Raw genomic sequence first — 55705 nt, 5'->3', positions numbered from 1 at the left:
GCTCTTCCGCTATGACGCCGAGGGACGGCTGTCCGCGCCGCTGGTCGACCGTCTGGTCACCCAGAATGGCCTCGGCTTCTCGCCCGACAGCCGAACGATGTACCTGAGCGACTCGCATCCGGCGCGTCGGCGCGTATGGGCGTTCGACTTCGATGCCGAGCGCGGCGCCATCGGCGCGCAGCGTCTGTTCGTCGACATGAACGACTACCCGGGGCGGCCGGATGGTGCCGCGGTCGATGCCGACGGCGCCTACTGGACCTGTGCCAACGACGGCAGTCGCCTGCTGCGCTTCACGCCGGCGGGTGTACTCGATCGGGAAATCGTGCTGCCCGTGTCGAAGCCGTCGATGTGCGCATTCGGCGGACGCGATTTCGACACGCTGTTCGTCACGTCGATTCGGCCGGGCGTGGGAGCCAACGAGCACGACGGGCATGTGTTCGCCGTGCGTTGCGGGGTGCAGGGGTTACCGGAAGCGCCCTATGCCGGCGCGCTTCCGGTGGCGGGCTGAAGCCGGGCGCTTCAGCCGCGGCGTGCCGCGATCAGTGCGTGAAGTCAGGCGTGGCGAGCGACTTGCCGCGTGTCTCGGGCAGCAGCAGGGCGCACAGCACCACGAGCAGATAGCCGCCGCCGGCCACCATGCCGATCGCCTTCACGAGCGAACCCGTCTGTGCGAGCGTGCCCACGGCGATGGGGAAAAACGACCCGATGCCGCGCCCCAGGTTGTAACAGAAGCCCTGCCCCGAACCGCGAATGTGGTTCGGGTAGAGCTCGGTCAGATACGCGCCGATACCCGCGAAGATGCCTTGCACGACGATGCCCAGCGGAAAGCCGAGCAGCAGCATGGCGCTGTCGGTGATCGGCAGCATGGTGTAGGCCATGCCCAGCAGGAACGACGCGATGGCGAAGAAGATGAAGGCGCCGCGCCGGCCGAGCTTGTCGGAGAGAATCGCGCCGACAATGTAGCCCACGAACGAGCCGACGATCAGCACGATCAGATAGGCGCTGGTGTTGAATACCGACAGACCGCGCACCGTTTTCAGGTACGTCGGCAGCCATGTGGTGATGGCGTAGTAACCGCCAAGCATGCCCGAGCACAGCAGGCTGCCGAGGATCGTCGTCTTCAGATGCTCCGGCGAGAAAATCTGCATGAAGTTGCCCTGCAATTGTCCCTCGGCGACCTTGCGGCGCGTTTGCGTGAAGATCTCGGGGTCCGACACATTACGACGCACGTACGTGATCCACAGCGCCGGCACGATGCCGATCCAGAAACACGCGCGCCATGCCGTGCCTTCGTCGAGCACCGCGAAGAAGAACCAGTACAGCAGCGCGGCGGCGGCCCAGCCCACGGACCAGCTGCTCTGCACCGTGCCGACCGCTTTGGCGCGATGCTGCGGCGATCGAATCATCTCGCCCATCATCATCGTGACCACCGTCCATTCGCCGCCGAAGCCGATGCCCTGCAACGTGCGCGTGACGAGCAACTGCCAGAACGAGTTCGTGAAGCCAGAGAGGAAGGTGAACAGGCAGAACGTGGCAATCGTCCACTGCAGCACGCGCACCCGCCCGAAGCGATCCGCGAGAATGCCCGCCAGCCACCCGCCGACCGCCGACGAGATCAGCGAGCTGGTGGCGATCATGCCTGCCTCGCTCTTCGACATGCCCCATGCGGCAATGAGCGTGGGAATGAGAAACGAATAGATCATGAAGTCGAACGCGTCGACGGCGTAGCCGCCGAAGCCCGCATACAGGGCCTTGCGTTCCTTCGTGTTGAGTTCGTTGAACCAGGAAAAAAATGCCATGGAAACTCCTCGGTGGATCCTGTGCCTGTCGTTATGTGTGCTGCGTGTGTGCGGATAAACGTGTGCGGATAAACGGTGGCGCTCTCCGGCGCCGTGCCCCGCGGCTGCGTCCCTGTGCGTGCGATGTTCGCCATCCGCCATGACGCGGCGCATCGATGTGTCGGCGCGTCAGCGTCAGAGCGTGAGGCCGCCGTCGACGTGGATGACCTGGCCGGTGATCTGCCGCGCGTGCGGGCCGAGCAGGAAGACGGCGAGGGCGGCGACATCGTCGGGCTCGCACAGGCGTGCGGTCGGGGTGGCGTCGGCCGCGCGCTGCCATGCGGTGGGGTCGATGGCCGAATGGCCGCCGTCCTTGCGCGTATAGCCGGGGGCCACGCAGTTGATCGTTACGCCGGCGCGCGCATACTCGGCGGCGGCGCTTTTGGCGAGTGCCTCGATGGCGGCCTTGGCTGCCGCCGTGGCCGGAAAGCCCGCCTGATTGGGTGCGAAACGATGCGCGACGAACGAGCTGATGGCGACCACGCTGGCCTGCGACGAGCGTTGCAGATCGGGCAGGGCGCTGCGCAGCAGGGCGGCGAAGGCGCCTGGCATGGCGGCGAGCGTGCGGGCAAAAGCGTCGTCGTCGATGTCGGCGAGGCTTTGCCGCATGGCAAAGCCGGCATTGCTCACGACCTGATCGACCGGACCGAAGGCGTCATGCGCGGCGTCGATCAGGCGCGCGCCCGCCGACGGGTCCGTCAGGTCGCCGAACCAAACGGCGCACTGGGCGCCGAATCCCTCGCAGGCGTGACGCACGTCCGCCAGCCGCGCCTGACTCGCGTCGGACGCGCCTCGGGTATGCAGGAGCAGGCGGGTATCCGGGGAGGCAAGCCGGCGCGCGATGGCGGCGCCGATGCCCGATGCCGCGCCGGTCACGACGATGGTGCGCGCGGCACGCGGGCCGGACGGGAAAGCGGGGGTAGTCACGATGTGCCCGAAGCAAGCCAGAGGTGCTCGTGATTATGCCAAACCCCCTGCCCGCCGGAACAGGCGCGTCAATAATATTTATGAAGTGAACGAATCAGGCCGCGCCGACCACCCGTGACCTTTCGACGTCCGCCGTCGCGGGCAGCGTGAGGGTGTGCTGATGGAAGCGTCCAAGCGTATCGCGATGCGCCACGCTCACAAGGGTCGTGGCCGGCAGGCGGGCATGGAGCGCTTCGTACACCGCTTCTTCGGTCTGGACGTCGAGCGCGCTGGTGGCCTCGTCGAGGAACAGATAGTCGGGCTTTTGCAGCAGGGCGCGCGCCGCGGCGAGCCGTTGCTGCTCGCCGCCGGACAGCCGCCGCGCCCAGTGCGCGACGCTCAGGAGTTCGTCGCCGTACTGACCGAGCTTCACGGCGTCGAGCGCGGCGCGACATTCGGCGTCGGTAAAGGCGTCGGGTGCGGAAGGAAAGGCGAGGGCGGCCTTGAGGGTGTCGATCGGCAGGTAGCTTTGCTGCGAGAGGAAGAGGACGCGGGCGCTCGCGGGCACCTCGATGCGCCCGCTGCCGAACGGCCACAGGCCGGCGAGCGCGCGCAGCATGGTGCTCTTGCCGCAACCCGAGCGTCCGCGAACGAGCCAGCGCGAGCCGGGGGCGAAGATGAACGAGCCGGCGTCCACGAGCGGGGCGCCGTTAGGCAGCGTGAGCGTGAGGTCGGTCGCCGCGAAGGCGAGTGCCTGGTCGGCCGTGCGCACGTCGATGCCCCCCGCGCGTGGCGCGGCATCGATCACGCGCGTGAATTCGCGCAGACGGTTGATCGTCGCCTTCCAGTCCGCCAGCGTCGAGAAGCTGTTCACAAACCAGGAGAAGCCGTCGCTGACCTGCCCGAACGCGTCGATGATGCGCATGAGCACGCCGAGCGTGAAGGCGCCCGCGAAGTAGCGCGGCGCGGCCGCCATGATCGGGAACACGATGGCGATCTGCGCATAGATCGAGTTCGCGAAAATCAGTCGTTTGGTCACGACCATGATTTGCCACCAGTTGTCGCGCACGGCGCCGAATGCCGCTTTCAGGCGCGACAGCTCGGCGCCCTCGCCGCGGTAGAGCGCCACCTGCTCGGCCGATTCGCGCAAACGCACCAGCAGGAAACGAAAGTCGGCTTCGACCTGCTGTTGGCGATAGCTCAGGCCCACGAGCGGGCGCCCGACCTTGAAGATGAAGAACGAGCCCACGAGCGCATACAGCGCCGCGACCCACACCATGTAGCCGGGAATCGTCACGTTCATGCCGGCGAGCGCGAACGACACCGCGCCCGAGATCGTCCAGAGGATCGTCACGAACGAGAACAGCGAGACGAGCGTGGTGAGCAGGTCGAGCGACAGCGCGAGCGAGGAACTCACCAGCGTGCGAATGTCTTCCGATACGCGCTGGTCGGGGTTGTCGGTCAGGTGATCGCGCTCGATGCGGTAGTACGCCTGATGCGCGAACCACTTCGTGAGCGTGGCATCGGTGACCCATTGCCGCCAGCGGATCTCGAGCATCTGCCGGAAGTACGTGCGGAACGTCGCGATGATGATGAAGCTGAAGGCGAGGATCGCGAATTCGACGAGCGACGACTTGAAGACGGGCCAGTTGCGCTTGTCCAGCGCGTCGTAAAAGCTGGCGTTCCACGCGTTGAGCCGCACGTTGATGAACACCACGGCCAGATTGAGCACGACGACGAGTGCCAGCAGCCGGCGGCCTTCCCAACGCTTTTCCGACACCCAGTAGGGGCGGATCAGTTGCCAGGCGCTCGGGTGCTTCGGCGGGGTGGGGGCGGGGGTGGCCGGATCGTCCGGCGGCGGGACGTCGGGCGACGCGGAGGACATCGGCGTGTGGACCATGATCGTCGGGCGGCATTGCCGCAAGGAGCCAATTTGTTATGGGAGAAACGGTTCGTTTGACCGTTGTTCAGGATGCTGCGTTGCACGATTTGCGGCCCGAAACGCGCGTCACATCGAAATTCAGTTTACGCGTTGTTACAAGGCCCGGGGGATTCGTCAAAAAACGAGACGCGATGAGCGTGCAACCGCCCGGGAGGCCAGCTTGCACGGGCGTCGGCATCTATGTTGTAATGGCTGCGGGCGAAACAGGGGTGCTCCGTGTCGGACGCGGGGGTTAACTGACAAGGTTAACCATGCGTCACAAAGGAACGCGGGGCTGAGAGAGACCCTTTGCACCCGACCCGGGTAATACCGGCGTGGGAAGTTTCCGACTCCTCCAGTGGGGTAAGGTGTCCAGACACCGTTTCGTCCTTTTGCTTTCATGAGGAAAGGACCCCATGCGTTACCTTCCACACACACCTTCGCGGCTTCCCGAGTGCCTGCGCGCCGTCACGGCCTGCGCGGCAATGCGCGTATGAGCGCCCCGATTTCGCATCCCGACATCGCCATTCTGGGCGGCGGCCTGTCCGGTCGTCTGCTCGCCTGGCAGTTGATTCGTGGGGGCGCGCGCGTCGCGCTGTACGAACGCGGCGATGCCGACGGTTCGAGCGCGGCGGGTTGGGTGGCCGCCGCCATGCTCGCGCCGCTGGCCGAAGCGGCCGTGGCCGAGCCGAGCATCGTCGAGATGGGAGCCGTCGGCCTGGAGCGCTGGCCGGGGCTCATCGACGGCCTGCCCGAGCCCGTGTTCTTCCAGCGCAACGGCACACTGGTCGTGTGGCATCAGCCCGATCGCGCCGAATCCGTGATGTTCGACCGCCGCATGCGCGCGAACGCGCCGCCGGCCCTGCTGCGCGGCGGCGTGGAGCGGCTGGCCGGGCCGCAGTTGGGCGAGGTCGAGCCGGCGCTGGCCGGTCGTTTTCAGGAAGGTTGGCTGTTGCCCAACGAAGGGCAGCTCGACAACCGTCAACTGCTGCGCGCGCTGGCGGCTGGCCTGGCAAAGGCCGGGGCGGAACTGCACTGGCATACCGAGATCGCCGAGGGCGCGTATCCGCAGGCGGGGCTCGTCATCGATTGCCGCGGGCTCGGTGCGCGTACAGCATTGACGCAACTGCGCGGCGTTCGCGGTGAAGTGGCGCGCATTCACGCGCCGGGCATCGGGCTGCGGCGACCGGTACGCCTGCTGCACCCGCGCTATCCGATCTATATCGCGCCAAAGGAAAACGATCTGTACGTGATTGGCGCGACCGAGCTGGAATCGGAGGACATGTCACCGATGACCGTACGCTCGGCGCTCGAGCTGCTGTCGGCGGCGCATTCGCTGAACCCGGCATTCGGCGAGGCGCGCATCGTGGAACTCAATGTGAACTGTCGCCCGGCGCTGCCGGACCATCTGCCCCGCGTGCAGTGGGACGGCGCCCGGCTGATGCGCGTGAACGGACTTTACCGTCACGGCTATCTGCTCGCGCCTGCGGTGACGGGAGAGGCTTGCGCGCTGGCACAGGCATTGATGCAAACAACGAGCGCGCCGTCGGGGCAGGCGTTCGACTGGGAGACGTGGCGAGCGAGCCGGCCGTGGCCGGACCTGTTCCGCCAGGCATGAGAGGGAGCCGTACGAGATGGATATCCATATCAATCAACAGACACTGAGCGTGGCCGAGACCGCGACGTTGGCCGAGGCGTTGAACGCCTATGGCGCGAAGCCGCCGTTTGCGGCGGCTATCAACGGACAATTCGTGCCCAAGACGCAATACACCGCGCGCGTGCTCGCGCAGGGCGACAAGATCGACGTTGTGCAACCGGTCGCCGGAGGCTGACATGAACGCATTCACCGAATCCGCCAACGTGGCGGCCGGCAGCGCGCGAGACGCGCTCACGCTCTACGACACCCGTTTCGGCAGCCGTTTCCTGCTGGGCACCGCCCGTTATCCGTCGCTGCAGGCGCTCAACGACTCGATCGACGCCGCCCGGCCGGGCATGGTCACGGTGGCATTGCGCCGCCAGTTGTCGGGCACGGGCGCACAGGCGTCGGAAGGGCATTTCTGGGAGACGCTGCGCCGCCTCGCGGTGCCGGTGCTGCCCAACACCGCCGGCTGCCATTCGGTGCAGGAAGCGGTGACAACGGCGCAAATGGCGCGCGAAGTCTTCGAGACCGACTGGATCAAGCTCGAACTCATTGGCGACGACTACACGCTCCAGCCCGATCCGTTCGGCCTGGTGACGGCCGCCGAACAACTGATTCGCGACGGCTTCAAGGTGCTGCCCTACTGCACGGAGGATCTGGTGCTCTGCCGCCGTTTGCTCGACGTGGGCTGCCAGGCGCTCATGCCGTGGGGCGCGCCCATCGGCACGGGCAAGGGCGTGATCAATCCTTACGGCCTGCGCCTGCTGCGCGACCGCCTGCCGGACACGCCGCTCATCGTCGACGCCGGCCTCGGCCTGCCGTCGCACGCGTGCCAGGTGATGGAGTGGGGCTACGATGGCGTATTGCTCAACACGGCCGTGGCGCTCGCCGCGCAACCTGTGGAGATGGCCGGCGCGTTCGCCGCCGCGATCCGGGCAGGCCGCGCCGCGTGGCTCGCCGGACCGATGGCCGAGCGCGAGAGTGCGCAGGCCAGCACGCCGGTCGTGGGCGTGCCGTTCTGGCATCAGACGGGCGCCTGAGCGCCCGCGAGCCTCGCCGCCATCGGCGCGCATCGATCGACATTCAAGGAATTTTCATGACGACGCACTCCGGCGCCGCCGCACCCTCGCACGACTTGCACCTCTCGAACGTGCGATGCCTGCCCGACGATGCACCGCTGGCCATGGCCTGGCAGCAGGCCGCGGCGCAAATTCGCGCGCGGCTCGCGCCATGGCCCGACGACGCCTCGGCGCCCCGCTGGCGCCTGCATGCGCAAACGCCGGCAAGTGCGGGCAAGGGCGACGTGATCTGGTGGCCGATGTCGTCGGCGCAAACGCCGGGCACGGCGGCGCTGATGCAACGCGATGCCTGGCGCGCGGCGGGCGCCGTGGTGCTCGACTCACGGGCGTTGGCCGCAGGTCGTGTCGAGGATACTTTGTATACGTCCGATACGATCTATCGGGTGGCCGGCGTGGACGATCCGGCCTTCTTCCCGGCGTTTGCGGCGTTTCTCGACTGTGGTTTCATGCCGCAGGACGCGCTCGTACTCGCGCGCGCCTGGCGTACCGACGGCAGCCACGCCCATGCGGAGGATGCCGGCACGCTGGGCGCGTGGCCGACCCGTCTCGAAACGTTCCCGGAAGTCCTCGGGCAAGTGCCGTCGCCGGGCCGCTTTCCGGGCTGCCCCAAGCGACTGGGACTCTATCCCGTGCTGCCGAACGCCGAATGGTGCGAGCGCATGGCCGACCTTCAGGTGGGTACCGTGCAATTGCGCATCAAGGATCCGGCGCACCCCGCGCTGGGCTCGGACATCGAGCGTACGGTCGCCGCTGCCCGACGGGTGACGCACGACAGTGCGTGGTTCATCAACGACCATTGGCGCGAAGCCGCCCGCGCGCAGGCGTACGGGGTGCATCTCGGCCAGGAGGACATGGCGGCGCTGTCGGCCGGCGAAGTGGCCGAACTGCACGCCAGCGGCATGCGGCTGGGCATCAGCACGCATGGCTATTACGAGATTCTCGCTGCGCATCATTTCCAGCCGAGCTATCTCGCCGTGGGCGCCGTATTTCCCACCACGACGAAGGTGATCGCGACGGCGCCCCAGGGGCTCGCGAAGCTGGCCCGCTACGTGAAACTGATTGCGCCGCATTACCCGCTTGTCGCCATCGGTGGCATCGACGCCGCGAATCTCGCTCAGGTGCTCGACACGGGGGTGAGGTCCACTGCGGTGGTGCGCGCCGTGACGCAAGCCGCGGACGTGGCGGCGGCCGTCAAGGAAATGCAGGCCGAGTTCGCCCGGCGGGACTGACTCACACGCGCCCGGGACGTCAGGGCGCCCGGACGGTCAGACGGTCAGGCGATCGAGATGCCAAGGGTGCAAGGGTGCAAGGGTGCAAGGTTGGCAGGGGGTTCGAATCCCTCAGTGCGGAAGGGGGCGTGTCATGAACACGGCGCCGTCGCCGTACCCGGCCAGTTTGGCGGCGATCGACGGCGAGACGTCCGAAGTCGCGACATAGCCGAAGCGTGCCCAGAAGGTTTGCGACTGTTGCACCGCCACCAGCGCCGACGACCGCAGGCCCAGCGTCTGCGCGACCGCGAGGGCTGCGGCATACAACTGGCGGGCCACGCCTGCGCCGCGTGTGCGGGGCGCCAGGGCCATGTCGTGGACGTACCAGCAGTCGGGCGCGTCGGGCAGTGCGTCGAGAACGGTGTCGAGCGGCGCAGGCGCCGCGATGCACCAGGGGTGCGTGAACAGGTAGCCGGCCACTCGCTCGCGCGTACCGTCCGACGTCTCGTCATCCGGCGCATGGTCCACGGCAACCCAGCAGGTGGTGGGCGAGAGCGCCAGCCGCGACGCCAAAGTCGCCTCCGACTCGTGCATCACGTCCGCATACGCCTCGGCCTGCACGGCCAGCACCTGAGCCAAGTCGGCCGGTCGCATCGGACGAATCTGGAACGCGCTGGGCGCAAGGGCATGGAGCGATGTGGGCAGGTGGCGAGGCATCGAGACAAAAGTGCATTGCGCAAAACGGGGTTATTGTAGCAACGGCGCAACACCTGCACCCGGCGGTGCAAGGTAAGTCGTTGGCGCGGTTACGTTTTCCCCCCGTTGCGATTGGCGCAACCCGATCGGGCGCGGACACGAAGGCCCTGTAAAATGCCGCGGGACAGCGCCGGGCATCGTTTCGGTGGCCCGCCCTTGAACGGCATCGAATGGCATTCGCCCCTATAATTGGCGTTTTGCACCGCACTATAAGACTCGAAACGTGCCTACTCCGAATCCGGAAAATCTGCTCGAATTGCGCGACGTCAGCTTCGGCTATGGCGAGCGTCTGGTGCTTTCCGGGCTGAATATGCGGTTTGCCCGCGGCAAGGTCGTCGGCGTGATGGGGGGCTCCGGCTGCGGGAAAACGACGGTGCTGCGCCTGATCGGTGGCCTCGTGCATGCGAGTCGCGGCGCCATCGACTTCGACGGCACCGACGTGTCCACGCTCGATCGCGACGGCTGGTACCGGCTGCGCCGGCGCATGGGCATGCTGTTTCAGTTCGGCGCGCTCTTTACCGACATGACGGTGTTCGAGAACGTGGCCTTCCCGCTGCGCGAACATACGAAGCTCGACGAAACGCTGATTCGCGACCTTGTGCTCATGAAGCTCAATGCGGTGGGCCTGCGCGGCGCGCGCGACATGAAGCCGGCCGAGATTTCGGGCGGCATGGCGCGGCGCGTTGCGCTGGCGCGAACGATTGCGCTGGACCCGGATCTCGTCATGTACGACGAGCCGTTCACCGGGCTCGATCCGATTTCGATGGGCATCACCGCGAACCTGATTCGCAAGCTCAATGACGCGTTGGGAGCCACGTCGATCATCGTGTCGCACGATGTCTCGGAGACGTTCGCCATCGCCGACTACATCTATTTCATCAGCGAGGGCCGCATTGGCGCTGAGGGCACGCCCGACGCACTGCGCGCCTCGAATGACCCGACGGTGCGACAGTTCATCGACGCGCAACCGGACGGCCCCGTGAAGTTCCAGTATCCCGCGCCGCCGCTCGCGGAAGACTTCGGTATCGGAGCGCGTGCATGATCACTACCATCGGCAGTTTTGTCCGAGGCCACGTCGAACGGCTGGGCTACGGCGCCCGAATGTTCCTGCGCATGCTGGCGTCGAGCGGTCCGCTACTGCGCCGACCGCGCCTGGTGACCGACCAGATTCATTTCGTCGGCAACTACTCGTTCGTCATCATCGCCGTGTCGGGCCTGTTCGTCGGCTTCGTGCTCGGGCTGCAGGGCTACTACACGCTCAACAAATACGGCTCGGAGCAGGCGCTGGGCCTGCTCGTCGCGCTCTCGCTGGTGCGCGAGCTCGGACCGGTGGTCACGGCGTTGCTGTTCGCGGGGCGCGCGGGCACGTCGCTCACGGCCGAAATCGGCCTGATGAAAGCAGGCGAGCAACTCACCGCCATGGAGATGATGGCAATCGATCCGATCGCCCGCGTGGTGGCGCCGCGCTTCTGGGCGGGCGTGATCGCCATGCCGATTCTGGCGGCGATTTTCTCGGCCGTCGGCGTGTTCGGCGGCTACCTCGTCGGCGTGAAGTTGATCGGCGTGGACACCGGTGCGTTCTGGTCGCAGATGCAGGGCGGCGTGGACGTGTGGTCCGATGTTGCCAACGGCGTCATCAAGAGCATCGTTTTCGGTATCGCGGTGACGTTCATCGCGCTGTATCAGGGTTTCGAAGCAAAGCCGACGCCGGAAGGCGTGTCGCGTGCGACGACGCGCACGGTGGTGCAAGCGTCGCTTGCCGTGCTCGGTCTCGACTTCCTGCTCACCGCCCTTATGTTCAGCTAACACAATGAAAAAACACCCCCTCGACTTCTGGGTCGGCCTGTTCGTCGTTCTCGGCTTCGCCGCGCTGCTCTTCCTCGCGCTCAAGGCAGGCAACATGAGTTCGCTGTCGTTCTCGAGCTCGTACCCGATCACGGTGCGCTTCGACAATATCGGCGGGCTCAAGCCGCGCGCCCCCGTCAAGAGCGCGGGTGTGGTGGTGGGCCGCGTGGCGTCGATCCGGTTCGACGACAAGCGTTATCTGGCCGACGTGACGCTCAACATCGAGTCGCAGTACCAGTTCCCGAAGGACTCGTCGGCGAAGATCCTGACATCGGGCCTGCTCGGCGAGCAGTACATCGGGCTGGAGCCCGGCGGCGACGATCAGATGCTCAAGAGCGGTGATACGATCACGCTCACGCAATCCGCGATCGTGCTGGAAAACCTGATCGGTCAGTTCCTGTACAACAAGGCGGCGGATGCCGGTGGCGCCCAGGCGGGCGGCGCATCGACGGCTCCGGCACCGGCCGCCCCCGCGGCTGCAGCACCGGTAACCCAAGGAAAATAAGAGAAATGACCAGCTTCCGAACTTCGGCCGTGCTGGCCGCCGGCGCCATGGCGCTGGCAGGTTGCGCCACTGTCACGAATCCGAACCCCGCCGATCCCATCGAAGGTTTCAACCGTTCGATGTACTCGTTCAACGACACGCTCGACAAGACGGTCATGACCCCGGTGGCCAAGGGCTACCGTTTCGTGGTGCCGGAACCGGCGCGCGACATGGTCACGAACTTCTTCTCGAACATCGGCGACGTGTACAACTTCGCCAACAACCTCCTGCAGCTGCAAGTCACGGCGGCCGTGCAGGATCTGATGCGCCTGACGATCAACACGGTGTTCGGCGTGGGCGGTCTGATCGACTTCGCGTCGCCGGCCGGATTGCCGAAGCACAGCCAGGATTTTGGCGTCACGCTCGGCAAGTGGGGCTTGCCCGACGGTCCGTACCTCGTGCTGCCGCTGCTCGGGCCGAGTACCGTGCGCGATACGGTCGGCATGGCGGGCAATATGTTCATCGACCCGACCTCGTACATCAAGCCTGACTGGGTCAGCTACACCATCTACGGCGTGCGTCTCGTGAATACGCGCGCGAACCTGCTCGACGCCTCGAACCTGCTCGAAGCGGCCGCGCTCGATCCGTATTCGTTCACGCGCGATGCCTATCTGGCGCGTCGCAAATATCTGATCAACGGCGGCGCCTCGGGCAATGCCGCGCTGCCGAACTACGACGAAGAGGAAGGCGGCGCCGGTGCTGCCGTCCCGGGCGCGGCAAGTGCAGCAGGGGCGGCAGGGGCGGTGGGCGCCGGCGCTCAGCCGATGCCGGCTGCGGCACCCCATCCGGCGTCGGGCGTGACGGCCGAGCCGGAGAGCCCGCAAGGGTCGCCCGTGCCGGGCAGGATGGTGCCGGGCGGTCTGCCGTTCCGTCGCTGATCGACGTCGGTCACGTCGCGTTCGTCGCCGTTTTGCGCCGAACCGAGCCAATTGTGTCCGCAACATAGTGCCCCGCCGGGCGGGGCGCCGCGGGCAGGCTCGCCGGGCAACAGTTTGTTACACGACGCTGCGCGCGATTCGAGAACTCAACACGCGAAGCGGGTATCCAAACCCGCAACACTCGTCACTCGAAAGAGGAAGTCCACAATGAAGAAGTTCTGGCTCATTCCCGTCATGGCATTCATGACGTATACCGCCGCGGGTTCGGCGATGGCGCAGGCGCAAGCTCCGGATGTGCTGGTCAAGCAGACGGTCACGGAAGTGATGACGGCCGCCAAGAGCGATCCGAATATCCAGAAGGGCGATCTGAACAGCATCACGCGTCTGGTCGAGCAGAAGATCATGCCGCACGCCGACTTCACGCGCACCACGCAACTGGCCACCGGCAGGGCATGGCGCGACGCCACGCCGCAACAGCGCCAGCAGCTCACCGAGCAGTTCAAGCAACTGCTGCTGCGCACGTACGCCGGCGCCATCGCCCAGATTCGCGACCAGCAGGTCAACTACAAGCCGTTCCGCGCCCAGCCGGGCGATACCGACGTGGTTGTGTACACCGACGTGGTGAACAACGGTCAGCCCGTCGAACTCGACTACCGTCTCTACAAGACGGCCAGCGGCGAGTGGAAGCTGTATGACCTGAACGTGCTGGGCGCCTGGCTGGTGCAGACGTACCGCAATCAGTTCGCGGAAAAGGTCAACGCGTCGGGGATCGACGGTCTGATCAAGTTCCTGACCGAGCGCAACCAGCAACTCGCAGGCGGCAAGTAAGCGCATGCTCGCGTTGCAGACCGATCTCACTCACGACACCGCCGGCGACGTTCTCGCGCAGGCCATCGACCGCATCGACGCTGGCGAAACCCAGATCGATTGCGCGGGGCTCACGCACTTCGACTCGTCGGCGCTCGCCGTGCTGCTGGCCTTGCGCCGCCACGCGAGCCGGCGGGGGGCGACGTTGGCGTTCACTAACTTGCCGACGGGACTCGCCAGCCTGGCGCTGGTGTACGGCGTCGACCATCTGCTCTCGAGCTGATGCGTCGGACCGGGTAGCGGTCCTGACAAGAAGCGCCGTCTCGCGACGGCGCTTTTTTTATGGCGCGTGTCTGGACTGCCATCCCTGGCCGCCGACGATGTGGCCTGCGGCGCTCGCATTGCCGATGTTGCCGTTACCGCACGTTACCGCGTTACCGAGGTTACGGGCGGTGTCGGGCGGCTTGGGGTGCCATCCCCACGGTCGCCATCGGCTTCCTTTATAATCGGGGGTTTTCTGCCGATTTTTAGGCAAATATCCCTTTCCGGGCACCCACCTTGCCGACCTTGCCCTGGCCGCCACGCCAGCGGGCGATGCGCGCGGGGGCAGCGGTGACCGGAATACAAACATGGCGCATCCGCCAGGGCGGGTGCGTGCAGTCATGGCCGCCATCGAAATCCGTAACGTCAAAAAACGCTATCAGGCGTTGCAGGCGCTCAAGGGCGTCAGCTTTTCGATCGAAGAAGGCGAATTCTTCGGTCTGCTCGGTCCCAACGGCGCCGGCAAGACCACGCTGATCAGCATTCTCGCGGGCCTCGCCCGCGCGGATTCCGGCAATATCAGCGTGCTTGGCCACGACGTGGTGCGCGACTACCGCAACGCCCGTCGCAAACTCGGCGTGGTACCGCAGGAGCTCGTCTTCGATCCGTTTTTCTCCGTGCGCGAGACGCTGCGTATCCAGTCCGGCTACTTCGGGCTCAAGCGCAACGACGACTGGATCGACGAAGTGATGGCCAATCTCGATCTGACCGACAAGGCCGACGCCAACATGCGCCAACTGTCCGGCGGCATGAAGCGCCGCGTGCTGGTGGCGCAGGCGCTCGTGCATCGTCCACCGGTGATCGTGCTCGACGAGCCGACCGCCGGGGTCGACGTCGAGTTGCGTCAGACGCTCTGGAAGTTCATTTCGCGCCTGAACCGCGAAGGGCACACCATCGTGCTTACCACGCACTATCTCGAAGAAGCGGAAACGCTGTGCGATCGCATCGCCATGCTCAAGCGCGGCGAAGTGGTGGCGCTCGAGCGTACGGCGTCGCTGCTGCAGCGCTTCGCGGGCACGCGTCTCGTGCTGCGCTTCAGGCAGGGCACGCTGCCGGACGAATTGCGCCCGCTGCTGGTGGACGGGCAGGACACCGGCGGGCACCAGTTCGCGCTGCGCCTGTCCGGCTGCGACGAAGTGGAATCGATTCTCGCCACCTGCCGGGCGGCGGGCGGCATCGTCGAGGACATCGACATCCAGAAGGCCGACCTCGAGGACGTATTCGTGCAGATCATGTCGGGCTCGCGTGCGCAGGAGGTGGCGGCATGATCGGCTTTCGCACGCTGTTGTACAAGGAAGTGCTGCGCTTCTGGAAGGTGAGCTTCCAGACCGTGGCCGCACCGGTGCTCACCGCGCTGCTCTACCTGATGATCTTCGGCCATGTGCTCGAAGACCGGGTGAAGGTCTACGACCAGATCACTTATACGTCCTTCCTCGTGCCCGGGCTGGTGATGATGAGCGTGTTGCAGAACGCTTTCGCGAACAGCTCCTCGTCGCTGATCCAGTCGAAGATCACGGGCAACCTCGTGTTCGTGCTGCTGCCGCCGCTTTCGCACTGGGAGATGTATGGGGCCTACGTGCTCGCCGCGGTGGTGCGCGGCCTGTGCGTGGGGCTCGGCGTGTTCCTCGTGACGGTGGCTTTCACGCATCTGTCGTTTGCCGCACCGCTGTGGATCATCGGTTTCGCATTCCTCGGCGCGGCCATTCTGGGCACGCTGGGCCTGATTGCGGGCATCTGGGCGGAGAAATTCGACCAGCTCGCGGCGTTCCAGAACTTCCTCATCATGCCGGCGACGTTCCTCGCGGGCGTGTTTTACTCGATTCACTCGCTGCCGCCGGTGTGGCAGGCTGTGTCGCATTTCAATCCGTTCTTCTACATGATCGACGGATTCCGCTACGGTTTCTTCGGCGTGTCGGACGTGGCGCCGCAGACCAGCCTCGCCGTCGTTGGCGCGACGTTCCTGATACTCGCAACCGTGGCGCTGGGTCTGCTGCGCCGCGGCTACAAACTGCGTCACTGAACTTCTCCAGGATCAGCAATGCTGCCTACCCCAGAACAAATCAAACAGTACATCGAAGCCGGCCTGGCTTGCGATCACGTGGCCGTCGAAGGTGACGGCCAGCACTTCTTCGCGACCATCGTGAGCGCGCAGTTCGAAGGCAAGCGCCTCATTGCGCGCCATCAGCTCGTGTACGCCGCGCTGGGCGACCGCATGAAGGCGGAAATCCACGCATTGTCGATGAAGACCCTCACGCCGGCGGAGTATCAGGCGCAATGAGGATGACGCAAGAGAGCACCGGCGCCGCCGGCAATGGCGAGGCGGCCGCCGGCGAGCGTGTGGCCGCGGACCACCTGGAGATCGAAGGTGGCGAGCGGCTGGCGGGAGAGATTACCGTCTCGGGCGCGAAGAACGCGGCCCTGCCCATTCTCTGTGCGAGCCTGCTGACGGCCGAGCCGCTCGTGCTCGGCAACGTGCCGGATCTGCACGACGTGCGCACCATGCTCACGTTGCTCGCGCGCATGGGCGTGAAGGTCGAGCGCAAGGGCGAATCGGTGACGCTCGACGCGTCGTGCATCGCGGCGCCCGCCGCGCCGTACGAGCTGGTCAAGACCATGCGGGCATCGATTCTCGTGCTCGGCCCGCTGCTGGCGCGCTGCGGCGAGGCGCGCGTGTCGCTGCCCGGCGGATGCGCCATCGGGGCGCGGCCTGTCGATCAGCACATCAAGGGCCTGCAGAAGATGGGCGCCGAGATCACCCTCGCGCACGGCGATATCGTGGCTCGCGCCACGCGACTGCGCGGCGAGACGCTGGTGACGGACATGATCACCGTGACGGGCACCGAGAACCTGCTCATGGCGGCCGTGCTCGCCGACGGCGTGACCGTGCTGGCCAACGCCGCACGTGAGCCGGAGGTGACCGATCTGGCAAACCTGCTGGTGAAGATGGGGGCGAAGATCGAGGGCATCGGCTCGGAACGACTGGTCGTGACCGGGGTGGCGCGCCTGCATGGGGCCACGCACGACGTGGTGCCCGACCGAATCGAAGCCGGCACGTTCCTGTGCGCGGCCGTGGCTACGCGCGGCGACCTCACGCTGCGCCGCGTGGTGCCGGGCACGCTCGACGCCGTGATCGAAAAGCTGCGTGAAACCGGCGCCGACGTGAGCGCCGGTGCGGATTGGCTGCGTGTGACGATGGATCGGCGCGCGCGGGCGGTGAGTTTCCGCACGTCCGAATACCCCGCCTTCCCGACCGACATGCAGGCCCAGTTCATGGCGCTGAACTGCATCGCCGAAGGTGCGTCGCAGGTCGTCGAAACGATCTTCGAGAACCGCTTCATGCATGTGCAGGAGTTGATGCGCCTGGGCGCGAATATCGGCATCGACGGCAACACCGCGCGCATTTCGGGCGTGGAGCGCCTGTCGGGTGCGCACGTGATGGCGACCGATCTGCGCGCGTCCGCCAGTCTGATCGTCGCGGGGCTGGCGGCCGAGGGCCGCACGCTCGTCGACCGTATTCATCACCTCGATCGCGGCTATCATCGTATCGAGGCCAAGTTGTGCGCCGTGGGCGCGCGAATCCGGCGTGTCGAAGCACGCCAGGGAGAAATTGCATGAGTTCCGCCAAGCCGGCCCAGCCGCTCGCTCAACCGCTGACGCTGGCCCTCTCGAAAGGGCGTATCTTTACGGAAACGCTGCCGTTGCTCGCCGCTGCCGGTATCGAAGTCACGGAAGACCCGGAGACCTCGCGCAAGCTGATTCTGCCGACCACGGACCCGAACCTGCGCGTGATCATCGTGCGCGCGACCGACGTGCCGACCTATGTGCAATACGGGGCCGCCGACTTCGGCGTGGCCGGCAAGGATGTACTCATCGAGCACGGCGGCGGTGGACTGTATCAGCCGATCGATTTGAACATTGCCCGCTGCCGCATGTCTGTGGCTGTACCGAAGGGCTTCGATTACGCGAATGCGGTCCGTCAGGGTGCGCGCCTGCGGGTGGCGACCAAGTACGTGCAGACCGCGCGCGAGCACTTCGCGGCCAAGGGCGTGCACGTCGACCTGATCAAGCTGTACGGCTCGATGGAGCTGGGCCCGCTCGTGGGTCTGGCCGACGCGATTGTCGATCTGGTGAGTACCGGCGGCACGCTTCGGGCCAACAATCTGGTGGAAGTGGAGGAGATCATGGATATCTCGTCCCGCCTCGTGATCAACCAGGCTGCGCTCAAGCTCAAGCGCGAGTCGTTGCAGCCCATTCTGGACGCCTTCGAGCAGGCGTCCCGGCAAACAGCATGAAACTCGAAATCCGCAAACTCGACTCCGGTGCCGAAGGCTTCGCGACCCAGCTTCGCGACGTGCTGGCATTCGAAGCGAGTGAAGACGCCGCCATCGACCGTGCGGCCGCCGAGATCCTCGCCGACGTGAAGACGCGCGGCGATGCGGCCGTCATCGAGTACACGAACCGCTTCGATCGTCTGAACGCGCCGAACATGGCCGCGCTGGAGCTGTCGGCCGACGTGCTGGCTGAAGCGCTCGAAAGTCTCGAGCCGAAGCGCCGCGCCGCGCTGGAGGCTGCCGCCGCACGCGTGCGCGCCTATCACGAGAAGCAGCGCATCGAGTGCGGCACCCATAGCTGGCAGTACACCGAGTCGGACGGCACGGTGCTGGGCCAGAAGGTCACACCGCTCGATCGCGTGGGCATTTACGTGCCGGGCGGCAAGGCCGCGTACCCGTCGTCGGTGTTGATGAACGCCATTCCGGCACGCGTGGCCGGTGTGAAGGACATCATCATGGTGGTGCCCACGCCGGACGGCGTGCAGAACCCCCTGGTGCTCGCCGCCGCGCACATCGCCGGCGTGGATCGCGTGTTCACCATCGGCGGCGCGCAGGCCGTCGGCGCGTTGGCGTACGGTACCGAGACCGTGCCGGCCGTCGACAAGATCGTGGGTCCGGGCAACGCCTTCGTGGCGGCGGCCAAGCGCCGCGTGTTCGGCACCGTCGGCATCGACATGATCGCCGGCCCGTCGGAGATTCTCGTGATTTGCGACGGATCGACCGACCCCGACTGGGTGGCGATGGACCTGTTCTCGCAAGCCGAGCATGACGAGCTTGCCCAGTCGATCCTGCTGTGCCCGGACGCCGAGTACATCGCGCGCGTGCACGCATCGCTGGAGCGCCAGATCGACGACATGCCGCGCCGCGACGTGATCGCCGCCTCGCTGCAGGGGCGCGGCGCGCTGGTCAAGGTGCGCGATATGGCCGAAGCGTGCGAGATCGCCAACGTGATCGCCCCTGAGCACCTCGAAATCTCGGCCGAGACGCCGCAACAGTGGAGCGACAGGATCCGCCACGCCGGTGCGATCTTCCTCGGCAAGTTCACGAGCGAAAGCCTGGGCGACTATTGCGCCGGGCCGAACCACGTGCTGCCGACGTCGCGCACCGCACGTTTCTCCTCGCCGCTTGGCGTGTACGACTTCATCAAGCGTTCGAGCCTGATCGAAGTGAGCGAGGGCGGCGCCCGCATGCTGGGCGAGATCGCCGCCGAGCTGGCGTACGGCGAAGGCCTGCAAGCGCACGCGCGCAGCGCCGAGTACCGTCTGCATCACGAGTCCTGACATGCGCGACGACGCCCTGCGGTCCGCGCCTGGTCCCACGATGCCGGCGACCGCCTGGCGTCGGATCCGCGCAATCGCGGCCTGCGATGCACCCTGGCTTTTGCTGTCGGCCCGCCTCACGCGGGCCGCGCTGCGCGCCGTCTCCGTGGCGACGCTCGGCATGATCGCGGGCACGGCCGCGCAAGCGGCGGGAACCGATTGCCAGCACGCTACGTTCGAGGGCGCCTCGGTCGAGCGCATGACGGTCTGTGTGCGTCGGCAGGCGTTCGACAACGATGTCTATGTACTGCGTCTGGACGGCAAGCCGGCGTTGCGCGGCACCGACGAGGAAGTGGGGCATGGCGTGTTCGGACGTGTGGGCAACCGGCTGGTGGCCATGCGTTGCGAGGCCGAGGCCTCGCCCGCCCGGGTGAGCCCGGGCGTCGCGCAGGCGCTCTCGTGGCAAACCGGGGTGCGTGTGCAGCGCATTACCGCGGCGCTCGGCAGCGTGGAAACCGGCCGCCGATGCACCGTCAAGATCGACGGTGCGGACGCCGGTCTGCTCACGTTCGCCTTCAACTGATTCGACTCGCCCTATCCTTCCTTTCGCCATGTCCGTCGACCAAGTGATTCGCCCCGACGTGCTCGCCATGAGCACCTACCCCGTGCCCGACGCCACCGGGTTCCTCAAGCTCGATGCGATGGAGAATCCGTACGGCTTGCCACAGGCATTGCGCACCGAACTGGGGCGGCGCCTGGCCGACGTGGCGCTCAACCGCTATCCGGCGCCGCGTCCGCAGGCGCTGCTGGAGAAGCTTTCGCGCGCGATGGAGGTGCCGGCCGGGATGAAATTGCTGCTGGGCAACGGCTCCGACGAGATCATCAACATGATCGCGATGGCCACGGCCCGTCCGGGGGCCGCCGTGATCGCGCCGATGCCGGGCTTCGTCATGTACGAGATGTCGTCGCGCTTCGCGGGCATCGAGTTCGTGGGTGTGCCGTTGCGCCCCGACTTTTCGCTCGACATGCCGGCGATGCTCAACGCCATCGCGGCGCATCCGGGCGCGGTGGTGTATCTGGCCTATCCGAACAATCCGACCGGCAACCTGTTCGCCGACGACGACATCGAGACCCTGGTGCGCGCGGCCGATCGTGGGCTGGTGGTGATCGACGAGGCCTATCAGCCGTTCGCGGGCAAGACCTGGATGCCGCGCCTGCCCGAATTCCCCAACCTGCTGGTCATGCGCACCGTCTCGAAGCTGGGCCTGGCCGGGATCCGGCTCGGCTACGTGGCAGGCGGAGCGCACTGGCTGGACCAGCTCGACAAGGTGAGGCCGCCCTACAACGTGAACGTGCTGACGCAGGCGTGTGCCGAATTCATGCTCGATCACCTCGACGTGCTCGACGCGCAGGCGGCCGAATTGCGCGCGCAGCGCGAGCGGCTGGCGGCCGCGGTGGCGGCGCTGCCCGGGGTGCACGTGTTCCCGAGCGACGCCAATTTCCTGCTGGTACGCGTGCCGGACGCCGACAAAACCCACGCCGGGCTGCTGGCACACAAGGTATTGATCAAAAACGTGGGTAAAATGCACGTATTGCTGGCCAATTGCCTGAGATTGACGGTCGGCACCCCCACGGAGAATACGGCCATGGTGCAAGCCCTGGCCGCATCGCTCTAATAAAGCCATACGACGAGAACTCACCATCATGCGCATTGCGGAAGTCGTTCGCGATACCAGCGAAACGCAAATACGCGTCAAGATAGATCTGGACGGCACCGGCCGCAAGACGCTCGATACCGGCGTGCCGTTCCTGGACCACATGCTCGACCAGATCGCGCGCCACGGCCTCATCGACATGGAAGTCGAGGCCAAGGGCGACACGTTCATCGACGATCACCATACGGTGGAAGACGTCGGCATCACGCTGGGCATGGCCGTCGCCAAGGCCATTGGCGACAAGAAGGGCATCGTGCGCTATGGCCACAGCTACGTGCCGCTCGACGAGGCGCTCTCGCGTGTGGTGATCGACTTCTCGGGCCGTCCCGGCCTCGAATTCCACGTGCCGTTCACGCGCGCCCGCGTGGGCAACTTCGACGTCGACCTGACCATTGAATTCTTCCGCGGTTTCGTGAACCACGCCGGCGTGACGCTGCATATCGACAATCTGCGCGGTATCAACGCCCACCACCAGTGCGAAACGGTGTTCAAGGCGTTCGGTCGTGCCCTGCGCATGGCGGTCGAGATCGACCCGCGTGCGGCGGGTGTCGTGCCGTCGACCAAGGGAAGCCTGTAGACGTGAGACTCGCCGGCTGGCGCACAGCGCCGGCCGGATAGCCCGCCGGCCCGTGCCGGCGCCCCTGCGACGCTTCACCGCCCGGCCGGAAGCCGGCGCCGTGTGCCCCCCATGACGCTCGACGCCTTCAAGTTCTTCATTTCGCTGCTGGCCCTGATCAACCCGCTCGGGGCGATCCCGCTGTTCATCAGCCTGACGTCGTCGCAGACGCGCGAAGAGAAGCGTCATACGATCAGGATTGCGGCGATCGCCGTGGCGTTGGTCGTGGCGGGCTCGGGGCTGTTCGGCGAGGCGATCATCCGCTTTTTCGGCATTTCGATCGCGTCGCTCGAAGTCGGCGGCGGGATCATCATGCTGCTCATGGCGGTCAACATGATTAACGCGCAGACGGGGAACACGCGGGCCACGCCGGAAGAACGCCATGAAGCCGAGGAGCGGCCGAACATCGCCGTGGTACCGCTGGCGATCCCGCTGCTCACCGGTCCGGGCACGATCAGTACCGTGATCATCTACTCGGGCCGCGCGCACGGGTGGGCCCAGGTGCTGGCGCTGGTGGCGATCGGCGTGGGTGTCGGCGCGGTTTGCTGGGTGGCGCTGCGCAGCGCCTCGCGCATCGAAGGCTGGCTCGGACGCACGGGCATCAACATCGGCACGCGTTTGATGGGGTTGATCCTCTCGGCGCTGGCCGTTGAATTCATTATGGATGGTTTGAAAATACTGCTGCCGGGTTTGAGATGAATAAGATTGCGATTGTCGACTACGGAATGGGCAACCTGCGCTCGGTCTATCAGGCACTGCGTGCGGCGGCACCCGAGGCCGACGTGAGCATCAGCAGCGACGCCGCCGAGATTCGGGCCGCCGACCGCGTGGTGCTGCCGGGGCAGGGCGCCATGCGCGACTGCATGGGCTGCCTGAACGAATCGGGGCTGCGCGAAGCAGTCGTCGAGGCTGCCGCGAGCAAGCCGATGTTCGGCGTGTGCGTGGGCGAGCAGATGCTCTTCGACATCTCGGACGAGGGCAACACGCCCGCGCTCGGCCTGTTGCCGGGCCGCGTGGTGCGCTTCGAGCTCGAGGGGCAGCTTCAGGACGACGGCTCGCGCTTCAAGATCCCGCAAATGGGCTGGAACCGCGTGCGTCAAACGCGCAGCCACCCGATCTGGGCGGGCGTGCCCGACAACAGCTATTTCTACTTCGTGCACAGCTATTACGCCGTGCCCGCGAAGCCCGAACTGACGGTCGGCGAGACGGTCTATGGGGTGCCCTTTACCTGTGCGGTGGCCCAAGATAATATCTTCGCCACCCAGTTCCACCCGGAAAAGAGCGCCCAGGCCGGCCTGGCCCTGTATCGAAACTTTGCCCAGTGGAAGCCCTGATCGCGACGCGGGCGGCGCAATTGCGCTTCCTTGCCTTTCAGGGCGTGTCCTCTGTCACCGCTTATACTGTGTGTCATGTTGATGAATCCGAAGCCGATGTGCCGATGTCCGGCAAGGCGGGCGTCGGATTCGCGTTGTGCGCGTAAATCGCGAATTTCTTTTACTTCCCACTAGCGACGTTTCACGATTGCCTATGCTGCTCATCCCGGCCATCGACCTTAAAGACGGTCAATGTGTTCGCCTCAAACAAGGCGACATGGATCAAGCCACCGTATTCTCGGAGGACCCCGCTGCCATGGCCCGGCATTGGGTCGAGCAAGGCGCGCGGCGTCTGCACCTGGTGGACCTGAACGGCGCATTCGCTGGCAAGCCGCGCAACGAGGCGGCCATTCGCGCCATCATCCAGGAAGTGGGCGAAGACATCCCCGTGCAACTGGGCGGCGGCATTCGCGATCTCGGCACCATCGAGCGCTACCTCGACGACGGCTTGTCGTACGTCATCATCGGCACCGCCGCGGTGAAGAACCCCGGTTTCCTGCGCGATGCCTGCAGTGCGTTCGGCGGCCACATCATCGTGGGCCTCGACGCCAAGGACGGCAAGGTCGCCACCGACGGCTGGAGCAAGCTCACGGGCCACGAAGTGGTGGACCTGGCGCGCAAGTTCGAGGATTACGGCGTGGAGTCGATCATCTACACGGATATCGGTCGCGACGGCATGCTGCAGGGCATCAACATCGAAGCGACCGTGCGTCTCGCGCAGGCCGTGACGGTGCCGGTGATCGCCAGCGGCGGCCTGTCGAACCTGAACGACATCGACGCGCTGTGCAAGGTCCAGGACGAAGGCGTCGAAGGCGTCATCTGCGGCCGTGCGATTTACTCGGGCGATCTGAATTTCTCCTCGGCGCAAAAGCGCGCCGACGAGCTTACCGAAGGAGCGGCATAAGCGAGCCCGCGGCTGCGGCCGCCTCGCGTGCCAACATCATGGCTCTCCCCAAACGCATCATCCCGTGCCTGGACGTGACAGCCGGCCGCGTGGTCAAGGGCGTCAATTTCGTCGAACTCCGCGATGCGGGCGACCCCGTCGAAATCGCCCGTCGCTACGACGAGCAGGGCGCCGACGAACTCACGTTCCTCGACATCACGGCAACCTCCGACGGACGCGATCTCATCCTGCCGATCATCGAGGCGGTGGCCGCACAGGTCTTCATTCCGCTGACCGTGGGTGGTGGCGTGCGCGAGGTGGCCGACGTGCGCCGCCTGCTCAACGCCGGCGCCGACAAGATCAGCATGAATTCGTCGGCCGTGGCCAACCCGCAACTGGTCGCCGACGCCGCCGACAAGTACGGCTCGCAGTGCATCGTCGTGGCGATCGACGCCAAGCGTGTCTCGGCCGACGGCGAACCGCCGCGCTGGGAGGTCTTCACGCATGGCGGGCGCAAGGGCACCGGGTTGGATGCGGTGGCCTGGGCCAAGCGGGTCGAGGCGCTCGGCGCCGGTGAAATCCTGCTGACCAGCATGGATCGCGACGGCACGAAGAGCGGCTTCGACCTGGCGCTCACGCGCGCGGTCTCCGACGCCGTCAACATCCCCGTGATCGCCTCGGGTGGCGTGGGGTCGCTGGCCGACCTGGCCAACGGCGTGACCGAAGGCCATGCAGATGCCGTGCTCGCCGCCAGCATCTTCCACTACGGCGAGCACACCGTGGGCGAAGCCAAGCGCTTCATGGCCGACAAGGGCATCTCGGTGCGGCTCTGAACGGGAATCGACGGATCATGACGCAAGACTGGCTGGACAAGGTAAGTTGGGACGCGCAGGGTCTCGTGCCCGCGATCGCGCAGGAGGTCGGCAGCAACGACGTGCTGATGTTCGCCTGGATGAACCGCGAAGCGCTCGCGCGCACGGTCGAGACCGGCGAGGCCGTCTACTACTCGCGCTCGCGCAAACGCCTGTGGCACAAGGGCGAGGAGTCGGGGCACGTGCAGAAGGTGCATGAGATCCGTCTGGATTGCGACGAAGATGTCGTGCTGCTCAAGGTCGAGCAGATCGACGGCATCGCCTGCCATACCGGCCGCCATTCCTGCTTCTTCCAGAAGTTCGAGGGCGGCGTCGACGACGGCCGCTGGGCCACGGTCGAGCCGGTGCTCAAAGACCCGCACAAGATCTACAAGTGACTGCCATGAACGATACGCTCGAGCGTGTTGCCGAAGTCATCGCCTCGCGTAAAGGGGGCGATCCCGACAAATCGTACGTTGCCCGCCTGTTCCACAAGGGCGACGACGCCATCTGCAAGAAGATCGGCGAGGAAGCGACCGAAGTCGTGCTCGCGGCCAAGGACATCCGTATTGGCGGCGCCGACAACCTGCGTCAGAAGCTCGTCAACGAGACGGCCGACCTGTGGTTCCATTGCATGGTGCTGCTGGCCCATCACGATCTGAGCCCGCAGGAAGTGCTCGCCGAACTGGCGCGCCGCGAAGGTCTGTCGGGTCTCGTCGAGAAGGCGCAGCGCGGCACGCGCGGCGAACACGCCGACTGATCGACGCCCGGCCGCCGCACCGGCCTGCCACGGGCCGGCACGGGAACGCGCCGCAAAGGCTCACGCGAGGAGACGCCTCATGAACGATTCGCAATACCCGGGTTCGACCGGCTCGCCCGGCAGCACGGACCATCCTTACGTGGTGAATACCGCGCCGATCCAGAGCGCCCCGAGCGCCGAGCAGGAACGCGCGCTGCGCAAGCTCACGCACGTGCTCTACGCGCTCTACGCGCTGTTCTGGCTCACCGGCGGCGTGACCGCCATCGTGGCGATCATCATCAATTACATCAAGCGAGACGACGCAGCCGGCACGCTCTACGCGTCGCACTTCACCTGGCAGATCCGCACCTTCTGGTGGTCGGTGGTGTGGGGAGTGCTCGGCGTGGCGCTGGCCGTGGTGATGGTCGGTTTCGCGATTCTCTGGGTGCTTGGCATCTGGACGCTGTACCGAATCGTCAAGGGCTGGCTCTATCTGAACGACAACAAGCCGATGTACGCCGCGCGGCCCTGAGTGTCGGCGGCCACGCTTCGATCCATTCGAGAATGCGAGAGGAAGACACACGCATGACGCACGATAACTGTATCTTCTGCAAAATCGTTGCCGGGCAGATCCCGAGCACGCAGGTGTACACCGACGACGACGTCGTGGTGTTCAAGGACATCAACCCGGCGGCCGACCTGCACCTGCTGATGGTGCCGCGCAAGCACATCGCCACGCTGCAGGACTGTCAGCCCGAAGACCAGGCGCTGGTGGGCAAGATGATGCTGCTTGCACCGAAACTGGCGGCGGAGCACGGCTACCGCTTCGATGGCGATGCGTCGAACGTCGACAGCAATGGGTTTCGCGTGGTGACGAACGTCGGGCCGGGAGGCGGGCAGGAGGTTTATCATCTTCACATGCATATTCTGGCCGGGCCGAGGCCGTGGAAGCGCATGTGAGCGACGGGGGCCTGGACGGCTTCGGGCGGAAGCGGCCGATATGAACGGCAATTCGCCGCGCGATGCCACCCGTACGTGCAGGGATGCCGCATTGGGCAATGTTTCAACAAACATTTATTTCTACCCGGTGTCCGGCCCGGTTACGATGCAGGACGTGACGCGCGATGTGCCACAATGGGGCACGTGGCTGCGGGCACGGGGGCAAACACAGGGCACCTGCCCGACGGCCGGGCGGCCGTCAGGCAACGCGGCTCGACAAGACCCCGTCGCGAGGCGGCAGGGGTAGGGAAACGCAAGGAGAGTGGTCATGGGTTCGTTGAGTATTTGGCACTGGCTGATCGTGCTGGTGATCGTGATGATGGTGTTCGGTACCAAGAAGCTGCGTAACATCGGCAGCGATCTGGGCGGTGCGGTCAAGGGCTTCAAGGACGGCATGAAAGAGGGCGAAGGCAATGCCCCGGCCAAGGAAGACCCGGCGGCTGCCAAGGAACTGCGCGATTCGACCACCATCGACGTGCAGGCCAAGGACGCGAGCAATCACAAGCAAGGCTAAGCCGGCGTCGACATGATCGATCTCGGCCTTTCCAAACTGATGCTGATCGGCGTGGTTGCGCTGGTCGTGATCGGTCCGGAGCGCTTGCCGAAGGTGGCCCGCACCGCGGGCGCCCTTTTTGGCCGCGCGCAGCGCTATATCAACGATGTGAAGGCGGAGGTGAGCCGCGAGATGGAGCTCGATGAGCTGCGCAACATGCGCACGCAATTCGAAGACGCGGCCCGCAGCGCTCAGAACACGATTCAGAAGCAGTTGCATGAGCAGGAGGCGTCGCTCAACGACGCCTGGGCAAGTGCTACCGGGACTTCGACGGGCGAGACGGCCGGCGGCACTACGGACGCGGCGACCGGGTACTCGGACAGCTATCTCGGTGAGCCGGTGGTGACGTCGGGTGTGCGCGGGTCGACAAAGCGTCGCAACTGGCGCGTGCGCCGGGCTGCCACGCCGATGTGGTTCAAGCAGGCCAGCGCCACGCGTACGCGGGTTCAGTCGGGGGCGGCGCGCGTGGCGCGTCATACACCGGCCAAACTGCGCCGACCCGTCAAGTTCTTCTGAGGCGCGGGCGCCACGAACTTCCTGTCATCTGGCACTGTGCCGGCTTCATTCCTGGATAAGTCGACGTGAGCGACGACAAGCAAATCCCCGAAGGGGGTACCGAAGAGACCTTCATCTCGCATCTGATCGAGCTGCGCAATCGCATCATTCGCGCGGGCGTTGCCGTGATCGTGGTGTTCCTGTCCCTGGTCTACTGGGCGCCGGACATCTTCCGCCTGTTCGCCCGTCCGTTGATGCAGTCGCTGCCGGCCGGCGGCAAGATGATCGTGACCGACATCACCGGCTCCTTCTTCGTGCCGATGAAGGTCACGATGATGGTCGCATTCGTCATCGCGCTGCCCGTGGTGCTGTACCAGATCTGGGCCTTCGTGGCGCCGGGGCTGTACCAGCACGAGAAGAAGCTGGTGATGCCGCTGGTAGTGAGCAGTTACCTGCTCTTCCTGCTCGGCATGGCGTTCGCCTACTTCCTGGTGTTCCCAACCGTGTTCCATTTCATGGCGCACTACAACGCGCCGCTGGGCGCGGAGATGAACACCGATATCGACAATTACCTGAGTTTTGTGCTCACGATGTTCCTGTGCTTCGGGGTGACGTTCGAAGTGCCGGTCGTGGTGGTGGTGCTCGCGCGCATGGGCGTGGTGAGTATCGACAAGCTCAAGCAGATTCGTCCGTATGTGGTGGTGGGCGCGTTTGTGCTGGCGGCCGTGGTGACGCCGCCGGACATCCTCTCTCAACTGATGCTGGCCGTGCCGCTTTGCATTCTTTACGAGCTCGGTTTAGTGGCGGCGCGCCTGTTCGTCAAACAAGGCCAGCAGACCGAAGAGAGCAGCGAGGGCAACGGGCAGGCAACGCCATAAGCGAGGCGTTGAACGGTCGAGACGCCGGGGCGAGGCAAGTTTTGTCACCGGGCGCGTCGGACGCAAGAAAAGCACGGGTTTCGTCCCGTGCTTTTTTATTGCCCGTCGGTGGCCCGGCGCATGCGGCCGGGCAATCCGCCGGCACGCAGCGCTGACGGCATTGTCGAGGCATGTGCACGCGGTGGGGGCGTCGGCTGGTGCGCAAACGAAAACGGCCGCGCCGAAGCGCAGCCGTTTGTCCAGTCTTGCGGTCGACGCCGCGGCGCAACCTCAATCGCTGCTGTTGTCGCCGGTGCCGTCGTCTTCTTCCGGCGTCGGCCGCTTGGGCGGCGGCGGGCGCTTGCCGATGACCACACTCAGGTCCAGTTCCTTCTTCTTGCGGGTAACGTGAATCCTGGCCTGCGCGCCCGGCTTGATCTGTGCGATGACGTTGAGCAGTTCGGTGGTGTCGCGAATCGACTCGTCGTTCACCTTGGTCAGGATATCGCCCGGTTGCACGCCAGCCTTGTCGGCCGGCCCGCCTTGCACCACGCCTGCGATGATGACCCCCGAGTCCTGCTGCAAGCCGAACGACTCGGCAATGTCGGACGTGATGTCCTGAGGCTCGACGCCCACCCAGCCGCGCGTGACCGTGCCGGTCGTGATGATGCTCTCGAGCACCGAGCGGGCCGTCGACACCGGAATCGCGAAGCCGATCCCCATGTTCCCGCCGCTGCGCGAATAGATCGCGGTATTGATGCCCAGCAGATTGCCGTTCACGTCGACCAGCGCGCCGCCCGAGTTGCCCGGGTTGATGGCGGCGTCCGTCTGGATGAAGTTTTCGAACGTGCTGATATCGAGGTGGTTCCGGCCCAGGGCGCTGATGATACCCATCGTCACCGTCTGGCCCACGCCGAACGGATTGCCGATGGCGAGCACCACGTCGCCCACGCGCACCTGGTCCATGCGACCGAGCGTGATGGCCGGCAGGTTGTCGAGCGTGATCTTGAGCACGGCCAGATCGGTTTCGGGGTCGCTGCCGACCAGCTTGGCGCGGGCCTTGCGGCCATCCGCGAGGGCGACCTCGATCTCGTCGGCGCCGTCCACCACGTGATGATTCGTGAGAATATAGCCTTCGCTGCTCACGATCACGCCCGAGCCGAGGCTCGAGACCGGGTCTTGCCGCACCGTGCCGCCGCCGTCGCCGAAGAAGTAGCGGAACAGCGGGTCATCGAGACGCGGGTCGCGGTTCTGCTTTTGTTCCTTGCTGGAAAAGATGCTGACGACCGCGGGCATGGCCTTTTGCGCGCCGTCGGCGTACGAGCCTGCGGAAGGCTTCTCGGACAGGCTTGGCCCGACTTCCTGCAAGGCGATGATCGGATTGGCCAGTTGCTTGCCGAACGAACCCTGGCGTTGCAGCCACTGCGGCTTGAGTGTGGCGATGATGAAGAGCAACGCAAGCAGCACGGTGACCGCTTGCGCGAACAGTAGCCAGAAGCGTCTGAGCATGAAAGAGCGAGACCTTATATGAATCGTGTTGAACTCGAATTGTATCTGAACGATACCCTGCAAATCGCGCAATTTCGCGATTACTGCCCGAACGGCCTACAGGTCGAGGGGCGCAGCGATATTCGCAGAATCGCCAGCGGCGTGACCGCCAGCCTGGCGTTCCTCGAGGCGGCCCGGGATTGGGGGGCGGATGCCGTTCTCGTCCATCACGGCTATTTCTGGAAGAACGAAGATGCCCGCATTACCGGGATGAAGCGCAGGCGTCTCGGGGTGTTGATCGGCAACGACATCAATCTGTTTGCCTTTCATCTGCCCCTCGACGCGCACCCGGAGCTCGGCAATAACGCCCAGCTCGGCAAGTTGCTCGGTTTCGCCGACGATGGCGGCCGTTTCGGCCCGGATCAGCTCGGATGGCTTGGCGCGCCGTCGCAACCGACCACGCTTGCGGCACTGGCCGCCCACGTCGAGGCGAAACTGGGGCGCGTACCGCTGATGCTCGGAGCGCCGAACCGCGAAGTGCGCCGTGTGGCGTGGTGCACCGGCGGGGCGCAAGGCTTTTTCGAGGCGGCCATCGCGGCCGGCGCCGACGTCTACATCAGCGGCGAAGTGTCCGAGCCGACCCAGCATCTCGCGCTCGAGAGCGGGGTGGGGTACCTCGCGGCGGGCCATCACGCCACCGAACGCGGCGGCGCGAGGGCGCTGGGCGAGCATCTCGCCAGCCGGTTCGGGCTCGAGCACAGGTTCTTCGACATGCCGAACCCGGCCTGAGCGGCGCCCGGCCGGCCCGACGACGTCCGGCGCGGTGCGCGCCTTAGCCGTTCTGCTTCTTGAGGCTGTCGCGGATTTCGCGCAGCAGGACGATGTCTTCCGGCGTGGGCGCCGGTGCGGCCGGGGCTTCCGGAGCGGGGCGCTTGAGTCGGTTGATCTGCTTGACCATCAGGAAAATGATGAAAGCGAGAATCAGGAAGTTGAGGGCGACGGTAATGAAATTACCGTATCCGAACACGGCCACGCCGGCCTTGGTGAGGTCGGCATAGGACGTTGGGTTGCCCTTGAAGTCGGGGGGAATCGCGCCGAGCAGAATGAACTTGCTCGAGAAGTCCAGGCCACCGAAGATGGCGCCGACCAACGGCATGATGAGGTCCTTGACGACCGAATCGACGATCTTGCCGAAGGCGCCGCCGATGATCACACCGACGGCCAGATCGATCACGTTGCCCTTGACGGCAAATTCCTTGAATTCCGACATGAAGCTCATGCCATTCCTCCGCTGTTGTGATGAGTGGCCGGTGGATATCGCTTTGCCGGCACTCACGAATTGGCATTGATTGACCGGTGAAGTCCCGCGGGCTGTCAGGCGGCGGCCGGTTCGCGTCGGTCATTGTCACGCGATTGCCTCAGGCCCGCAGGCCCGATGTTATCAGGGCGCGACAATGAAAATGTTACTAATTGCGTGCGCACATCGGCGAAAGCGGCGATCATAGCGGTTCTCGTGCAGCATCCCAGAAGCGAAACCCCGGGTGTGCATCAGCCGCCCGCAGGGTACGTTAATCCTTTGAAAATACGCGAAAACCACTAGGAGACTGGGGCGTTTTGCCGTTGTTTCAGGCATTTACGCTCGCGTATGATTTAAGGTTGACGGAAATACCAAATCAACCGTGTGGGGCTTGTGATGAGTGACAATCAAGAAAAGGCCGTCGACAGTAGCCGCCGGAATCTGCTGATTGCAACGTCCGTAGCTGGAGGCGTGGGCGGCGTTGCAACGTTAGTTCCTTTCGTCAGTTCCCTTCAACCCTCGGAGCGCGCCAAGGCTGGCGGAGCGCCCGTCGAGGCCGATATCAGCGGCCTCCAGCCAGGCCAGATGATGACGGTGTCCTGGCGTGGTCTGCCGGTGTGGATTGTCAATCGCACCCCGGAGCAAATGGCTTCGCTGTCCAAAGTGACTGCGGAACTGGCCGATCCGGACTCCAAGCAAACGTTTTCCTTCCCGATGCCCGATTACTGCAAGAATGCGTTCCGGGCGCGCGAATCGCGCAAGGAAATGCTCGTCGTGGTCGGCGTTTGCACCCATCTCGGTTGCATCCCTTCCGGGCCGTTCGGGCCCGACACCAATGCTGCGCTGGGCCATGACCCCGGTTTCCTTTGTCCGTGCCACGGCTCGACCTACGACATGTCGGGTCGCGTGTTCAAGAACAAGCCGGCGCCAAAGAATCTCGACGTTCCTCGTTTCATGTTCGTGAACGACACCAAGATCGTGATCGGTAAAGACGAAAAAGGAGAAGCGTAATCATGGCCGCCGACAAACAGGTCGACACGACGGGCTTGCTGGGCTGGATCGATCGCCGGTTCCCGCTTACGCAGCTCTGGAGAGAGCACGCCTCCGAGTATTACGCACCCAAGAATTTCAATTTCTGGTACTTCTTCGGATCGCTGGCCATGCTGGTGCTGGTGATCCAGATTCTCACCGGCATTTTCCTGGTGATGAACTACAAGCCCGACGCCAACCTCGCGTTCGCTTCGGTCGAGTACATCATGCGCGAGGTGCCTTGGGGCTGGCTCATCCGTTACATGCACTCGACGGGCGCCTCGATGTTCTTCGTCGTGGTGTACCTGCACATGTTCCGGGGGTTGCTGTACGGTTCGTACCGCAAGCCGCGCGAGCTGGTGTGGGTGTTCGGCTGCCTGATCTTCCTGTGCCTGATGGCCGAGGCGTTCATGGGCTATCTGCTGCCGTGGGGGCAGATGTCATACTGGGGCGCGCAGGTGATCGTGAACCTGTTCTCGGCGATCCCGTTCATCGGTCCGGATCTGTCGCTGTGGATTCGCGGCGACTACGTCGTGTCCGACGCCACGCTCAACCGCTTCTTCGCGTTCCATGTGATCGCGATTCCGTTGGTGCTCATCGGTCTGATCGTGGCGCACATCATTGCGCTGCACGAAGTCGGCTCGAACAATCCTGACGGTGTGGAGATCAAGGACAAGAAGGACGCCAATGGCCGGCCGCTCGACGGCATTCCGTTCCATCCGTACTACACCGTCCACGACATCATGGGCGTGGGCGTGTTCCTGATGGTGTTCTCGGCGATCGTGTTCTTCGCGCCCACGATGGGCGGCTATTTCCTTGAAGCGAACAACTTCATTCCGTCCGATCCGCTCAAGACGCCGCCGCACATTGCGCCGGTGTGGTATTTCACGCCGTTTTATTCGATGCTGCGTGCCACCACGGACGACTTCAAGTACGTGTTGATGGGGCTGGCGGTGCTGGTGACGGCGGTCTGGTGGATCAAGGGCAAGGCGGCGGCGACCACGAAGGTGGCGGCGTCCGGCGGCGTGGTGTTGCTGCTGCTGGCCATGTACCTGACCGAGGCCAAGTTCTGGGGGGTGGTGGTGATGGGGGGCGCGGTGGTCACGCTGTTCTTCCTGCCGTGGCTGGATCACAGTCCGGTCAAGTCGATTCGTTACCGTCCGGGATTCCACAAGGTGCTTTTGGGTATTCTCGTCGTTGTTTTTGCGGTGCTGGGGTATCTGGGGATCCAGGAGCCGACGCCCGTGAAGACCGCCATTTCGCAGGTTGGCGCGCTGTATTACTTCGGATTCTTCTGGCTGATGCCGCTGTGGAGCAAGCGCGGCACCTTCAAGCCGGTGCCGGAGCGCGTGACCTTCGCGGCGCATTGAGCGCAAGCCAACGACGACTAGGGATATCAAGATGAGAAAACTGATGCTTATCCTGGCGCTCCTGAGTGGTTTCGCCGCGCCGGCCATGGCAGAAGAGGGGGCGAAGCTCGACACGGCGCCGAACCGGATCGACGATCTGGCGTCGCTGCAGCGCGGGGCGAAGCTGTTCGTGAACTATTGCCTGAACTGCCATTCGGCGGCGTCGATGCGTTATTCGCGCCTGAAGGATCTGGGGCTGTCCGAGGCGGAGATCAAGAATAATTTGCTGTTCACGACGGACAAGATTGGCGAGACGATGACCGTGGCGATGCGCAAGGCGGATGCCAAGGCGTGGTTCGGCGTGGCCCCGCCGGACTTGTCGGTTGAGGCGCGGGCACGCGGGACGGACTGGCTGTATACCTACTTGCGGACGTTTTACCGTGACGACACGCGTCCGACGGGGTGGAACAACCTGGCGTATCCGAATGTGGGCATGCCCAACCCGTTCTGGCAGATGCAGGGTCAGCGGAGTTTGAAGCATGTGGAGGGGGCGGAGCATGGTCCGGCGCAGTTCGTGCAGATCACGCAGGGGACGATGAAACCGGTGGAATTTGATTCTGCCATGGCGGATTTGGTATCTTATCTGGATTGGATGTCGGAACCGGCGCAGCGAACGCGTCGGCAGTTGGGTGTCTGGGTTCTGTTGTTCCTGGGACTCTTTACGGTACTTGCCTGGCGCCTGAATGCGGCCTATTGGAAGGACGTGAAGTAAAATAACGTCTGTACGACGGGGCCAGGGTTTGGGAAGCGCCGATTTCCCGCCCCGGCCCCGTTGGTTTTTAAGGAAGACGCGCTATGATGGTTTTGTACTCGGGCACGACGTGCCCCTTCTCCCAGCGTTGCCGGCTGGTCCTGTTCGAAAAGGGCATGGATTTTGAAATCCGTGACGTCGATCTGTTCAACAAGCCGGAAGACATTGCGGTGATGAATCCGTACGGTCAGGTGCCGATTCTTGTTGAGCGCGATCTGATTCTGTACGAATCGAACATCATCAATGAGTACATTGACGAGCGCTTCCCGCATCCGCAGTTGATGCCGGCGGATCCGGTGCAGCGTGCCCGTGCGCGATTGTTCCTGTTCAATTTCGAGAAAGAGTTGTTTGTGCATGTGAGTGCACTCGAGAACGAGAAGGGCAAGGCGGCCGAGAAGACGCATGAAAAGGCCCGCGCTTCGATTCGTGATCGTCTGACGCAGCTTGCGCCGATTTTCGTGAAGAACAAGTACATGTTGGGCGAGGAGTTTTCGATGCTCGACGTGGCGATTGCTCCGTTGCTGTGGCGTTTGGATCATTACGGCATTGAGTTGTCGAAGAATGCTGCGCCGTTGATGAAGTATGCCGAGCGGATTTTCAGCCGTCCGGCGTACATTGAAGCGCTGACGCCGTCCGAAAAGGTCATGCGTCGCTGATGCGTTGATATGCCCGCTGGCGAGGCGGCCCGGGAAGGATGTGGGCGGGCTTCGCGGCGGGAAGAGTTGCTTATATGCCGGAAACATCTACCAAGCCTTATCTTTTGCGCGCGCTGTACGAGTGGTGTACCGACAATGGGTACACACCGTATTTGGCCGTGCATGTCGATGCCAGAACGCGAGTCCCGCGCGAGTTTGTGAAAGATGGCGAGATCGTGCTGAACATCAGCTTCGATGCCACGAGCGGACTGCAGATGGGCAACGACTTGATTGAATTCAGCGCCCGTTTCGGCGGCATTTCACAGAAGGTGGAAGTGCAGGTGTCGAACGTGCTGGCGATATATGCCCGGGAGAATGGACAGGGGATGGCGTTCCCGGTCGACAAGCAGGCAACTGCCGAAGAGGGGATCGAGCTGGAAGCGGTGCCGTCGGTGCAGGAGTCGGTCGACGAGGATCCGGATCCGACGCGTCCTGGCGGGAATGGGGCGACTGGCGGCAACGCCGGACGCGCACATCTGAAGGTGGTGAAGTAATTCGCGACGGCGGGCGCGAGGTGAGGCGATACACTGCGCACCAATGCGTGCCGTAGCGAACGAATTTGCACCGACAGGTAGTCGCAGTGACCGACGAATCGGTTACAATACACGACTTCGCCGGCTTAGCTCATCTGGTAGAGCAGTTGATTTGTAATCATCAGGTGGCGGGTTCGAGTCCTGCAGCCGGCACCAATAAATTCAAAGGGCCACGTGATTTTCACGTGGCCCTTTGACGTTTTCAATGGTTCCTGCGCGTCCAATGCGCCGCTTGAAACGGCTCACTGACGCCGCTTGTGCTAGGCGCCGAAGGTAAGCCCGACGGCACCCAGTTGCGCGAATCAGCCCGGCGAAACAAATAACCCCGAACCAAAACGTTCACCGCCCCCCCAAACCCACCAATCAGCGCGACTGCCGCTTATATCCGTCGCCGCCGATGCGAGCCCGGTCTACCGCTGCGATTCGGTTGCGTCCCTGGTCCTTAGCCTGGTAGAGCTGCGCATCAGCCAGATTGATGAACGCGGTGACGTCAATGTCTCCCGTCGGCACGACGGTGGCCACCCCGAAGCTCGCCGTGACTCGCTGACCGTGCGGGGAGCGTAGGTGAGCGATGGCTTCCTCCGCGATCAGCGCGCGGCAACGCTCCGCGACACGCACCGCGTCATCGGCATTTGTGTCGGCGAGCACGAGCATGAATTCTTCCCCGCCAAATCTGCCAAGGAACGCATTCGGCCCAACTGCCGCTTCGAGCACGCGCGCAAGGCGCTTCAGACATTCGTCGCCTTGGAGGTGACCGTAATAGTCGTTGTACGACTTGAAGAAATCGATGTCGACCATCACGAGCGAAAGCGGCTTTCCCGATGCCTCCGCGTTCGCCCATTCGCGGGCGATGACCGTGTCGAACATGCGACGGTTGCCGACCCCGGTCAAACTGTCTGACAACGAGAGCCGTTCGAGTTCGCGCTGGAGTTCCGCGAGCCGTGCCTCGGTGCGCTTGCGTTCACTGATGTCGAACATGAAGCCGATCAGCGCCTCAACGTCACCGTTCTCCTTGCGCACGACGTGGACAACGTCGCGAATCCACACATACCCGCCGTCCGCGGTCAGCGCGCGATAGTCCGCCTCATGATCGGCGCCCGCTTGCGACTGCGCGACGCAAAATTCCACAACCGCGTCACGGTCCTCCGGGTGCATCCGCGAGGCCCAGTCCTCGACTGTTTTCCACGTTGACGGCGCGTAGCCAAGCAGTGCTTCAATCTGCGGGCCGATATAGGTGAACTGCATTGTCGCCCAGTCGATCTTCCAGGGAATCGCCCGGGTGGATTCGAGCAACGTGCGATAAACCGTGGGGTTGTCCTCGCCGGGCTGGCGGCCGGACGATGCCAGGCTGTCCTCGTGGCGCAGGAACGCGGCTTGAAGCGAACTGGGAGTTAAATCCTTTTCTTCGTGGCTCATCGTGATCTTCCAATACCCTGTAAACCCATTATCGGCAAATGCGGCAGGGCCTTGAGCGCAGCGCGAAGATGGATCGACCCAGGCCCCGCAAGCCATCGCTTGCCCACCATCGGATCGAAGGCGTTCGCTCAGGTTCATGCAGGCCTTCATGACGGTCCGGGCCATTTTCTTCCGGATACCACCCCCATATCGGCGCCATCTTGGATTTCAAGCATTCATGGTAAATTTAGAAAATTACGAGGATTTTCGAAAATTTCGCGAAAACACTACTTCGCATGGGAGCGTGGAGGTCAGATGCGACCGAAAGGTGAACGAGATGTCCGGCAAGTCACTCAAGCATCGGGACGAGAGAAGTCCGATGGGCACACGCTATCGGAACAGGCATATTGGCTGATGCACCGCGACATTCTCGCGGGCGTCCTGGCGCCGAACGAAAAGCTGCGCTTGCAGGGACTGCAGGCGCGGTACGGTCTGGGCATGAGTCCCATCCGTGAGGCCCTGATGCTGTTGAGTCGCGAGGGACTTGTCTCGAACGAAGGACAGCGCGGCTTCCGCGTGACGCCGGTATCCGTCGAAGACTTGCAGGACATCGTCTGGGCGCGACTGAACATCGAGACGATCCTGCTCGGTCAGTCGATTCGCCACGGCGACGCCGACTGGGGGGCGGAAATCTCGGCGGCGTTTTACAAACTCACACATGCCCCCGTTCCCGCATCGCTCGACGACATCGAGACGCTGGAGGCGTGGGAAGCCGCGCACCGGCGATTCCACCGCGCCCTGCTCGCCGGCGCCAAGTCACCTTGGCTGCATCGCGTCGACGCGCAACTCGTCGATCTGACGGAACGCTATCGACGAATCCGTCTCGCCCGCATGGGTTTTACCGCTCGCACCGACAGCATCTTCACGGAGCACAAGGCACTGATGGAGGCGGCGCTCGCACGCGATGTCGATACCGCGTGCCATCTGCTGCACGAACACCTGACGGCGACCTTCGATGCGCAGAAATGGCTGGATGACGGCCTTGCCGCCACCGATGACGTACCTGCCGCCGCACCCGCGCCGGCCAAACGTCCTGCCGGAAAGGCCGTGTCGCCGCGCGCACGCCGCTCGGCCGACACCCTTGAAAAGGCCTGATTGCCGCCGCGTCGTTGAACGCGTCGCCCACGCACGCCCCACGCCATTCGAAGCGCGAACGTCTCGCGCTTCGCGCCCGCAGCCATCAGAAGCGATGACGCATCCCCAGCCCGACGACGATCTGCGTCGGCGTCGCCGACTGGGCGTATCCGCACAAGATGGCGTTGGCAAAAGGCGTGCCGGTACCGCCGATAACGTGCTGGTAGACGGCGTCGATATAGACGTCAGTGCGCTTGGAAAAATAGTAGGCGGCTTGTAGATTGACCTGATGCCACTTCGGGCTCGCGCTCGCAGCGGCATTTTCATATCGACCCATCGTGAAAGCGTAGGAGCCGATCAACGTAATGTTGGCGGTCGCGTTGTAGGTCACGTTCACGTCGAAGTTGTCCATGCGCAGGCTGGCATTCCCCATGGGCCTGTAGCCGAAGAGATTGACCGACGAACCGTCGCTGATGACCGTACGCGTCCACGTGGCGCCGTAGGTGCCATTCCCCCAGACGTAGCTTCCTCCGATACCGAAGACCGATTGCTTGGCCGCGATGAACGTCGAGTCGCCGGAGCCGCTGCTGCCGTCGACCGCGCCACCCGCGTTCGCCCCCACGTTGTTGATGACGATAAAGGCCGCGCCGAGGCTGAGCGGCCCGTTTTCGTACCCGAGGCCCGCGCTGTAAGCCCGATTTGCCGTGGCCGCACCGGCCTGATTCGAGAACGCGTACATGGTGCGCATCGACAGGCCGCTCCACGACGGACTGGTGTACATCACCGAATTGTCGATACGAAACGAGTTACCCATGTTGTCGTTGTCGAATGGATGAGCGAACGCCGTGCCACCGGTGAAGCCCCCCGTATGCACGGCGAGATACCAGATGGTCGGGTCGTATTGACGACCGAGCGTGAGCGAGCCGAGCCGATTGTCCTTCAGACCGACCCAGGCCTGCCGCCCGAACTCGCGAGCGCCTTGTCCCAGCTTGCCGGTGAAGAGGTTGAAGCCGTTCTCCAACTGGAAGATGGCGCTGGTCCCGCCGCCCAGGTCTTCCGTGCCTTTCATTCCCCAGCGCGAACCGTTGATCATGCCGTTTTGCGCCTGAAAGCTGTGCGCGCCACCCTGGTTCGACACGTAATTGATGCTCGCGTCGATGCTGCCGTACAGCGTGACGTTCGACTGCGCGTGGGCGACGGATGCGCCAATCGCGAGAGGAACCGCGAGCCATGAAAAGGAAAGCCGGGAATGACGGGGGCGGCGAGCATGGCGAGTTTGGCGAGTTTGCCGGGCAAGACTGGGGCTGCGCATCATGGTGACTCCGTAGGGCGTGGTGACGGCGCTTGTGGGGCGCCTGTTGAAAACTCATGAACAGGGCTGTCGCCCCGGCGCGATACGAGCGCTGGCATCGGGCACGGGTTCAGCCGATCGGAACCGTGCCGTGGTGAGCGATGCCTGCCAGGCGGCCGTACCAGGCATGGGCGGGATCTCTCAGGCGTGTGTGTGTCTGGAAGTGGTCGGCGCCAGGCTCGACGAAGGCGGCGCAGGGCGCGCCCTGTGCCTTGAGCAGGCTGGCCATGCGCTGATTCGAAAGGGCGACGCGGACACTGTCGTGTTCGCCCCAGCCGAGCACCATGGGCACGCGATTGCCTCGCGTCCAGCACAGCGGACTCATCAACGCGTCATCGGTATCGGGGCCGAGCACCATTTCGTAGACACGCGCTTCGAGCGACCCATGCGCCGGCGCCGGATGATGCAGATCGAAGATGCCGGAGATCGGCAAGCACCCCACGATGTCGTCGGGGTTCGCACCTGCGAGCGCGACCAGGTCCGGGCGCAGCGCGAGCAAAGCCGCCAGATGCCCGCCGGCCGAATGACCGGCGAGCACGATGCGGCGAGCAGTGTCCGCGCAGCCCGTGGCCCAGTCGGGCAGAACCACCGGTAATGCGGCGAGCAGGTCCGCGCCATCGAGGAGCGCGGCGGGAAGCGCGGCCGCAGGTGCAAGCCGATAGCCGGGGGCGACCAGGATGCAACCGGTTGCCACGACGTTTGCCGCCATGAACGTCACATATTCCTTGTAGCCATTCGTCCAGCCGCCACCGTGAAAGAACACCACGATCGGGGCATCGGGCGGCATGTCCGGTGCGGAAAACACGTCGAAGCGCTGCAGCGGATCGGTGCCATACGGAAGGTTCCTGGCGACGCGCAATCCTTCCACCGGACGCCGGGCCCAGTCGAGCACCAACGCTTCATAGGCGCGTGCGGCGGCGCTCGGGAGAGGCATTTGCGGCGCGTGGCCCTCGGGGGCAAACGTCGCGATCTGCTGCGAAATTTCTGACTTCATGCTGGTAGATCAGGGAAAGTACGGATAAGTACGACACACCATTAAGCGGCCGCGATGGATTCATATAATTAACGTACAAATTTATAAAATCAAACTTTTTTTGTATTGACACCGTGATTTTGTATCCGTAACTTGCGCTTCATGGAGGGTCGGAGCACCCGGTTCGGGTGCCGACAGCAAGGAGAGTGAAATGACGGTTTTAGTGACTGGCGCAGGGCTGATCGGCCGACTGACGGCAACGGCGTTGCATGCGCAGGGCGAGGCGGTCGTGCTGGCGGATGTCCGGGTTCCGCAGGAGGCAACTGATCTGACGGTGCCGATCGTTCGCTGCGACGTGACGGACTTTGAGCGTTTGTCCGATGTGGTCCAGGGGCATGGCGTGACATCGATCGTGCACACGGCAGCGTTGCTGTCGAGCGCGATTCGGCGGGACCCGCTCGCCGGCGTGAAAGTCAACACGCTGGGAACGGCGAACGTGCTCGAAGTGGCCCGCCGGCACGATCTGGCGCGGGTCGTGGTTGCGAGTTCGACCACGGTGGCTTATGCCGCATTCGGCACGTTGCCCGCCGCGCCGATTGGCGAGGACTTCGCGACCCATGCCGTAAGCGAGGCGCCGGCCAGTATCTATGCGGCAACGAAGGTCGCCAGCGAACACCTGGCACTGGCCTACGGCGCGTTGTACGACATGAGCGTGATCGTGTTGCGTTACGGCGCGGTGCTGGGGGCGGGGAGGGAGGCGTCGACGAGCGTGCCCGGTCGATTGCTGGGCTGCCTGCTCGACGCCGGTCGTCGCGAGGCGCCCGCGCGGCTCGACGATCCCGTGTTGCTTTGGAACGGGCGTGAGGAATTCGTCGACGCTCGCGATTGCGCGCTCGCCAACGTGGCGGCCCTGCGCGCCTGGGCGCCCGCGCAGCGCGTTTTCAACATCGCCACGGGCGACTGGTTCACTGTCGAGGAGTTCGTCGGCGTGGTCCGGGAGCGGTATCCGGCACTGCGCATTGGCGAGATGCGATTACCGGCGGGTGGCTTTGCTGGCTTCCCGCACACACGGCCGGCGCCATCGGATGTCAGCGCCGCTAGGCGTTACCTCGGCTTCAACACGCAATACGCGTTGCGCGATTCCGTCGACCATTTTGCTGCCGCACACGGTGCGCAGGGCGACGCGTTGGTTCAGACCCTGCGGAGCTAAGCGATGGCACAGGTCATTCCCGTTGATTTGCCGGATCTCGGCCAACCGTTCTCGTGGGCGACGCGCGCAGCCGGCATGACATTCACCGCGCAAGGTCCCGTGCGAGGCGACGGCACCATCGAGACGGGAAGTATTGAAGCGCAGGCGCGTCTGACGTTCGAAAACCTGCGCCGCACGCTGGCGGCAGGCGGTCTGCGCCTGCACGACGTCGCGCAGGTGCTGATCTATCTCACCGAGGACGAGGACATGCGTGAGGTAGACAGGGTGTACCGCACCTTCTTCGACGCCCCGTATCCGAATCGCTCGACTGTCGTGGTGAAGGCATTGGTCGTGCCCGGCATGCGTATCGAAATCGTGGCATATGCGGCTGCGTGCGATGCACCCGCGCGCGCGACAGCGAATTCCCCCATCTGAACGGGCATGGCCCGGCAGGACCATCCATCACAAGAGGACAGATTTCCCATGAAGCCATCCGAGTCAAGTGTGAGCGCGCTGCGGGCGTCGGCCGATGCCGGGGTCGAGCGAGCCACCATCCACCGCATCACGTGGCGACTGGTGCCACTGATTTTCATCGCGTGGTTCGTCAACTATCTCGATCGCGCGAACATCGGTTTCGCCGCATTGCAGATGAATCAGGAACTGGGCATGGGGCCGGAGATGTTCGGCTTCGCCGCCGGCATTTTCTACCTCGGCTACATCGGCTTCGAGGTGCCGAGCAACATGATGATGCATCGCTTCGGCGCACGCGTGTGGCTCGCGCGCATCATGATCACCTGGGGGATCGTGTCGGCGGGCACGGCATTCGTGCAGACCCCGCAGCAGCTCTACGTTGCGCGTCTCCTGCTCGGCGTGGTCGAGGCGGGCTTCTTCCCCTCGGTGTTGTACTACCTCGCGACATGGTTCCCGAAGCAGCATCTCGGACGCGCGATCAGCCGGGTCTACTCGGCCAACATTTTCTCGCTGATCGTGGGGGCGCCTGTCTCGGCCTTGTTGATCGATCACTTCCACGAGGCGAGCGGGTTTTCCGGATGGCGATGGATGATGATGATCGAAGGACTGCCGGCGGTGGCGCTCGGCGTGATCGCATGGTTCGTGCTGGTCGACAGACCGTCGGACGCGAAATGGCTGAGCCCGGCGCAACGCGAGTGGCTGGTGACTACGATGGCGAATGAGGAAGCGGTTGCGGCCACCACGGGAACGTCGAGCTTTCGCAGCGCGATGGTCGCGCCGATGGTCTGGTTGATGGGCCTGCTGTATTTCTGCATTGGCATCGGCTTCTTTGGCATCTCGACATGGTTGCCGCAGGTGATCCGTCAGATGAGCCGGTTGTCGATCGTCGAGATCGGTCTGGTCAGCGCCATACCGTTCATCCTTGGGGCGATTGCGATGTTTGCCAACGCGCGCCATTCGGACCGCACGATGGAGCGTCGCTGGCATCTGGCAGGTGCGCTCTTCGTCGGCGCAGCGGGGTTGGCGGGCAGTGGCCTGACGTCGACCTTGCCGATCGTGTCGTTCATCTGCATCTGCGTGGCGGCCGCCGGCATCGTCGGGTCGCTCAGCGTGTTCTGGACCATCCCGCCGACGTTTCTGTCCGGTGCCGGCGCCGCAGGTGGAATTGCACTGATCAACGCCATCAGCGGTCTCGCGGGATTTTTTGCCCCCTGGCTGGTGGGTGTGGCACGCGGACATTCCACCGATTTCACGTTGGCGCTGTATTGCCTGGCGGCCAGCGCGGCAGCGGCGGCAGTGCTGGCGGCGGTCCTGCCCTACGGCAAGCGCAAGCCTCGAGATGAGGTCAGCGCCTATGCGCACTGATCGAATGCATTGAACGGTTTAAGGCGGGAGGCGGCATGACGCGGGAACTGGCCAAGGCCCGGGCGAAGGAAGTGGCATTCGCCTCATCGCGCCGCGAGCTTCACCGTCCCGCCGCCGCCAGAATATCGGTGCCGAGTCCGGTATGAATATGTCCGAGTTGGAAAAGTTCGTCGTCGAGCACCTGCAGCGCGAACGGAATATTCGTCTTGACGCCTCGAACTTCGGTCGCCCGCAGGGCTTGCGACATTTGCCGGATGGCGGACGTGCGATCCGGCGCATGCACGATGATCTTCGCCAGGAGCGGATCGTAATACGGTGTGACGGTGCTGCCTTGTGCGTACCCGGTCTCCACGCGAACGCCGTCACCCTGCGGTAGCTCGAATACCTCGAGTTTCCCGGGCGACGGGAAGAACCGCACCGGGTCTTCGGCATAGACTCGCACTTCGATCGCATGCCCGTTCACGCGGGGCCGGTCCGGAATCACCGCCGCGAGCGATTCGCCCGCCGCCAGCCGGATCTGCGCCATCACGAGATCCACTCCCGTAATGGCTTCAGTCACGGCGTGCTCGACTTGCAGGCGTGTATTCATCTCGAGAAAGTTGCACGTCCCGTCCGCGCCGAACAGCGTCTCCGCCGTACCGATCACGTCGTACCCCATGTCCTGGAGCAAACCGGCGATCCGCTCGGCGGTGGCCTCCATGTCGCGGCGCGGCAGCAGCGGGGCGGGCGACTCCTCGATCACCTTCTGATGGCGGCGCTGCACGGAGCAGTCGCGCTCGAACAGATGGCAGGCATTTCCGGCCTTGTCCGCCAGAATCTGGAACTCGATATGGCGGGGCCGCTCGATCAGCTTCTCCAGATACAACTCGCCATTGCCGAAGCTCTTCTGCGACACCGACCGCGCCTGCGCAATGGCCGCGAGCAACGACACCTCGTCGCGCGCGGGCACCATGCCGATACCCCCACCGCCGGCGGCGGGCTTGATCAGCACCGGGTATCCGATCGCACGCGCTGCCGCGCTGATCGATTCCGTGTGGTCGTCGAGCAAACCCGAGCTCGGCGACATCGGCATGCCGTGGCGTGCCATCAGTTCCCGTGCGCGCGTCTTGTGTCCCATCGCTTCGATCCATCGCGGCGACGGCCCGATGAAAGCGGCCCCTGCGTCGATGACGCGGCGCGCAAACGCGGCGTTCTCGGACAGAAAGCCGTAGCCGGGGTGCACGGCGTCGGCGCCCGAGCGCGCCAGCACGCTCATGAGACGATCCTGATCGAGATAGCTCGACATCGCCGGTGCGGGGCCGATGGCATACACCTCGTCGGCCTGAGCCAGATAGGGCAGCGTCGCGTCCGCTTCGGAGCACACCGCCACGGAACGGATGTTCATCTGACGCAGCGCGCGAATGATGCGCGCCGCGACCGCGCCGCGATTCGCGACGACGACCTTGGTAAACATGTCTCTCTCCTTCTGCGTTTCTCCATGCCGGGAACGGCATACCGCGAGACGGTGCCGCGCCCGACGCGATTGCCGCGATCGCCGCGATGGGCCTAGCCTGAAATCCGATCCGTCATGCCGCCCCATCCGACGCGCGCGTCGTCGAGCTGCTTGCCCAGTGCCTCGGTCTCCTGCCGGAGCGCCCGCAGCGCTTCGTCGAGATGGGCGCCGGACATGCGCGACGCGATCGACGCAATGCTGATCGAGACGAACGCCGGGCCATCGCGTCGAGGTAGCGTCATGCCAATGGCGCTGACGTCCGCGATCACCGTCTGCAAGTTCATGGCGTAACCGTCGTGGCGGGTCTTGGTGACCAGCTCGCGCAAGCGCTCGGGCGAGATGTCGCGATAGCTCGGCAGATGCATCGCGTTCGCCGCGATCGCCGCTTCGACCGCGCTGTCGGGCAGCGCGGCCAGCAGCGCCATCGCCCCGGCTCCGGCGCCCAGCGCACGCCGCGCACCGATCCTCAGGCTGTGCGTGCGAATCGGATAGCTGCCCTGCACGTGGTCGAAGCACACGGCCTCGTGGCCGCTGCGTACCATCAGAAAAACGGAATCGCCCGTCTTGTCGGCGAGCCGCCGCAGCGTCGGCTGGCACCGCTCCTTCAGATCGAACGCGGGCGACGCACTCAAGCCGAGCACGTAAGCCATATGTCCGAGCGTGTAGCGCCGGGATTGCGCATCGAGTTGCAGCATGTGGCTAAACGATAGGCCCTTGACGATGCGATGTGCCGTAATGCGCTCCAGGCCAAGGCCCTCGGCAATCTCGTGGAGCCGCAGTCCTTGCGGGCCGCGCATGGCGACGAGGCGCATGACGGCAATGGCGCGCTGAATGCTTTGGGTACCCTCGTTCGCGCGGCGCGCTACTGGCGCTGTATGCGCATCGTCGTTCGACAAGTCGTCACCGGGCATTGCCGTTGCATCGAGTCCTTCGATTCCATCGCCGATGTCCTCGGCATCTCGGGGTGGGAGTGTCATGAAAATGGCTTCCGTTCGTGTTTCGTCCTGCACGTCCGCGCCGACCCAATGGGACCGCGTATCGATGGTGGGCAACGGTGGGCGTGCGACATAGGGGGCAGGCATTGGCGTGCCGAAGCGCGGGCGCCTCAACGCCTCAGCGCGTCAACGCGTCAACGCCCGCGAAACGATGGCGTGCGCTTCTGTGCGAACGCCTCCCGCCCCTCCTTGCGATCTTCCGTGTCGCGCAGCAATCCCCATAATCGGCGCTCGTGCGCCAGCGCGACGGGCAAGGGCATCTCCAGCCCATCGCGCACCGCCTGCTTGATGGCATGCACGGCCAGCGGCGCGGCATTGGCCAGGCGACGTGCGATGCCTGTCGCCGTCTCCATCAGCGATTCGGGCGCGACCACGTGGCTCACCAGCCCGATGCGCAACGCGGTTTGCGCATCGATCGCGTCACCGGTGAGCAACATCCACATGGCGTTGGCGTGGCCGACAAGACGTGGCAGACGCTGCGTTCCGCCCGACCCCGGCATCGACCCAACCTGGACTTCCGGCAATGCGAAGCGGGCCGTCTCGGCCGCGATGCGAATATCGCAGGCGAGTCCGATCTCCAACCCGCCCCCATATGCCAGCCCGTTGAACGCGCAGATCACGGGGGTGTCGAAGTCGAGGCCGAGCGTGAGCGATCCCGCTTCCGCTTCGGCGCCTTCACCGCCGAACACCTGCGCGGCGAACGACGTCGCGGGCGGCGGGGTTCGTCGCAGGTCCGCACCGCTGCTGAATGCGCGGTCTCCGGCCCCCGTCACGATGACGGCGCGAATCTCCGGTGTGTCGCCGATATGCCGCCACAGTGCCTGGAGCCGCGCGCGCATCGCATAGTCGATGGCGTTGAGCGACTCGGGCCGGTTCAGGCGCACCGTCGCGATGCCTTCATTCACCACAAATTCGATACTCATGATGTCGATGTCGCCGAAGTTGCGCACACCCTCGTCTCAAGGGTCGATGCGGTGCTTGAAGCCGGGCGTGCGCGAATCCGCCGCCGCGCGCAGCGCGCGCCGGATCGCGTCGCGCGTCTCGCCCGGGTCGATCACGTCGTCGATCCAGCCCTGCGCGGCCGCCTCATAGGCGCTCGACTGCTCGTCGAGCTTCGCCATGATTTCGGCCTTGCGCGCCACCGGGTCCGGCGCGGCCGCGATCTCGCGTCCGTATACGAGTTCCACGCCGGCTTCCGGCCCCATCACGTCGAAGTGGGCGTCCGGCCACGCGGCGAGATAGTCGGGACGCATCGCGCGCCCGCACATCGCGAGATAGGCCAGGCCGATGGCCTTGCGCGCCACGATGGTGATCTTCGGCACAGAGGCGGCACACACGGTGTTGAGCAGGCGAGCGGCGAGAGACACCATTCGATGCTTTTCGATGTCCGGCCCGACGAGGAACCCGGGCGCGTCGCAGATGAACACGAGTGGCACGTGGAACGCGTCGCAGACATCGACGAACTTGCGCGCCTTCTGCGCGGTCTTCTCGTCCATCACGCCGCCGCGCGACATTGGGTTCGACGCCACAAAGCCGACAGGCTGTCCGTCGATGCGGCCAAAGGCAGTGATCAGATTCGGGCCGAAGCGCGGCCGATAGTGAAACAGGTCGCCGGCGTCGACGATGAGGCTAAGCACACGCTTCATGTCATACGCCTGGCGCCCGACATCGGGAATCATTGCGCGCAGCTTGTCGCGTCCCTCCTCGGTGTCGAGGGCTGCGGGTCGGGCCTCGGCGACCGGCGGCAACTCGCCGCAATGGCTCGGCAAAAACGACAGGAAGGTCCGCAGGCTGCGCAGCGTATCGGCCTCCGTTTCGCCCACGTAGTCCGTCTGACCGGTCACGGACTCGCTCACGTCGGCGCCGCCGATGGCATCGGTCGTCACCGATTCGCCGGTGCCCACCTTGACGACGAGCGGCCCGGACATGCCCATCACGCCCGTGCCGCGAGCGAGGGCCGTGAAGTCGGATTGAGCGGCCGTGAACGAGGGACCCCCGAAGGCCGGACCAAGGATTGCCGCGAGCTGTGGAATCTGGCCCGACATCCGGAAATGATCCGCGAAGCGTGCGCCCATGTTGGCCGCCATCGCCCCGAAACTCTCCTGAACACGCGCCGCGCCTGCCTCCATCAATGCAATGAACGGCTTTCGATGACGCAGTGCCGCATCGCGAACCCTTGCGATCTTGATCTCGCCCACCCGCCCGCGCGTGCCGCCAAGCACGGTCGCGTCGTCAGCGGCGACATACACGATGCGTCCGTCGATGGTGCCATGTCCCGTCACGATGCCGTCGGCCGGCGTGCGCTCGCGCAAGGACGCGTGCGCACTGCGTGCATGAACGCCGATTTCGACAAAGCTCCCGTCATCGAGCAGCAATGCGATCCGCTCGCGCGCGGTCAGCTTGCCTTGTTCGCGAAGCTTGTCGATGGCGGCTTCCGACGTCGCACCCCGGACGGCTTCGCGGCGGGCTTGAAGTTCGTCGATCTTGCGTTTGTCCATGGGCGTCCTGAAGGTGCGATGGACGCGGAGAGCGAAGCTTTCCACTTATCCATATATTGAAATAAATAATGATTCTATGGTGCGGTGCGTGAGCGATCATGCCGTGTCGGTATGATCGCTTATTGACATCGAGAACCATGTTTCCTAGCTTTTATAGCGGATATTTCAACAACGTGCCAGAGAAATTGGTGCAATTCGAGGTGGGGTTTTCGATGTTTTGTAATTCCAATATGTGAACATAAATAATGAGGTCGAAATGAATCGAATCACGGGAAGGCGCGCGATCGCGCGCGTGGCGTCGGGGTTTCGGGTGGGTGCCGCGGTGGGGGCGGTCGCGCTCGGGGTAATGGGCGTGCTCGGTGCGGTGGGCGTGTCGGGCAACGCGGCGGCGGCTGAGAAGAGCGCTCCCGCAGTCGATCGCAACACGCTTGTCGTGGCACTTGACAAGGAGATCCAGAGTCTCGATGCGCTGGTGACGGCCAGCGGCGATTCGCAACGCTATGCGATGTCGATTTTCGACACGCTGTACGGTTTTGACGACAAGGGCAATATCGTGCCGCGCATGGCGACGAGCTACGCGATGTCGTCCGACGGACTGGCTTACACCTTCAAGCTTCGGCCGAACATCAAGTTCCACAACGGCGATCCCTTTACGTCGGCGGACGTGAAGTACTCGATCGAGCGCGTGGTAGATCCTGTCACGAAAAGCACGCGGCGCCCGTATTTCGCGCCCGTCATCGAGGGTGTCGACACGCCCGATCCCCTCACCGTGCGCATTCGTCTGAAGCAGCCCGACGGCGTCTTCCTCAACAAGATCGCCGGCTTTCTGTTCATCGTGCCGCAGAAATACACGTCGTCGTTGCCGAACGTCGAGGCGTTTGCCGCGGCACCGATCGGTACCGGCCCGTACCGGGTGAAGGCCAACAAAGTGGGGCAGTATCTCGAGCTGGAGCGCTTCGACGACTTTTACGGCGACAAGCCTGCCATCAAGACGCTCGTGTTCAAGTACATTCCCGAGCCGTCGAGTCGTGTCAATGCGATCGTGTCGGGGGAGGTCGACATTGCCGCCATGATCCCGCTGGCCGAAGTGGCGCGGCTCCGACAGGACGCCGCGCTGGACGTCATCACCAACCCGGTGTCTTCGCCGATGCACGTGCGGCTGTACTCCAATGTGCCGGATTCCCCGCTCGCCAAGCGCGACGTGCGACTGGCGCTGAACTACGCGATCGACGCGAACGCGATCATCAAGGGGGTATTCCATGGCGTGGGTGCGCCGATGGGCACATTCATCTCGAAGTACTTTCCGTACGGAGGCGACCCGAGCGTGAAGCCGTATCCGTACGATCCCGCCAAGGCGCGCGCGTTGCTCAAGCAGGCCGGCTACCCGAACGGCTTCTCCATCAAGCTTTATGACGCGGTAGGCACACCCAAGGAGTTTGCCGAGGCGCTGGCGGCGTATTGGGGGCAGGTCGGTGTGAAGGTCGACATCAATCGCATCGACTACGCCGCCTGGAGTCGTCTGAACAATACGCACAAGACCGGCCCGATGACGACAACCCAGTTCACCAACGCGATCTACGACCCCATCCATCCCGTGGCGGGTTCGTTCTCGAAGGATGGGGCGTGGTCCGACTACTACAACCCGGAGGTCGAGGCGCTGCTCAAGCAGCTTGAAACCACCACCGGGGCGCAGGCGCGTGGCGAACTGTTCCGCAAGATCGGCAAGATCCTGCACGACGACGCGTCCGCCGTGCTCGTGACGGAGTTGTTCAACGTCTTCGCGAAGAAGAAATCGCTGACATGGGAGGTGCAGCAAGGCTCGGGCTTCCTGAATTTTCGCAAAGTCGCCTGGCATTGAGGTGGGGCGCCGTCGTGAGTCGTGCATTACGGCACGGCGCGACGGCGCGTGCCCCGCGCGGGTAGGCCGGTCGGGGGGGGGGGCGATTCAGGTGTCGAGGCTCACGGCGTCCTCGCCCTCGCCGATGGGGTCTCCCACGTTGACGTGCACTTTCGTGACACGCCCGGCACGGGGTGCGATCACGGGAATCTCCATCTTCATCGACTCGACCATCAGGAGCGCCTGGTCCTCAGCGACGGCGTCGCCTTCGGCGACCAGTACCTGGCAGACAGTGCCAGTGATTTCAGAGCGAACGGCGTGGTTGGGCATCTCGGTTTCCTCCGGGTCATGACGCGTGGTTCAACAAACGATTTGCAGTCGACAAGTGGGAGTCATCGACACATGGTTGCTTTCCTGAGTGCTTCGGAACATCGGGCCGCGTCCGGCGCGGCCTCGCAGTGGCAGGCGGAATACGACGTGATCGTGGTGGGGTACGGTGCCGCCGGCGCGGTGGCGGCCATCGAGAGCGCCGATGCTGGCGCGCGCGTGCTGCTGATCGAGAAGATGCCAGACCCCGGGGGCATTTCGATCCTGTCGGCGGGGGGTGTGCGTGTTGCCGATGACGCCGATGCCGCCTTTCGATACCTTCGCGAAACTTGTGGCGGCCGCACGCCGGATGACGTGCTGCGAGCGCTGGCGCTCGGCATGACGGAAGTCGCCAGCTACCTGCGCGATCTCGCGCGTGTCGATGGCGCCGTCGTGCGTGTCGAGTCGGCCGTGGGCAACTATCCGTTTCCCGGATGCGATTCGCTGGCCTACGCGGACATCGAATCGATTCCCGGCTTTGGCGACCCGGCGGGCTACCTTGCGGCGCGGCCGTTTCGTCCGGGCTGCCTGCTTTTCAGGCTGCTGCTCGACAACGTCGAGGCGCGTCGTGCCGATGGTCGGATCGACGTGTGGCTTTCCACGCCGGTCGAGCGTCTCGTGCAGGATGCGGGCCGCGAAGTGTGCGGGGTGAGGTTGCGTCGCGGTGACGACGTGATTTGTGTGCGGGCGCGCCGCGCGGTGGTGCTGGCTTGCGGCGGCTTCGAGGCCGACGAGGACATGAAGCGGCAGTACTTCGTCTCGACGCCCGTGTTGCCGGGAAGCTTTCGCGGCAACACGGGCGACGGCATCCGCATGGCGCAGGCGGCCGGCGCGGCGCTCTGGCATATGTGGCACCACCACGGCCCGTACGGGATCCGGCATCCGGACCCGTCGTACCCGTTCGGCATCTACGCCAAGATCCTGCCGATGTGGACGCCGGAACGGGGGGCGAAGCAATTGCCGAAAATGGCGTGGATCATCGTGGATCAACGCGGGCGACGCTACGTCAATGAATATCCCCCCTACATCTCCGACACCGGCGTGCGTCAGTTCGATCATTTCGATCCGTGTGCGTATCGACACGACCGGCTGCCGTCGTTTCTGATCTTCGACGAAGCCGGGCGTCGCATGTATCCGATGGGACGCTCGATCACCAACGATCGCGACGCCTGGTACGAGTGGAGCGCGGACAACCTCAAGGAGGTCGAGAACGGCTTGCTGATAAAAGCCGACACGCTCGAGGCGCTGGCGACCCGGCTCGGCATCGATGCGCAGGCGCTGCTGCGCACCGTGCGCGAGTGGAATGCGGGATGCGATGTGGGGCGCGACGCCGCATTCGGTCGGCGTCCGGAGACCATGGTGCCGCTGCGCGAGGGGCCGTTCTATGCGGCGTTGCTGTGGCCGGTGGTGATCAATACGCAGGGCGGTCCGGTGCACGACGCGTCGCAGCGCGTGCTCGATCCGTTCGGCGATCCCATCGAGGGGCTCTTCGCGGCAGGGGAGCTCGGCAGTGCGTTCGGCCACATCTACATGGCGGGTGGCAACCTCGCGGAGTGCATTGTCGGTGGGCGAATTGCCGGGCGCAACGCGGCGCAAGCGGGCGGTGCGGACCGCCGTGGCGTGGGTGCGTTGCGCGCCTGATGCGATGGGGGCGCCGGGCGTCCGGCTGGGCGGACGTCGCGCCGCCTTCGGTGCGTCTCTCATCGATTGTCTTGAGAATGTTCAAATAGTGGAACAAATATTGCGCTTGAATCACTCCGGAATGCAAGCCGGAATGTCGTGATTTGCTAAGCATAAATCCATATAAAGACTGGCTACAGCTTGCGTTATAAAGATAACCGATGATGTATCGATTGAACTGAGAGTTATCCCTGATGAATTTCGTTAAAAGTTATTTGTTTCAAATATTGACCATTTGCGGGCGCGTGACTAGACTGATCTGCATGACGACGACTGCCGGCACAGATCAGGCAGCGCCATAACCAGGAGACGCAAGCGCATGAGCAATCGCTTCCAGGGAAAGGTGGTCCTGGTGACCGGCGGCGCGCGTGGCATTGGCTACGCGACGGCTGAACGGTTCGCCGAGGAGGGTGCACGCGTGGCGATCTGCGACATATCGGCGGACGCGGCGCAATCGGCGGCCGACGCGCTGCGGCAAGACGGCACACGCGAGGCATTCGGCTTCGGTTGCGATGTGACCGACGAGGTGCAGGTGGAATCGCTGGTGGCGCAGGTGCTGGCGCGGTTCGGCGGGCTCGATGTTCTCGTCAACAACGCGGGTGTCACGCGAGATAACCTGCTGTTCAAGATGTCGGTCGATGACTGGGACCGCGTCATGAACGTTCACTTGCGCGGCACCTTCCTGTGTACGCGCGCCGCGCAGCGGCACATGGTCGAGCAACGCAGCGGCAAGATCGTCAATCTCTCTTCCACATCGGCACTCGGCAATCGCGGGCAGGCGAACTATTCGTCGGCCAAGGCGGGTCTGCAGGCCTTCACTCGCACGGCTGCCATCGAGCTGGGACCCTTCAACATCAACGTCAATGCGGTGGCGCCGGGGTTCGTTGACACCGAAATGACGCGTCAGACGGCGGAACGCCGCGGCATCGATCCCGAGGAATACAAGCGGCAGCGCGCCAGGAGCATTCCGCTTGGCCGCGTCGGTGTTCCGCGCGATATCGCGAACGTGGTGGCCTTCCTTTGCAGCGACGACGCGTCGTTCGTTTCCGGGCAGATCATCTATGTCAAGGGCGGTCCGGAAACGTTGCGGTAAGGCTTCGTCCGGCGTCTTCCTTCGGAGAATTCAATGCACACACGGGCATTGCAGGCATGGCTGCGCAAGATCGCATGGATCGGAACCGGTCTGGCGTTGGGCGTGGCGTCGTGGACATCCACCGAGGCCATGGCCATCGGCGGAAAGCCATCGGTGAATCGCGATACGGTCGTGTTCGCGGTCGGCAAGGACATCAACAATCTCGACGGACAGGTGGCGGCCACGGGGGATTCGCAGCGCTACGGCTGGCAACTGTTCGACACGCTCTACGCGTTTGATATCGACGGCAATCTGAAGCCGAGCGTGGCCACCGCGGTGACTATCTCCCCCGACGGTCTGCAGTACACGTTCACCCTGCGCAAGGACGTCAAGTTCCACAATGGCACGAAGCTCACCGCCCGGGACGTGAAGTACTCGCTCGAGCGCATCGTGGCGCCCGAGACGAAAAGCACCCGGCGGCCATACTTTGCCAATCTCGTCGATCGCGTCGATGCACCGAACGACACGACCGCGGTCTTTCATCTGAAGCGTCAGGACGGGGCGTTCCTCAACAAGATCGCAGGCTATCTGCTGCTCGTGCCCAAGGCGTACACCGAAGCATTGCCCACACCGGAAGCGTTCGCCCGTGCCCCGATCGGATCGGGACCGTACAAGTTCGTCGAGCAGAAGATCGGCCAATCGGTCACGCTCGAGCGTTTCGACGGGTACTGGGGACCGAAGCCGGGCATCAGGCACCTTGTCTTCAAGGTCATTCCCGAGGCAAGCAGTCGCATCAACGCGTTGCTCAGCGGCGAGGTCGACGCCATCGACTACGTGCCGAGTGTCGACGTGGCGCGGCTGAAAGCCAACGCCGGACTCGCGGTGAAGTCGGTCCCCGTGGGCAGCCCCCTCGCGGTGCGGCTTTACTCCAACGTGCCCGGCACACCGCTCTCGAAGCGCGACGTTCGCCTCGCACTGAACTATGCGCTCGACACCCGCGCAATCATCGATCAGGCACTGCACGGCGTGGGGGCGCAGATGTCGTCGTACGTTTCGTCGAGCTACCCGTACGGCGTCGATCGTGCGCTCAAGCCGTATCCGTACGATCCGGCGCAGGCGAAGAAGCTGCTGGCACGCGGCGGTTACCCGAACGGCTTCACGACCGATCTGCTGTGCCCGACGGACAACCCCAAGGAGCTTTGCGAAGTCATCGCCGCGTACTGGGCGGCGGTGGGCGTGAAGGCCAACGTCAAGGTCATCGACTACGCTGCGTGGAGTCGCCTGAACAACACGCACAAGGGCGGACCGATGACGATGATGCAGTTCTCCAACGCCATCTACGATCCGGTGCATCCGATCAGCGGGGCGGCCACGAAAGAAGGCACGTGGTCCGATTACTACAACCCGGAAGTCGAGACGCTCGTGGCGCAAGGCGATGCGGCGACGTCCCGCGAGCAGCGCGACGCGATTTTCAAGAAGATCGGACGGCTGTTGCACGACGACGGCCACGCCGTGCTGATCACCGAACTGTATTACACCTTCGCGCAGGACGTGAAGCTGAACTGGGAGCCGCAACACGGCAGCGGCTACTACAACCTGCGCAATCTGAGCTGGAAGTAGCCGGCTCCCCGGCAGGCGCTGGCGAAATGAACGGATGCGAGCGAACGTGAACCGATGAATCAGACCATGAATCGAGACGACGACAGCGTATGGGTTCCGCGAGAGGCGCCGACGACGCTGGGCGGGGCGGGCGCCGCGTCCGCGCACGGAGCGCTCGACGCGATCGACGCGATCGACTGGACGCGCGAGACTTTCTCGAGCGCGCTCGCCCGCATTGCCGGAATGCATGGCGATCGCGAAGCGGTGGTGCACGGCGAGACCCGACTGACATTCGCGCAGCTGGTCGAGCGCATTCACGCGTTTGCCCGCGGGCTGATGTCGCTGGGCGTGGGTCCCGGCGAGAACGTCGCATTGTGGATGTCGGACGGCACCCAATGGCTCATCGCCCGATGGGCCGTGCCGATGATCGGTGCGGTGCTCGTGCCCGTGAACACCCGGTTTCGCGACAGCGACGTGGCGTATGTGCTGAGCCAGTCGGAGGCGACCACGCTGATCGTGCAGGAGCGCGGCGGTGTCACGGGGCGGGGCGTGCGCTACTTCGACATCCTCGCGCAACTCGACCCCGATTGGACGCGGCAGCGCCGCGGCGCGTGGCGTTGTGAACGCATGCCGGCGCTGCGGCGCGTGATCGGCCTGCCGACAGACCGCGCGC

Annotated in this window: 61 protein-coding genes, 1 tRNA gene and 1 riboswitch (2 of these 63 only partly in view); of the genes, 48 read left to right on the top strand and 14 right to left on the bottom strand. The window is 64.5% G+C overall.

The features are described 5' to 3' along the window. Positions 1-508, top strand: the 3' portion of a protein-coding gene (locus W930_RS0103730) for an SMP-30/gluconolactonase/LRE family protein (protein ID WP_023872487.1). The gene continues 413 nt to the left of window position 1, outside the view; only the last 508 of its 921 coding nucleotides appear in the window; its start codon lies beyond the left edge, outside the window; it ends in the stop codon at positions 506-508. A 31-nt stretch (positions 509-539) separates the two neighbouring features. On the opposite strand, the gene W930_RS0103725 is transcribed toward W930_RS0103730, so the two are convergent. The 3 genes from W930_RS0103725 to W930_RS0103715 form a co-directional block, all read right to left on the bottom strand. After that, positions 540-1799, bottom strand: a complete 1260-nt coding sequence (locus tag W930_RS0103725) for an MFS transporter (RefSeq protein ID WP_023593867.1) — start codon at positions 1797-1799, stop codon at positions 540-542. Between the two features lie 174 nt (positions 1800-1973). Next, positions 1974-2765 carry an SDR family NAD(P)-dependent oxidoreductase gene (locus W930_RS0103720; RefSeq protein ID WP_023872486.1) on the bottom strand — a complete coding sequence of 264 codons (792 nt, stop codon included), beginning with the start codon at positions 2763-2765 and terminating at the stop codon, positions 1974-1976. Between the two features lie 94 nt (positions 2766-2859). Next, positions 2860-4629 (bottom strand): ABC transporter ATP-binding protein/permease, encoded by a 1770-nt coding sequence (locus W930_RS0103715; protein WP_028730794.1) that lies wholly within the window; start codon positions 4627-4629, stop codon positions 2860-2862. A 252-nt stretch (positions 4630-4881) separates the two neighbouring features. Beyond that, positions 4882-5024, top strand: a riboswitch (TPP riboswitch). A 134-nt stretch (positions 5025-5158) separates the two neighbouring features. Here W930_RS0103715 and W930_RS0103710 point away from each other — a divergent pair. From W930_RS0103710 to W930_RS29450, 4 genes are read left to right on the top strand one after another with little or no spacing between them, the layout of a single operon-like run. Next, positions 5159-6283: an FAD-dependent oxidoreductase gene (locus W930_RS0103710; RefSeq protein WP_023593870.1), complete on the top strand. Its 1125-nt coding sequence runs from the start codon at positions 5159-5161 to the stop codon at positions 6281-6283. Between the two features lie 16 nt (positions 6284-6299). Further along, positions 6300-6497, top strand: a complete 198-nt coding sequence (gene thiS, locus W930_RS0103705; protein WP_023593871.1) for a sulfur carrier protein ThiS — start codon at positions 6300-6302, stop codon at positions 6495-6497. 1 nt (position 6498) lies between these two features. Next, entirely contained in the window at positions 6499-7344 is an 846-nt protein-coding gene (locus W930_RS0103700) for a thiazole synthase (protein ID WP_023593872.1), read from the top strand. A gap of 56 nt (positions 7345-7400) precedes the next feature. After that, positions 7401-8612: a thiamine phosphate synthase gene (locus W930_RS29450; RefSeq protein WP_023872485.1), complete on the top strand. Its 1212-nt coding sequence runs from the start codon at positions 7401-7403 to the stop codon at positions 8610-8612. Positions 8613-8723: 111 nt separating this feature from the next. Here the strand turns inward: W930_RS29450 and W930_RS0103690 are convergent, their stop codons facing one another. Next, positions 8724-9245 (bottom strand): GNAT family N-acetyltransferase, encoded by a 522-nt coding sequence (locus tag W930_RS0103690; protein ID WP_023593874.1) that lies wholly within the window; start codon positions 9243-9245, stop codon positions 8724-8726. Between the two features lie 325 nt (positions 9246-9570). On the opposite strand from W930_RS0103690, the gene W930_RS0103685 reads away from it, so the two are divergent. The 27 genes from W930_RS0103685 (at position 9571) to tatC (ending at position 28434) form a co-directional block, all read left to right on the top strand. Further along, a complete protein-coding gene (locus tag W930_RS0103685) occupies positions 9571-10389 on the top strand; it encodes an ABC transporter ATP-binding protein (protein ID WP_023593875.1) in 819 nt (272 codons plus the stop codon). Beyond that, the gene (gene mlaE / locus W930_RS0103680; RefSeq protein WP_023593876.1) at positions 10386-11153 is read left to right on the top strand and encodes a lipid asymmetry maintenance ABC transporter permease subunit MlaE; all 768 of its coding nucleotides are present in this window, start codon (positions 10386-10388) and stop codon (positions 11151-11153) included. Before W930_RS0103685 ends, mlaE begins: the two co-directional genes overlap by 4 nt. Before the next feature lie 4 nt (positions 11154-11157). Then, a complete protein-coding gene (gene mlaD / locus W930_RS0103675) occupies positions 11158-11697 on the top strand; it encodes an outer membrane lipid asymmetry maintenance protein MlaD (protein ID WP_023593877.1) in 540 nt (179 codons plus the stop codon). Positions 11698-11702: 5 nt separating this feature from the next. Next, positions 11703-12614 (top strand): VacJ family lipoprotein, encoded by a 912-nt coding sequence (locus tag W930_RS0103670; protein WP_023872483.1) that lies wholly within the window; start codon positions 11703-11705, stop codon positions 12612-12614. Positions 12615-12821: 207 nt separating this feature from the next. Beyond that, entirely contained in the window at positions 12822-13442 is a 621-nt protein-coding gene (locus tag W930_RS0103665) for a phospholipid-binding protein MlaC (RefSeq protein WP_024788445.1), read from the top strand. Between the two features lie 4 nt (positions 13443-13446). Continuing rightward, positions 13447-13704 (top strand): lipid asymmetry maintenance protein MlaB, encoded by a 258-nt coding sequence (locus W930_RS0103660; RefSeq protein WP_023593879.1) that lies wholly within the window; start codon positions 13447-13449, stop codon positions 13702-13704. A 379-nt stretch (positions 13705-14083) separates the two neighbouring features. Next, on the top strand, positions 14084-15010 hold the full coding sequence (locus tag W930_RS0103655; RefSeq protein WP_023872482.1) for an ABC transporter ATP-binding protein: 927 nt from the start codon (positions 14084-14086) through the stop codon (positions 15008-15010). Next, positions 15007-15762 carry an ABC transporter permease gene (locus tag W930_RS0103650; RefSeq protein WP_023593881.1) on the top strand — a complete coding sequence of 252 codons (756 nt, stop codon included), beginning with the start codon at positions 15007-15009 and terminating at the stop codon, positions 15760-15762. The genes W930_RS0103655 and W930_RS0103650 overlap by 4 nt, the downstream gene beginning before the upstream one ends. An 18-nt stretch (positions 15763-15780) precedes the next feature. Beyond that, positions 15781-16020 carry a BolA family protein gene (locus W930_RS0103645; protein ID WP_023593882.1) on the top strand — a complete coding sequence of 80 codons (240 nt, stop codon included), beginning with the start codon at positions 15781-15783 and terminating at the stop codon, positions 16018-16020. Further along, the gene (gene murA, locus W930_RS0103640) at positions 16017-17357 is read left to right on the top strand and encodes a UDP-N-acetylglucosamine 1-carboxyvinyltransferase (protein ID WP_024788444.1); all 1341 of its coding nucleotides are present in this window, start codon (positions 16017-16019) and stop codon (positions 17355-17357) included. Before W930_RS0103645 ends, murA begins: the two co-directional genes overlap by 4 nt. Beyond that, positions 17354-18034: an ATP phosphoribosyltransferase gene (gene hisG, locus W930_RS0103635; protein ID WP_010808174.1), complete on the top strand. Its 681-nt coding sequence runs from the start codon at positions 17354-17356 to the stop codon at positions 18032-18034. The genes murA and hisG overlap by 4 nt, the downstream gene beginning before the upstream one ends. Next, positions 18031-19353 carry a histidinol dehydrogenase gene (gene hisD, locus W930_RS0103630; protein ID WP_023593884.1) on the top strand — a complete coding sequence of 441 codons (1323 nt, stop codon included), beginning with the start codon at positions 18031-18033 and terminating at the stop codon, positions 19351-19353. Before hisG ends, hisD begins: the two co-directional genes overlap by 4 nt. A gap of 1 nt (position 19354) precedes the next feature. Continuing rightward, a complete protein-coding gene (locus tag W930_RS0103625) occupies positions 19355-19915 on the top strand; it encodes a hypothetical protein (protein WP_023872480.1) in 561 nt (186 codons plus the stop codon). Between the two features lie 28 nt (positions 19916-19943). Beyond that, a complete protein-coding gene (gene hisC / locus W930_RS0103620; RefSeq protein ID WP_023593886.1) occupies positions 19944-21008 on the top strand; it encodes a histidinol-phosphate transaminase in 1065 nt (354 codons plus the stop codon). Positions 21009-21036: 28 nt separating this feature from the next. Further along, a complete protein-coding gene (hisB, locus tag W930_RS0103615; RefSeq protein WP_023593887.1) occupies positions 21037-21624 on the top strand; it encodes an imidazoleglycerol-phosphate dehydratase HisB in 588 nt (195 codons plus the stop codon). Positions 21625-21735: 111 nt separating this feature from the next. After that, positions 21736-22362 (top strand): MarC family protein, encoded by a 627-nt coding sequence (locus W930_RS0103610; protein ID WP_023593888.1) that lies wholly within the window; start codon positions 21736-21738, stop codon positions 22360-22362. Beyond that, positions 22359-22997, top strand: a complete 639-nt coding sequence (hisH, locus tag W930_RS0103605; RefSeq protein ID WP_023593889.1) for an imidazole glycerol phosphate synthase subunit HisH — start codon at positions 22359-22361, stop codon at positions 22995-22997. The genes W930_RS0103610 and hisH overlap by 4 nt, the downstream gene beginning before the upstream one ends. Then, entirely contained in the window at positions 22985-23143 is a 159-nt protein-coding gene (locus W930_RS30375) for a hypothetical protein (RefSeq protein WP_023593890.1), read from the top strand. Before hisH ends, W930_RS30375 begins: the two co-directional genes overlap by 13 nt. Positions 23144-23190: 47 nt before the next feature. Next, the gene (gene hisA, locus W930_RS0103595) at positions 23191-23940 is read left to right on the top strand and encodes a 1-(5-phosphoribosyl)-5-[(5-phosphoribosylamino)methylideneamino]imidazole-4-carboxamide isomerase (RefSeq protein WP_023593891.1); all 750 of its coding nucleotides are present in this window, start codon (positions 23191-23193) and stop codon (positions 23938-23940) included. 38 nt (positions 23941-23978) lie between these two features. Continuing rightward, positions 23979-24752, top strand: a complete 774-nt coding sequence (gene hisF / locus W930_RS0103590; RefSeq protein ID WP_023593892.1) for an imidazole glycerol phosphate synthase subunit HisF — start codon at positions 23979-23981, stop codon at positions 24750-24752. Positions 24753-24769: 17 nt separating this feature from the next. After that, positions 24770-25168, top strand: coding sequence for a phosphoribosyl-AMP cyclohydrolase (hisI, locus tag W930_RS0103585; RefSeq protein ID WP_023593893.1), 399 nt, complete (start codon positions 24770-24772; stop codon positions 25166-25168). A gap of 5 nt (positions 25169-25173) precedes the next feature. Further along, the gene (locus tag W930_RS0103580) at positions 25174-25530 is read left to right on the top strand and encodes a phosphoribosyl-ATP diphosphatase (RefSeq protein ID WP_023593894.1); all 357 of its coding nucleotides are present in this window, start codon (positions 25174-25176) and stop codon (positions 25528-25530) included. A 79-nt stretch (positions 25531-25609) separates the two neighbouring features. Further along, a complete protein-coding gene (locus tag W930_RS0103575) occupies positions 25610-26041 on the top strand; it encodes a membrane protein (protein ID WP_023593895.1) in 432 nt (143 codons plus the stop codon). 53 nt (positions 26042-26094) lie between these two features. Next, positions 26095-26469 carry a histidine triad nucleotide-binding protein gene (locus W930_RS0103570; protein WP_023593896.1) on the top strand — a complete coding sequence of 125 codons (375 nt, stop codon included), beginning with the start codon at positions 26095-26097 and terminating at the stop codon, positions 26467-26469. A gap of 307 nt (positions 26470-26776) precedes the next feature. Continuing rightward, positions 26777-27022 (top strand): Sec-independent protein translocase subunit TatA, encoded by a 246-nt coding sequence (tatA, locus tag W930_RS0103565; protein WP_023593897.1) that lies wholly within the window; start codon positions 26777-26779, stop codon positions 27020-27022. Positions 27023-27034: 12 nt separating this feature from the next. Further along, the gene (tatB, locus tag W930_RS0103560) at positions 27035-27577 is read left to right on the top strand and encodes a Sec-independent protein translocase protein TatB (protein WP_023593898.1); all 543 of its coding nucleotides are present in this window, start codon (positions 27035-27037) and stop codon (positions 27575-27577) included. Positions 27578-27642: 65 nt separating this feature from the next. Next, positions 27643-28434, top strand: coding sequence for a twin-arginine translocase subunit TatC (tatC, locus tag W930_RS0103555; protein ID WP_023593899.1), 792 nt, complete (start codon positions 27643-27645; stop codon positions 28432-28434). Between the two features lie 270 nt (positions 28435-28704). Here the strand turns inward: tatC and W930_RS0103550 are convergent, their stop codons facing one another. Next, positions 28705-29922: a Do family serine endopeptidase gene (locus tag W930_RS0103550; protein WP_023593900.1), complete on the bottom strand. Its 1218-nt coding sequence runs from the start codon at positions 29920-29922 to the stop codon at positions 28705-28707. Between the two features lie 18 nt (positions 29923-29940). On the opposite strand from W930_RS0103550, the gene W930_RS0103545 reads away from it, so the two are divergent. Continuing rightward, complete coding sequence (locus tag W930_RS0103545) at positions 29941-30690, top strand: Nif3-like dinuclear metal center hexameric protein (RefSeq protein WP_023593901.1); 750 nt, start codon at positions 29941-29943, stop codon at positions 30688-30690. Positions 30691-30733: 43 nt separating this feature from the next. On the opposite strand, the gene mscL is transcribed toward W930_RS0103545, so the two are convergent. Continuing rightward, on the bottom strand, positions 30734-31180 hold the full coding sequence (gene mscL, locus W930_RS0103540; RefSeq protein WP_023593902.1) for a large conductance mechanosensitive channel protein MscL: 447 nt from the start codon (positions 31178-31180) through the stop codon (positions 30734-30736). A gap of 414 nt (positions 31181-31594) precedes the next feature. Between mscL and petA the strand changes: the two genes are divergently transcribed. The 6 genes from petA (at position 31595) to W930_RS0103510 (ending at position 35771) form a co-directional block, all read left to right on the top strand. Continuing rightward, a complete protein-coding gene (gene petA, locus W930_RS0103535; RefSeq protein WP_023593903.1) occupies positions 31595-32209 on the top strand; it encodes a ubiquinol-cytochrome c reductase iron-sulfur subunit in 615 nt (204 codons plus the stop codon). A 2-nt stretch (positions 32210-32211) separates the two neighbouring features. After that, positions 32212-33597, top strand: a complete 1386-nt coding sequence (locus W930_RS0103530) for a cytochrome bc complex cytochrome b subunit (protein WP_023593904.1) — start codon at positions 32212-32214, stop codon at positions 33595-33597. Between the two features lie 31 nt (positions 33598-33628). Continuing rightward, positions 33629-34348 carry a cytochrome c1 gene (locus W930_RS0103525; protein ID WP_023872478.1) on the top strand — a complete coding sequence of 240 codons (720 nt, stop codon included), beginning with the start codon at positions 33629-33631 and terminating at the stop codon, positions 34346-34348. Positions 34349-34431: 83 nt separating this feature from the next. Then, on the top strand, positions 34432-35043 hold the full coding sequence (locus W930_RS0103520) for a glutathione S-transferase N-terminal domain-containing protein (protein WP_023593906.1): 612 nt from the start codon (positions 34432-34434) through the stop codon (positions 35041-35043). A gap of 74 nt (positions 35044-35117) precedes the next feature. After that, positions 35118-35576, top strand: coding sequence for a ClpXP protease specificity-enhancing factor (locus W930_RS0103515; RefSeq protein WP_023593907.1), 459 nt, complete (start codon positions 35118-35120; stop codon positions 35574-35576). Positions 35577-35695: 119 nt separating this feature from the next. Then, positions 35696-35771 (top strand) — tRNA-Thr (locus tag W930_RS0103510). 207 nt (positions 35772-35978) lie between these two features. Here the strand turns inward: W930_RS0103510 and W930_RS0103505 are convergent. Then, on the bottom strand, positions 35979-37031 hold the full coding sequence (locus W930_RS0103505) for a sensor domain-containing diguanylate cyclase (protein WP_023872477.1): 1053 nt from the start codon (positions 37029-37031) through the stop codon (positions 35979-35981). 294 nt (positions 37032-37325) lie between these two features. Here W930_RS0103505 and W930_RS25965 point away from each other — a divergent pair, with 294 nt between their 5' ends. After that, positions 37326-38165 (top strand): FCD domain-containing protein, encoded by an 840-nt coding sequence (locus tag W930_RS25965; RefSeq protein WP_080685091.1) that lies wholly within the window; start codon positions 37326-37328, stop codon positions 38163-38165. A gap of 85 nt (positions 38166-38250) precedes the next feature. Here the strand turns inward: W930_RS25965 and W930_RS0103495 are convergent, their stop codons facing one another. Together W930_RS0103495 and W930_RS29000 are read right to left on the bottom strand one after the other, a co-directional pair. Continuing rightward, positions 38251-39459 (bottom strand): porin, encoded by a 1209-nt coding sequence (locus W930_RS0103495; RefSeq protein ID WP_023872475.1) that lies wholly within the window; start codon positions 39457-39459, stop codon positions 38251-38253. A 106-nt stretch (positions 39460-39565) separates the two neighbouring features. Next, a complete protein-coding gene (locus tag W930_RS29000; protein WP_023872474.1) occupies positions 39566-40489 on the bottom strand; it encodes an alpha/beta hydrolase in 924 nt (307 codons plus the stop codon). A 190-nt stretch (positions 40490-40679) separates the two neighbouring features. Here W930_RS29000 and W930_RS25955 point away from each other — a divergent pair, with 190 nt between their 5' ends. From W930_RS25955 to W930_RS0103475, 3 genes are read left to right on the top strand one after another with little or no spacing between them, the layout of a single operon-like run. Next, positions 40680-41678, top strand: a complete 999-nt coding sequence (locus tag W930_RS25955) for an NAD(P)-dependent oxidoreductase (RefSeq protein ID WP_023872472.1) — start codon at positions 40680-40682, stop codon at positions 41676-41678. Between the two features lie 3 nt (positions 41679-41681). After that, positions 41682-42092 carry a RidA family protein gene (locus tag W930_RS0103480; protein ID WP_023872471.1) on the top strand — a complete coding sequence of 137 codons (411 nt, stop codon included), beginning with the start codon at positions 41682-41684 and terminating at the stop codon, positions 42090-42092. Between the two features lie 48 nt (positions 42093-42140). Beyond that, positions 42141-43493 carry an MFS transporter gene (locus W930_RS0103475; RefSeq protein ID WP_080685090.1) on the top strand — a complete coding sequence of 451 codons (1353 nt, stop codon included), beginning with the start codon at positions 42141-42143 and terminating at the stop codon, positions 43491-43493. Positions 43494-43593: 100 nt separating this feature from the next. Here W930_RS0103475 and W930_RS0103470 read toward each other — a convergent pair whose 3' ends face one another. From W930_RS0103470 to W930_RS25945, 4 genes are all read right to left on the bottom strand, one after another. Next, entirely contained in the window at positions 43594-44946 is a 1353-nt protein-coding gene (locus W930_RS0103470) for an acetyl/propionyl/methylcrotonyl-CoA carboxylase subunit alpha (protein ID WP_023593940.1), read from the bottom strand. A 92-nt stretch (positions 44947-45038) separates the two neighbouring features. Then, on the bottom strand, positions 45039-45962 hold the full coding sequence (locus tag W930_RS25950; RefSeq protein WP_158516348.1) for an IclR family transcriptional regulator: 924 nt from the start codon (positions 45960-45962) through the stop codon (positions 45039-45041). Positions 45963-46114: 152 nt separating this feature from the next. Further along, on the bottom strand, positions 46115-46903 hold the full coding sequence (locus W930_RS0103460) for an enoyl-CoA hydratase/isomerase family protein (protein ID WP_023872468.1): 789 nt from the start codon (positions 46901-46903) through the stop codon (positions 46115-46117). Between the two features lie 36 nt (positions 46904-46939). Beyond that, positions 46940-48478, bottom strand: a complete 1539-nt coding sequence (locus W930_RS25945) for an acyl-CoA carboxylase subunit beta (RefSeq protein ID WP_023872467.1) — start codon at positions 48476-48478, stop codon at positions 46940-46942. Positions 48479-48734: 256 nt separating this feature from the next. On the opposite strand from W930_RS25945, the gene W930_RS0103450 reads away from it, so the two are divergent. Further along, positions 48735-50336 carry an ABC transporter substrate-binding protein gene (locus W930_RS0103450; protein WP_235195477.1) on the top strand — a complete coding sequence of 534 codons (1602 nt, stop codon included), beginning with the start codon at positions 48735-48737 and terminating at the stop codon, positions 50334-50336. Between the two features lie 87 nt (positions 50337-50423). On the opposite strand, the gene W930_RS0103445 is transcribed toward W930_RS0103450, so the two are convergent. Continuing rightward, positions 50424-50645: a biotin/lipoyl-binding carrier protein gene (locus W930_RS0103445; protein WP_023593945.1), complete on the bottom strand. Its 222-nt coding sequence runs from the start codon at positions 50643-50645 to the stop codon at positions 50424-50426. Between the two features lie 72 nt (positions 50646-50717). On the opposite strand from W930_RS0103445, the gene W930_RS25940 reads away from it, so the two are divergent. From W930_RS25940 to W930_RS25935, 4 genes are all read left to right on the top strand, one after another. After that, positions 50718-52322, top strand: a complete 1605-nt coding sequence (locus tag W930_RS25940; protein ID WP_023872464.1) for an FAD-binding protein — start codon at positions 50718-50720, stop codon at positions 52320-52322. A gap of 358 nt (positions 52323-52680) precedes the next feature. Beyond that, positions 52681-53454: an SDR family NAD(P)-dependent oxidoreductase gene (locus W930_RS0103435; RefSeq protein ID WP_024788443.1), complete on the top strand. Its 774-nt coding sequence runs from the start codon at positions 52681-52683 to the stop codon at positions 53452-53454. 33 nt (positions 53455-53487) lie between these two features. Then, positions 53488-55053, top strand: coding sequence for an ABC transporter substrate-binding protein (locus W930_RS0103430; RefSeq protein ID WP_023593948.1), 1566 nt, complete (start codon positions 53488-53490; stop codon positions 55051-55053). 66 nt (positions 55054-55119) lie between these two features. Next, positions 55120-55705, top strand: partial view of an AMP-binding protein gene (locus W930_RS25935; protein ID WP_158516347.1) — the 5' portion only. It continues 1283 nt past the right edge of the window; only the first 586 of its 1869 coding nucleotides appear in the window; it begins with the start codon at positions 55120-55122; the stop codon falls past the right edge of the window.

Source organism: Pandoraea sp. E26, assembly GCF_000681415.1.
GTDB lineage: Bacteria > Pseudomonadota > Gammaproteobacteria > Burkholderiales > Burkholderiaceae > Pandoraea > Pandoraea pnomenusa.
The sequence above is the reverse complement of the archived record's forward strand: the minus strand, read 5'-3'. Positions and strand labels throughout refer to the sequence as shown.

Bases quoted from the DNA above. Each gene is read 5' to 3' on its own strand.
- W930_RS0103725 (WP_023593867.1), bottom strand. From the start codon at position 1,799: ATGGCATTTTTTTCCTGGTTCAACGAACTCAACACGAAGGAACGCAAG.
- W930_RS0103715 (WP_028730794.1), bottom strand. From the start codon at position 4,629: ATGTCCTCCGCGTCGCCCGACGTCCCGCCGCCGGACGATCCGGCCACC.
- W930_RS0103710 (WP_023593870.1), top strand. From the start codon at position 5,159: ATGAGCGCCCCGATTTCGCATCCCGACATCGCCATTCTGGGCGGCGGC.
- thiS (WP_023593871.1), top strand. From the start codon at position 6,300: ATGGATATCCATATCAATCAACAGACACTGAGCGTGGCCGAGACCGCG.
- W930_RS0103700 (WP_023593872.1), top strand. From the start codon at position 6,499: ATGAACGCATTCACCGAATCCGCCAACGTGGCGGCCGGCAGCGCGCGA.
- W930_RS29450 (WP_023872485.1), top strand. From the start codon at position 7,401: ATGACGACGCACTCCGGCGCCGCCGCACCCTCGCACGACTTGCACCTC.
- W930_RS0103690 (WP_023593874.1), bottom strand. From the start codon at position 9,245: ATGCGACCGGCCGACTTGGCTCAGGTGCTGGCCGTGCAGGCCGAGGCG.
- mlaE (WP_023593876.1), top strand. From the start codon at position 10,386: ATGATCACTACCATCGGCAGTTTTGTCCGAGGCCACGTCGAACGGCTG.
- mlaD (WP_023593877.1), top strand. From the start codon at position 11,158: ATGAAAAAACACCCCCTCGACTTCTGGGTCGGCCTGTTCGTCGTTCTC.
- W930_RS0103670 (WP_023872483.1), top strand. From the start codon at position 11,703: ATGACCAGCTTCCGAACTTCGGCCGTGCTGGCCGCCGGCGCCATGGCG.
- W930_RS0103665 (WP_024788445.1), top strand. From the start codon at position 12,822: ATGAAGAAGTTCTGGCTCATTCCCGTCATGGCATTCATGACGTATACC.
- W930_RS0103660 (WP_023593879.1), top strand. From the start codon at position 13,447: ATGCTCGCGTTGCAGACCGATCTCACTCACGACACCGCCGGCGACGTT.
- W930_RS0103655 (WP_023872482.1), top strand. From the start codon at position 14,084: ATGGCCGCCATCGAAATCCGTAACGTCAAAAAACGCTATCAGGCGTTG.
- W930_RS0103650 (WP_023593881.1), top strand. From the start codon at position 15,007: ATGATCGGCTTTCGCACGCTGTTGTACAAGGAAGTGCTGCGCTTCTGG.
- W930_RS0103645 (WP_023593882.1), top strand. From the start codon at position 15,781: ATGCTGCCTACCCCAGAACAAATCAAACAGTACATCGAAGCCGGCCTG.
- murA (WP_024788444.1), top strand. From the start codon at position 16,017: ATGAGGATGACGCAAGAGAGCACCGGCGCCGCCGGCAATGGCGAGGCG.
- hisG (WP_010808174.1), top strand. From the start codon at position 17,354: ATGAGTTCCGCCAAGCCGGCCCAGCCGCTCGCTCAACCGCTGACGCTG.
- hisD (WP_023593884.1), top strand. From the start codon at position 18,031: ATGAAACTCGAAATCCGCAAACTCGACTCCGGTGCCGAAGGCTTCGCG.
- W930_RS0103625 (WP_023872480.1), top strand. From the start codon at position 19,355: ATGCGCGACGACGCCCTGCGGTCCGCGCCTGGTCCCACGATGCCGGCG.
- hisC (WP_023593886.1), top strand. From the start codon at position 19,944: ATGTCCGTCGACCAAGTGATTCGCCCCGACGTGCTCGCCATGAGCACC.
- hisB (WP_023593887.1), top strand. From the start codon at position 21,037: ATGCGCATTGCGGAAGTCGTTCGCGATACCAGCGAAACGCAAATACGC.
- W930_RS0103610 (WP_023593888.1), top strand. From the start codon at position 21,736: ATGACGCTCGACGCCTTCAAGTTCTTCATTTCGCTGCTGGCCCTGATC.
- hisH (WP_023593889.1), top strand. From the start codon at position 22,359: ATGAATAAGATTGCGATTGTCGACTACGGAATGGGCAACCTGCGCTCG.
- hisA (WP_023593891.1), top strand. From the start codon at position 23,191: ATGCTGCTCATCCCGGCCATCGACCTTAAAGACGGTCAATGTGTTCGC.
- hisF (WP_023593892.1), top strand. From the start codon at position 23,979: ATGGCTCTCCCCAAACGCATCATCCCGTGCCTGGACGTGACAGCCGGC.
- hisI (WP_023593893.1), top strand. From the start codon at position 24,770: ATGACGCAAGACTGGCTGGACAAGGTAAGTTGGGACGCGCAGGGTCTC.
- W930_RS0103580 (WP_023593894.1), top strand. From the start codon at position 25,174: ATGAACGATACGCTCGAGCGTGTTGCCGAAGTCATCGCCTCGCGTAAA.
- W930_RS0103575 (WP_023593895.1), top strand. From the start codon at position 25,610: ATGAACGATTCGCAATACCCGGGTTCGACCGGCTCGCCCGGCAGCACG.
- W930_RS0103570 (WP_023593896.1), top strand. From the start codon at position 26,095: ATGACGCACGATAACTGTATCTTCTGCAAAATCGTTGCCGGGCAGATC.
- tatA (WP_023593897.1), top strand. From the start codon at position 26,777: ATGGGTTCGTTGAGTATTTGGCACTGGCTGATCGTGCTGGTGATCGTG.
- tatB (WP_023593898.1), top strand. From the start codon at position 27,035: ATGATCGATCTCGGCCTTTCCAAACTGATGCTGATCGGCGTGGTTGCG.
- W930_RS0103550 (WP_023593900.1), bottom strand. From the start codon at position 29,922: ATGCTCAGACGCTTCTGGCTACTGTTCGCGCAAGCGGTCACCGTGCTG.
- W930_RS0103545 (WP_023593901.1), top strand. From the start codon at position 29,941: ATGAATCGTGTTGAACTCGAATTGTATCTGAACGATACCCTGCAAATC.
- mscL (WP_023593902.1), bottom strand. From the start codon at position 31,180: ATGAGCTTCATGTCGGAATTCAAGGAATTTGCCGTCAAGGGCAACGTG.
- petA (WP_023593903.1), top strand. From the start codon at position 31,595: ATGAGTGACAATCAAGAAAAGGCCGTCGACAGTAGCCGCCGGAATCTG.
- W930_RS0103530 (WP_023593904.1), top strand. From the start codon at position 32,212: ATGGCCGCCGACAAACAGGTCGACACGACGGGCTTGCTGGGCTGGATC.
- W930_RS0103525 (WP_023872478.1), top strand. From the start codon at position 33,629: ATGAGAAAACTGATGCTTATCCTGGCGCTCCTGAGTGGTTTCGCCGCG.
- W930_RS0103520 (WP_023593906.1), top strand. From the start codon at position 34,432: ATGATGGTTTTGTACTCGGGCACGACGTGCCCCTTCTCCCAGCGTTGC.
- W930_RS0103515 (WP_023593907.1), top strand. From the start codon at position 35,118: ATGCCGGAAACATCTACCAAGCCTTATCTTTTGCGCGCGCTGTACGAG.
- W930_RS0103505 (WP_023872477.1), bottom strand. From the start codon at position 37,031: ATGAGCCACGAAGAAAAGGATTTAACTCCCAGTTCGCTTCAAGCCGCG.
- W930_RS25965 (WP_080685091.1), top strand. From the start codon at position 37,326: ATGCGACCGAAAGGTGAACGAGATGTCCGGCAAGTCACTCAAGCATCG.
- W930_RS0103495 (WP_023872475.1), bottom strand. From the start codon at position 39,459: ATGATGCGCAGCCCCAGTCTTGCCCGGCAAACTCGCCAAACTCGCCAT.
- W930_RS29000 (WP_023872474.1), bottom strand. From the start codon at position 40,489: ATGAAGTCAGAAATTTCGCAGCAGATCGCGACGTTTGCCCCCGAGGGC.
- W930_RS25955 (WP_023872472.1), top strand. From the start codon at position 40,680: ATGACGGTTTTAGTGACTGGCGCAGGGCTGATCGGCCGACTGACGGCA.
- W930_RS0103480 (WP_023872471.1), top strand. From the start codon at position 41,682: ATGGCACAGGTCATTCCCGTTGATTTGCCGGATCTCGGCCAACCGTTC.
- W930_RS0103475 (WP_080685090.1), top strand. From the start codon at position 42,141: ATGAAGCCATCCGAGTCAAGTGTGAGCGCGCTGCGGGCGTCGGCCGAT.
- W930_RS0103470 (WP_023593940.1), bottom strand. From the start codon at position 44,946: ATGTTTACCAAGGTCGTCGTCGCGAATCGCGGCGCGGTCGCGGCGCGC.
- W930_RS25950 (WP_158516348.1), bottom strand. From the start codon at position 45,962: ATGACACTCCCACCCCGAGATGCCGAGGACATCGGCGATGGAATCGAA.
- W930_RS0103460 (WP_023872468.1), bottom strand. From the start codon at position 46,903: ATGAGTATCGAATTTGTGGTGAATGAAGGCATCGCGACGGTGCGCCTG.
- W930_RS25945 (WP_023872467.1), bottom strand. From the start codon at position 48,478: ATGGACAAACGCAAGATCGACGAACTTCAAGCCCGCCGCGAAGCCGTC.
- W930_RS0103450 (WP_235195477.1), top strand. From the start codon at position 48,735: ATGAATCGAATCACGGGAAGGCGCGCGATCGCGCGCGTGGCGTCGGGG.
- W930_RS0103445 (WP_023593945.1), bottom strand. From the start codon at position 50,645: ATGCCCAACCACGCCGTTCGCTCTGAAATCACTGGCACTGTCTGCCAG.
- W930_RS25940 (WP_023872464.1), top strand. From the start codon at position 50,718: ATGGTTGCTTTCCTGAGTGCTTCGGAACATCGGGCCGCGTCCGGCGCG.
- W930_RS0103435 (WP_024788443.1), top strand. From the start codon at position 52,681: ATGAGCAATCGCTTCCAGGGAAAGGTGGTCCTGGTGACCGGCGGCGCG.
- W930_RS0103430 (WP_023593948.1), top strand. From the start codon at position 53,488: ATGCACACACGGGCATTGCAGGCATGGCTGCGCAAGATCGCATGGATC.